This window comes from Paraburkholderia phytofirmans (assembly GCF_046028095.1).
Classification (GTDB): domain Bacteria; phylum Pseudomonadota; class Gammaproteobacteria; order Burkholderiales; family Burkholderiaceae; genus Paraburkholderia; species Paraburkholderia phytofirmans_A.
Genome location: NZ_JAQQDJ010000001.1, coordinates 858,715 through 916,385, shown reverse-complemented (window position 1 = coordinate 916,385; position 57,671 = coordinate 858,715). Strand labels below are relative to the sequence as shown.

Genomic DNA, 57,671 nt, shown 5'->3' with positions numbered 1-57,671 from the left:
GAGCAGGTCGCGGCCAAGGGCGTCACCGTGGTGGATGACGGCACGCTGCCGAATCGCCGCGGCTCGCTCAATATCGACGACGAAGGCAATCCGACCCAGTGCACCACGCTGATCGAAGACGGCATTCTGAAGGGCTACATCCAGGACACGCTGAACGCGCGTCTGATGAAGATGCCCGTCACGGGCAATGCGCGCCGTGAGTCGTACGCGGCGTTGCCGATGCCGCGCATGACCAACACGTACATGCTCAATGGCGACAAGGATCCGCAGGAAATCCTCGCTTCCGTGAAGAACGGTTTGTATGCGGTGAACTTCGGCGGCGGCCAGGTCGATATCACCAACGGCAAGTTCGTGTTCTCGGCCTCCGAGGCGTACATGATCGAAAACGGCAAGGTCACGTATCCGGTGAAGGGCGCGACGCTGATCGGCAGCGGCCCGGAATCGCTGAAATACGTGACCATGATCGGCAACGACATGAAGCTCGATTCGGGCGTCGGCGTGTGCGGCAAGGAAGGCCAGAGCGTGCCGGTGGGCGTCGGCCAACCTACGCTGCGCATTGAAAAGATGACGGTTGGCGGAACGGCCTGATTTCGCAATAAACGCATACTTCGTGCATACATTGCGCGAAGCATGCGGATTTTCCGCATTTTTACACCCCACAGCTTGCAAGCGCCGCCTGCCCGGGTTATAAAGTCACTCACCCTTTTTGACCTGCGACCTCATTCGTCATGTCCGCCAAGTTTTATTTTTACTTTTTTTGGCATCTCAGACCGCTGGCGGATCGAGAGGGGTGTTAGTGCACGCAGGACACCAAGAATTCCCGAAAAACCGCCAGCCAGTCTGGCGGTTTTTTTTCGCCTCATGCCTTTGAAACCTTACTTTTGATGATCGTCCGCTCTGGCATTGCTGCTTCATCGCAAACCTGATTGCCCGCGCGAACACGCTACGAACCGATTGGAGAACAACATGCCCCCGCACAACACCGACGATGTCCGCATCCGCGAATTGAAAGAACTCACGCCGCCGGCTCACCTGATCCGTGAATTCGCTTGCGACGAAACGGTGTCCGACGTGATCTACAACTCGCGCACCGCGATGCATCGCATTCTGCATGGCATGGAAGACCGGCTGATCGTGATCATCGGACCTTGCTCGATTCACGACACGAAGGCAGCGATGGAATACGCGGGGCGTCTGATCGAGCAGCGCAAGCGCTTCGCCGGCGAACTCGAAATCGTGATGCGTGTGTACTTCGAAAAGCCGCGCACTACCGTGGGCTGGAAGGGTCTCATCAACGACCCGCACATGGACAACAGCTTCAAGATCAACGACGGCCTGCGCACTGCGCGCGAACTGCTGTTGCGTATCAACGAACTCGGCCTGCCGGCCGGCACCGAATACCTCGACATGATCAGCCCGCAGTACATCGCCGATCTGATCTCGTGGGGCGCGATCGGCGCGCGCACCACCGAATCGCAAGTGCATCGCGAACTGGCTTCGGGCCTGTCGTGCCCGGTCGGCTTCAAGAACGGCACGGACGGCAACGTCAAGATCGCCGTCGACGCAATCAAGGCCGCTTCGCAGCCGCACCATTTCCTGTCGGTCACCAAGGGCGGCCACTCGGCGATTGTCTCGACCGCGGGCAATGAGGACTGCCACATCATCCTGCGCGGCGGCAAGACACCAAACTACGACGCGGACAGCGTCAATGCCGCGTGCGCGGACATCGGCAAGGCGGGTCTCGCCGCGCGTCTGATGATCGACGCGAGCCACGCGAACAGCTCGAAGAAGCACGAGAATCAGATTCCGGTGTGCGCGGATATCGGCCGCCAGATTGCTTCGGGCGACGAACGGATTGTCGGCGTGATGGTGGAATCGCATCTGGTGGCGGGCCGCCAGGATCTGCAGGAAGGCTGCGCGCTGACGTACGGCCAGAGCATCACCGACGCGTGCATCGGTTGGGATGAAAGCGTCGCCGTGCTAGAAGGTCTCGCCGACGCAGTCAAGCAACGCCGTGTGGCACGCGGTAGCGGCAACTAAAAAACCACGCTGATTGCAGTGGTGGTGCACGGGAAACCCGGCTCGATGGATGAGCCGGGTTTTTTGTTAGCCGAACGGACGAATGGTGCTCCTCTGATTGCCTCTGTACCGTAACAACTCATGGCCGGGTCGAATACGACTTGACCGAGGTGAATGTTGCGTATAATATTTTGTACATGAAAGGTGATTATGGAGCAGGAAAAAGAAATTCGCTGGCTAGGCTCCAGCTATCACGATTTACTCGCTTTTCCCGAAGAAATGCGCCGTCGAGCGGGGTTTGAACTCGGCAAGATTCAGGCAGGCCTCGACCCGGACGACTGGAAGCCGTTTGACTCGATCGGCCCTGGAACCCGCGAGATTCGCCTCAAGGAGGCAGACGGCATTTTTCGCGTCATGTACGTGACCAAGTTCGTAGAGGCGTTGTACGTGCTGCATTGCTTCCAGAAGAAAACGCAGAAGCTGGGTCCGCTTGACAGGAAGATTGCGGAAACGCGGTATCGCGCCATCGGGCTGCACCATCGGCCGCACCACCACTAACAATAGGAAAACTTAACAAATGACGACCGACACCAAAATTCGTCACGTAACCAGGCCGGGCGCCAATCTGTTCCTCGAACTCGGCTTTTCCGCCGAAGAGGCGAAACGCCTGCACGCCGCGTCGCAAAAGCAAATCAACGACACGCGGCTGCTCAAGGAGCAGCTCATGACGGAACTGTCCACGTGGATCGAGCAGCATCATCTGAAGCAGGCCGAGGCAGCCGAGATTCTGATGGTGTCGCGCCCGCGCGTGTCCGACGTGGTCAACAAGAAGACGACCAAGTTCACCATCGATACCTTGGTGGAAATGATGAGCCGGATCGGCAAGCCGGTCACGCTGGCAGTCGGCTAACGTACCGGGCTCGTCAATGGGCGTAACGCTGCATGCGTCATCACCCGGTCATACGCTTATTGCCACGGCAGGTCTTTAGCCAGCATTGCGCTCGTGTTGCCACAGCACGTCGGTGCCACCGTCCGCACGATTGAGCACGCGCGCGAGCACGAACAGCAGATCGGACAGCCGGTTCACATACTGGCGGGGCGCGGCGTTGATGGTCTCGTGCTCACCCAACGCAACAATCGCCCGTTCGGCACGGCGGCACACGGTGCGACACACATGCGCGAGCGAGGCCGCGCGCGAGCCACCGGGCAGAATGAACTCCTTCAGCGGCGGTAGAGCCGCGTTGTAGTCGGCAAGCCAGTCGTCGAGTTGAGCGAGTTGCCGGTCGGTAATCATCGTGTGGCCGGGAATGCATAGCTCGCCGCCAAGGTCGAACAGATCATGCTGGATCGCTACAAGCGCTACCCGCACCTTGTCCGGCAAAGTTTCACACAGCAGCACACCGAGGTTCGAGTTGAGTTCGTCCACGTCGCCGATCGCGGCTATGCGCGCACTGTCTTTGCGCACACGGCTACCGTCGCCGAGACCAGTAGTGCCGTCGTCGCCCGTGCGGGTGGCGATCTTGCTCAAGCGGTTGCCCATAGCGTCTCCCTTGTATTCAGTGACGATGCGCCGCGCCACCGCCCGGCATTGATCCGAAGCGGCTCATCAGGCACCGCGTTTATCCATATTGCGCGCATCGTGAAGTCGCAGCCATTATAGAAGCGCTGGCCGGCCGCAACGCCGGCCCACGGGCGATCGGCGTAAAATGAAACACATGCTGCAAACCAGCACCGCCCCAAATACCAGGAGACATGCGTGAACCATCCCGTGCCGCCGGCCCCGCTGCGCCGACCGTTTCCCGCCGAGTTGCTAAACGCGCTCAAAACCGCCTTCGCCGATCGCGTGTCCGTATCCGAAGCCGTGCGCACCCATCATGGCCGCGACGAATCGCCGTTCGACCCGCAACTGCCTGATGCCGTCGTGTTCGCGCGCACGACTGAAGACGTGCAAACCATCGTCAGACTGTGCGGCCAGTACAACGTGCCGATCATCCCTTACGGCAACGGGTCGTCGCTTGAAGGGCACCTGCTCGCCGTGCAAGGCGGCGTCTCGATCGACTTGTCGGCAATGAACCGGGTGTTGTCGATCAACGCCGAAGACCTGACGGTCACCGTCGAGCCCGGCATCTCACGCAAACAGTTGAACGAGGCATTGCGCGACACAGGTCTATTCTTCCCGATCGACCCGGGCGCGGACGCGAGCATCGGCGGCATGTCGGCCACGCGTGCCTCCGGCACCAACGCCGTGCGCTACGGCACGATGCGCGAGAACGTGCTCGGACTGACCGTGGTGCTGGCCGACGGCCGCGTGATCAAAACCGGTACGCGCGCTCGCAAATCGTCCGCGGGTTACGACCTCACGCGCATGTTCGTCGGCTCGGAAGGCACGCTCGGCGTGATCACGGAAATCACCGTGCGCCTTTATCCGCAACCCGAAGCGGTATCCGCCGCGGTGTGCGCGTTCCCGTCCATGGGCGCTGCGGTTCGCGCGGTGATTGAAACGATTCAGATGGGTGTGCCGATTGCGCGCGTCGAGTTCGTCGATTCGCTCGCCATCCGCTCGATCAATCGCCACTCGAATCTGACGCTGCGTGAAGCGCCCACGCTGTTCTTCGAATTCCACGGCACCGAGGCCGGCGTGAAGGAGCAGGCCGAACTGGTTCAGGAGATCGCCGCGCAGAATGCCGGCGAAGGCTTCGAATGGGCGACCCGTCCCGAGGATCGCAGCCGTCTGTGGAACGCGCGCCACAACGCCTATTTCGCCATGCTGCAACTGAAGCCCGGCTGCCGCGCGGTCACGACCGACGTCTGCGTGCCGATCTCGCGCCTCGCGGAATGCGTGGAGGAAACGGAACAGGATCTGAAAGCGTCGCCGCTGCCCTGCCCGATCGTCGGCCATGTGGGCGACGGCAACTTCCACGTCGCGATCCTGATCGATCCCAACAAGCCGGAAGAGCTCGTCGAAGCCGAACGTCTGAACCATCGCATCGTGCAACGCGCGCTGCGCATGGACGGCACCTGCACGGGCGAGCATGGCGTCGGCCTGCACAAGATGGGCTTCCTGCTCGAAGAGCACGGTGAAGTCGCGGTCGACACCATGCGCTCTATTAAACACGCACTCGATCCGCACAATCTGATGAACCCGGGCAAGATCTTCACCTGGGCAGCATGACGCGTATTCAGGCGCGGCAGCGCTAGAAAGCCAGCCGCGTTGGACTTGAAGGGCACGAGGAGACAAGTCACATGAACGCACCCGCTGAACTGACGGCCGAAGTACTCGCCCAGCGCCAGCGCGAAGTCGTGCAGGCGTTGATGGCCGTATTGCCGACCCATTGTTTGCTGTTTCGCGAAGAAGACACCGTCGCCTACGAATGCGACGGCCTCGCGGCCTACCGGCGTCTGCCGCTTGCGGTCGCGTTGCCGGAGACGGAATCGCAGGTGCAGCGTATCGTGCAGATCTGCCACCGCCTCGACGTGCCGATCGTGCCGCGCGGCGCGGGCACCGGTCTGTCCGGCGGCGCCATGCCGATTCGTCACGGCGTGGTGGTGTCGCTCGCGCGTTTTCGCAAGATCGTCGAAGTGGATTCATACGCGCGGACCGCCACCGTGCAACCAGGTGTGCGCAATCTGTCGATCTCTGAAGCCGCCGCACCTTACGGTTTGTATTACGCGCCGGACCCGTCGTCGCAGATCGCCTGCACGATCGGCGGCAATGTCTCGGAGAATTCCGGCGGCGTCCACTGCCTCAAATACGGTCTCACGGTGCATAACGTGTTGCGCGTGCGCGCCGTCACCATGGAAGGCGACATCGTGGAATTCGGCTCGCTCGCCCCCGACGCGCCCGGCCTCGATTTGCTGGCCGTGCTGATCGGCAGCGAAGGCATGTTCGCGATCGTCACCGAAGTCACCGTCAAGCTGATCCCGAAGCCGCAAACGGCGCAGGTCATCATGGCCAGTTTCGACGACGTCGTGAAAGGCGGCGACGCGGTCGCCGGCATCATTGCGGCGGGCATCATCCCGGCCGGTCTGGAGATGATGGACAAGCCGGCCACGCGCGCGGTCGAGGAATTCGTCCACGCGGGCTACGATCTCGACGCGGCGGCGATCCTGCTGTGCGAATCGGACGGCACGCCCGAAGAAGTCGCGGATGAAATCGTGCGCATGACCGCTGTACTTCGCGAACAGGGCGCCACCCGCATCCAGATTTCCCGCTCGGAGAGCGAACGGTTGCGCTTCTGGTCAGGACGTAAGAACGCTTTCCCGGCCGCCGGGCGCATTTCACCCGACTACTACTGCATGGACGGCACGGTGCCACGCCGCAGCATCGGACCGCTGCTGGCGCGCATCGAGGCGATGGAGAAGACCTACAACCTGCGCTGCATCAACGTCTTCCACGCGGGAGACGGCAACATGCATCCGCTGATCCTGTTCAACGGCAATGACCTGGACGAGTGGCACCGGGCCGAGGCGTTTGGTTCCGATATCCTCGAAACGTGTGTCGAACTGGGCGGCACGGTGACGGGCGAGCACGGCGTCGGCATCGAGAAGATCAATTCGATGTGCGTGCAGTTTTCGCCGGAAGAACGCGATACGTTCCACGCGGTCAAGCGAGCTTTCGACGCGCCCGGCCTGCTCAACCCCGACAAAGGCATCCCAACGCGAGCGCGTTGCGCCGAGTACGGCAAGATGCATGTGCGCGGCGGCTTGCTGCCGCATCCGGAACTGCCGCGGTTCTAACGCTGTACTGCTCCGCCCACGCATCGCGCATAGCCTGCGTGGGCGCCGTTTTTCCTGCTCTCACCCTGATTACCCGATGCGGGTCCGCTCCTGGTTGCCAGCCAGCCCCCGCCCGGTACAATCAAACGAAACACAACGAAGCAGGACACCATGGAAGAGGACGACATCGTCGCCGTGTGGTCGGAGCGTGTGCGTTCGGCCAGCGCCGAGGGGCGCGCGTTGCGCATCCGTGGCGGCGGCACCAAAGACTGGTACGGTCAGACGCTGGAAGGTGACATCCTCGACACGCGCTCTTATCGCGGCATCATTGCGTACGACCCGGCGGAACTCGTCATCACCGCGCGCGCGGGCACGCCCCTGCTGGAGATCGAGGCCGCGCTCGCTGACCATCATCAGATGCTCGCCTTCGAGCCGCCGCACTTCGGGCCGCAGGCTACCTTCGGCGGCTGCATCGCGGCGGGCATTGCCGGTCCGCGCCGCCCGTCGGCCGGCGCGGCGCGCGACTTCGTGCTGGGCGCCGTGATCATGAACGGCCAGGGCCAGAAGCTGCATTTCGGCGGCCAGGTGGTGAAGAACGTCGCCGGCTATGACGTCTCACGCCTGATGGCCGGCTCGCTCGGCACACTCGGACTGATCCTCGAACTGTCGATCAAGGTGCTGCCGCTGCCGCAGGCCGAAGCCACGCTCAAATTCGACATGAACGGCACCGACGCGGTCCGTAAGCTCAACGAATGGGGCGGCCGGCCGTTGCCGATTACCGCGAGTGCGTGGCGTCATGGCACGCTGGTCGTGCGCCTTGCCGGCGCCGAAGCCGCGGTCAAGTCGGCGAAGATGGCGCTCGGCGGCGAAGTGGTAGATGCGGTCGAGGCCGAACGCTTCTGGGCCGGCCTGCGCGAACAGACCGACTCGTTCTTCGCCGCCATTCCGCCGCGGGCCGCGCTGTGGCGCCTTGCGCTGCCTTCAATTACCGAGCCGTTGCAACTGCCCGGCGCGCAACTGATGGAATGGGGCGGCGGCCAGCGCTGGTGGATCACCGACACCGACGCGCAGACCGTGCGCATCAGTGCCAAGCAGGCCGGCGGCCACGCCACGATCTTCCGCACCGGCCACGGCTACGACCGCGGTGCCGGCGTGTTCACCCCGCTTCCCGCGCCGCTGATGAAAATCCATCGCGGCCTGAAAACCGCTTTCGACCCGGCCCGCATCTTCAATCGCGGCCGTCTCTACCCCGACTTCTGAGCGACGCGATGCAAACCAACCTCGCGGACTTCATTCGCAACACGCCCGATGGCGACGAAGCCGACGGCATCCTGCGCAATTGCGTGCATTGCGGATTCTGCACGGCCACCTGCCCGACCTATCAGATACTCGGCGACGAACTCGACGGCCCACGCGGACGGATCTATCTGATCAAGCAGATGGTCGAAGGCGCGCCGGTCACGCGCAGCACCCAGGTCCACCTCGACCGCTGCCTGACCTGCCGCAATTGCGAATCGACGTGCCCATCCGGCGTGCAATACGGCCGGCTGGTGGAAATCGGCCGCAAGCTCACCGAAGAGAAAGTCACACGTCCGCTCGGTCAACGGCTGATGCGCAGGATGCTCGCGAGCTTCGTGCCGAACAGCGCGCTGTTCACGCCGACCATGCGGATCGGCCAGCATTTTCGTCCGTTGCTGCCCAAGAAGTTGCGCGACAAAGTGCCCGCGCGGCAGCGTCCGCTCGAATGGCCGACGGCGAAACATCCGCGCAAGATGCTGATGCTCGCGGGTTGCGTGCAACCGTCGATGATGCCGAACGTGAACATCGCCACGGCGCGCGTATTCGACGCGCTCGGCGTGGAAACGCTGGTCGCGCCGGACGCCGGCTGCTGCGGCGCGATCCGTCTGCATCTGGGCTACAACGACGACGCGCTCGACGACCTGCGCGCCAACATCGACGCATGGTGGCCGTACATCGAACAAGGCGTGGAGGCGATCGTGATGAACGCGTCCGGCTGCGGCGCGACAGTCAAGGAATACGCGCACCTCTTGCGCCACGATCCGGCGTATGCGGAAAAGGCGCGCCGCGTGGTGGAATTGACGCGCGACGTCGCGGAGATCCTGCCGGAGTTCGAAGAAGCTTTGGTCTCGGTCACGCGCCGCCGCTCGGTTCACACGGTGGCGTTTCATCCGCCCTGCACGTTGCAGCATGGCCAGCAGATTCGCGGCAAGGTCGAGCATCTGCTGACCGCGCTGGGCGTCGAAGTGCGTCTGCCCGCCGACAGTCATCTGTGCTGCGGCTCGGCCGGCACCTACTCGCTGACGCAGCCCAAGCTCTCGTACGCGCTGCGCGATCAGAAGCTCGATCGGCTGCAGGCGCAGGAGCCGCAGGTGATCGTGTCGGCGAACGTCGGCTGCATTGCGCATCTGCAAAGCGGCACGTCGACCCCGGTCGCGCATTGGATCGAACTGGTCGAACACATGCTGTCCGTATAATCGGGTAATCGACTTTCGCTGGACTTCCGGTTCCGACATGCCCGATCTGATTCACAACCTCGAGGCGGTGCAGCAGCGCATCGCCATGGCCGCCCACGTGGCCGGACGCGATACGCGCTCGGTCCATCTGCTCGCGGTCTCCAAGACCTTCCCCGCCGAAGACGTGCGCGCCGCCTACGCCGCCGGCCAGCGCGCGTTCGGTGAAAACTATGTGCAGGAAGCGCTCACCAAGATCGAGGCGCTCGCCGATCTGCGCGCCACGCTCGAATGGCACTTCATCGGTCCGTTGCAATCGAACAAGACGCGGCCGGTCGCCGAGCAGTTCGACTGGGTGCACTCGGTCGACCGGTTGAAGATCGCGCAGCGGCTCTCGGAGCAGCGTCCCGACAATTTGCCGCCGCTCAATGTGTGCTTGCAAGTCAACATCAGCGGCGAGGCGTCGAAGAGCGGCGTGAGCATTCCCGAGGCGGTGGAAGTCGCGCAAGCGATCGCCGCGCTGCCGAAGCTGAATTTGCGCGGCCTGATGGCGATTCCCGAGCCGGCCGGCGGCATCGACGAACAACGCGTGCCGCACCGGCACTTGCGCGAGTTGTTCGAGCGTCTGTGCAACGACGGGCTCGAACTCGACACGCTGTCGATGGGCATGTCGAGCGATCTCGAGGCCGCCGTGCTGGAAGGCGCGACGATCGTGCGCGTGGGCACCGCGATTTTCGGCGCGCGAGATTACTCCAACTGATTTCAGCGGGCCTTTGCAAACTGCTCAGGCCCGCTCCCCATTCTTCACTGCACTCCCTTCGGAACATCATGAAAATTGCTTTTATCGGCGGTGGCAACATGGCCGCTGCGTTGATCGGCGGTCTCATCAAGCGTGGCGTCGCACCCGCTGACCTCTACGCAATCGATCCCAACGAAGACGCGCGCAAGCGCAATGAGCAGCAATTCGGCATCAAGACGGGCGCCGCCGCGGATGCCGCGCTCGCCGCCTACGACGCCGTCGTGCTGGCAGTGAAACCGCAGATCCTGAAGAGCGTCGCCGAGACGGTGGCGCCGCATCTGAATGCGTCGCAACTGGCCGTGAGTATCGTTGCCGGCATTCGCATGGGCGACATGTCGCGCTGGCTGAATGGTCACAACCGTATCGTGCGTGTCATGCCGAATACGCCGGCGCTGATCGGCATGGGCGTGACAGGACTGGTGGCGACCAGCAGCGTCGACGAAGCGGGCCGCGCGCTCGCGTCGAAAGTGCTGGGCGCGGTCGGCGAAACGGTCTGGTTCGACGACGAAGCGAAGATCGACGCCGTGACCGCGATCTCAGGAAGCGGGCCGGCCTACGTGTTCTATTTCATCGAAGCCTTACAGGAAGCCGCGCGCCAACTCGGCATGGATGAAGCGCAAGGCCGCGCATTGGCAGTGGCGACCTTCACCGGCGCGGCGCAACTGGCGGCCAATTCCGACGAACCGCCGAGCGTGTTGCGCGAACGTGTGACGTCCAAAGGCGGCACCACGGCGGCGGCTTTGGCATCGTTCGACGCGAGCGGCATCAAGGATGCGATCGTGCGTGGTGCGCTTGCCGCGGATGCCCGCGCGAAGGAAATGGGCGACGAGTTCGGCAAGCAGTGAGTGTGTTCGGCGGCGGCTCAAGAGAAACGCAAACCCGGCAACAACCCGCGCAGAAAAACTAAAACGAGCCCGCCGCGTAATGCACGGCGATGCCGACAAACAGCGCGCCGCCCAGCCAGTTGTTATGCCGGAACGCTGCGAAGCACGCCATCCGTTCGCGGTTGCGAATCAGCGTGTAGTGATAGATCGCGCAGCCCGCGGCCGCCGCCCATCCCAGCCAGTACAGCACGCCGAAGCCGAGCAGCACGCCGATACCGACGTAAATCCCCAACGTCGCCGCGTAGCAGAGCATGATCGCGGCCACGTCGAAGCGGCCGAATGTCAGCGCCGACGTGCGGATGCCGATCTTGATGTCGTCGTCACGATCGACCATCGCGTATTCGGTGTCGTACGCGACCGACCAGAACACATTGGCCATTAGCATCACCCACGCGAGCAGCGGCACGTGGCCCTGAATCGCGGCAAACGCCATCGGAATGCCGAAGCCGAACGCGATCCCCAAATACGCCTGCGGAATCGCAAAAAACCGCTTGGTGAACGGATACGAACCGGCGACGAAAAGCGCCGCCACGGACAGTTCCTTGGTCAGCGTATTCAGCGGCAGAATCAGCAGAAACGCCAGCAACGACAACGCAGCCGCCAGCGCCACCGCTTCCCACGCCTTGATCTTGCCCGACGTGATCGGACGATTCTCCGTGCGCTTCACATAGCGATCGAAGTCGCGATCCGCGTAGTCGTTGATCGCGCAACCCGCCGAGCGCATCAGCACCGTGCCCACCGAGAAAATCACCAGCAGCGGCCATGTCGGATGACCGTCGGAAGCGATCCACAGCGCGTTGAGCGTCGGCCACAGCAGCAGCAGGCTGCCGATCGGCTTGTCCATGCGCACGAGGCGCAGATACAGGGGAAGTCGGGCGAACATGGGCGGAGTCGGTGAAAGTGCGAAGACGGTGCGGCTATTTTACGGGATGCGGACGATGGGCCGCTTCCGGACTCGCCGGGCTGACAAAGCCCGCGCCGCAAAAACAAAGCCTCCCGTGCAGGGAGGCTTTGTTGGTGTCGCACTCAGCTTCAACTTCAACTTCAGCTTCAACGACAACTTCAACGCCAGCGCCGAAAGGAGGCGCCTTGCGCGCAGATACTCAAGCCAGCATCGAACGCAGCATCCACGCGGTCTTTTCGTGCGTTTGCATGCGTTGCGTCAGCAGGTCGGCGGTCGGCTCGTCGTTGGCGGCTTCCGTCGACGGGAAAATCGCGCGTGCGGTACGCACCACGGCTTCCTGACCTTCCACCAGCTGGCGGATCATTTCTTCCGCGGCCGGCACGCCGTCCGCTTCCGGAATCGACGACAGCTTCGCGAAATCCTTGTAGCTGCCCGGCGCATGCACGCCCAGCGCGCGAATGCGTTCAGCGATCGAATCGACCGCCAGCGCCAGCTCGTTGTATTGCGTTTCGAACATGAGGTGCAGCGTATTGAACATCGGACCCGTCACGTTCCAGTGGAAGTTGTGGGTCTTCAAATACAGCGTGTAGGTGTCGGCGAGCAGGCGCGACAGACCTTCTGCAATCTTCTTCCGATCCTTGTCGCTGATCCCGATATTGACGTGCTGCACGGCTGCTGCGGCTTCTTTTTTGGCCATGATGACTCCTTTAAAGAGTGATACGAACCGGTCGGCAAAGTGACGGTCTGCGGATAGCAAACTCGACAGCTCGAACGCTCGACAGTTTAGCCTGGAAAACTGCTGCGTTCGTATGACGCGTGGCCACTTGCCGCATCACGGCGGCGGCCTGAATCAGCCGCCGAGCGCGTGTTGCAGCGCCTGCGCGACGATCACCGCGACTCCGCTGGCGAAGATCGCAAAGCCCATCGCCCTGCGCGCCATCAATGCGTGCGCTTGCGCGTTGTTTGCTGACGCGCCGCCCAATGTGGCCATCATCATCTGCATCATGATCGTGCTCCTTCGGTTCGTATCGGTACTAGCGGGACGCAAATACGCCCCGCTCTACTGCATGACTTCAACTGCTCGACCGTCGTTGACTGTTGTTTATTGCTTGCTGCGTTCCGCGAGGTCGGCCATCGCGGCGATCACGCCTTCCGCGTATGCGGGATCGGCCCGACGGAAATGCTCGATCTGACGCGTAACGATTTCCTGCGGCACACCGTCGATATGGCGCGCGATGTTGCCGAACAGACGTTCGCGCTGAGCCGCATCGAAGAGCGCAAACAGCATGCCTGGCTGCGTGTAGTAGTCGTCGTCCAGGCGATGCTCGTAGCGATCCACCGCGCCCGCCGCGAGCGGCGGTTCAGACGCGTTGGCGTCCTGCACGAAGTCGCCGAAGCGGTTCGGCTCGTAATTCACATTGCCGCCGAGGTTGCCGTCCGTGCGCATCGCGCCGTCGCGATGGAACGAATGCGGGCTCGGCACGCGCGCTGCATTCACCGGAATCTGGTGGTGATTGATGCCGAGTCGGTAGCGCTGCGTGTCGCCGTACGAGAATAGACGCCCCTGCAACAGACGATCCGGCGAGAAGCCGATACCCGGCACCACGTTGGCGGGCGTGAACGCCGCCTGCTCCACGTCGGCAAAGTAGTTCTGCGCGTTGCGATTCAACTCGATCGTGCCGACGTCGATCAGCGGATAGTCCTTCTGCGACCACACTTTCGTGATGTCGAACGGATTGAAGCGATACGTGGCGGCCTCCGCTTCCGGCATCACCTGAATGGCGAAGCGCCACTTCGGGAAATTGCCTGCATCGATATTGCCGATCAGATCGCGCTGCGCGCTTTCGCGGTCTTGCGCAACGACCTGTGCCGCTTCGGCATCAGTGAAGTTCTCAATGCCTTGCATCGACTTGAAATGGAACTTCACCCAGAAACGCTCGTTGTTGGCGTTAATAAACGAATACGTGTGCGAACCGAAACCGTGCATCTGACGGTAATTTTGCGGAATGCCGCGGTCGCTCATCAGAATCGTCACCTGATGCAGCGATTCCGGATGACGCGACCAGAAATCCCACGCGGCGACATTGCTGCGCATGTTCGTGTACGGGTCGCGCTTTTGCGTGTGGATGAAGTCCGGAAACTTCAGCGGATCGCGGATAAAGAACACCGGCGTGTTGTTGCCGACCACGTCCCAGTTGCCTTCTTCCGTGTAGAACTTGATCGAGAAGCCACGCACGTCACGTTCGGCGTCGGCTGCGCCGCGCTCGCCGGCCACCGTCGAAAAGCGCATGAAGAGCGGCGTTTCCTTGCCGACTTGCGCGAACACCTTTGCCTTCGTGTAGCGCGAGATATCGTGCGTGACCTTCAACGTGCCGAACGCGCCCGAACCTTTGGCGTGAACACGGCGTTCCGGAATCACTTCACGATCGAAGTGAGCGAGTTTTTCGAGCAGCCAGACATCTTGCAGAACAACCGGACCGCGCGCGCCGGCGGTCATCGAATTCTGGTTATCGGCGACGGGTGCGCCGGCGGCACTGGTGAGCTTACGTTCGGACATGCGTGACTCCTGGTTGGCTTTTATCGAAACAGATTGTGGGGGAGCGGCGCGGCACACTGATGCCAGAGGCTCATGCGCTATGCGGACAACGCCCGATCGACCAGCAGGGACAACGCGATGGCGCGCGCGTCGAGCAACGACGCGATAAAACCGCGCGGCGTAACGGCCGCTTGAGCGACGCGGATGCGGACTTGTTGCGGCTTGGATTGCGTCATGATTTCCTCCAGGTCTCTGGGATCGGGCGATCCATGGAGGAAACTATAACAATACTATCGAAATACTGCTTTTGATTAATTTTATATATTCGATAGGATTTGCGGCTGTCAGCGCATTGGGGGGCGCCGGGCCGGTCGCTGGACGTGCGCAGCGGGCCGGCCTTCATGATGATGCGTCTGTCTAATTGACCGCGACGGGCAAATCGAGCTTTTTGACGCCTTCCAGATCGCAGGAACTGATGGCGTCGCAAATGGCCTCGATCGCGGGCATGCGCGTGAAGCTCTTGCGCCAGGCCAGCACGACGCGGCGATCCGGCACCGGTTCGTCGAAAGCGACGTAGCTCAGCAGCCCCGAATCGATGCCACCGGCGTGCGGCTTCACTTCATGCACCGACATGCGCGGCAGCACGGTAATGCCGACGCCGCTCGCCACCATGTGACGGATGGTTTCCAGCGACGACCCTTCAAAGGTCTTCTGAATGCCGTCCGCGTTTTGCGAAAAGCGCATCAGTTCCGGGCAGACGCCCAGCACGTGGTCGCGGAAGCAGTGACCGCTGCCGAGCAGCAGCATGGTTTCCTGCTTCAGATCGTCGGCGTCGATTTTCGGGCGGTTTTCCCAGGCGTGACCGGACGGCAAGGCGACCACGAAAGGCTCGTCGTACAGCGGGCGCAGCATCAGGCCGGTTTCCGGAAACGGCAGCGCCATGATGGCAACGTCGATTTCGCCTTGCTTGAGCAGTTCGATCAGCTTGAGCGTGTAATTTTCCTGCAGCATCAAGGGCATTTGCGGGACGCGCTTGATCATTTGCTTGACGAGCGTGGGCAGCAGGTACGGCCCGATCGTATAGATGACGCCAAGGCGCAGCGGCCCGACCAGCGGGTCTTTGCCCTGTTTGGCGATTTCCTTGATGGCGAGCGTCTGTTCGAGCACGCGTTGCGCTTGCGTGACGATCTGTTCACCGATTGGCGTGACACTGACTTCGCTGGTGCCGCGCTCGAAGATCTGGACGTTGAGTTCGTCTTCCAGTTTTTTGATCGCCACCGACAGCGTCGGCTGGCTGACGAAACACGCTTCGGCGGCCCGGCCGAAGTGCCGCTCGCGGGCGACCGCAACGATGTATTTCAATTCGGTGAGCGTCATTAGGGGACCAATCAGTGCGATGAGTTCGATAGGTTCTAGTTATACACCTATAGGGTCGGTTCGCCAACCATTTGGGTTTATTTGCGCGGGGCGCTGGGTTGGGGGTTGGGCTTGCTGGGTTGGGCTTGCTGGGTTGGCCTTTCCTTGATTTGCTTGTGGTCTATTAGCGTTGCCCCTGTGCGGGGCGGCACCTACTTTCTTTGCTTGCCGCAAAAGAAAGTAGGCGAAGAAAACGGCTTTACACCGCCAGCTCATAAGCGGCCCCCTCGGCTTGGAGGGGGCAGTGGCGCATCTGGAATCTGTGCCCTCGCGCATTCCGCGCTTGTGACAAGGCAGTCATACGTCCCGCCTCGCACTACGTGCTCACCGGAGCGGTCTGGCCGAAAACCGTGCCTTCGGTGGGCGCGGCGGGGGCTGTCGGCTTTGCCTCGGCGAAATGCCGGAAGAGGGCTGGGATCGCGGAACTGCGTCAGTACGTCGCCGCGTGGAGAGCGAGCGCAGGCGGACGTCCAGCCCACACCCACTGGTTGATGAACTACCGCCACGGCGCGCGCAGCGTCGCCGGAAGAATGACTGCCTTGTCACCGGGGCGGAATGTGCGGGAACACGGATTCCAGATGCACCACTACCGTGGCTGCGCGGGGGGCCCACTTATGAGCTGGCGGTGTGAAGCCGCTTTCTTTGCCTACTTTCTTTGCGGCAGGCAAAGAAAGTAGGTGCCGCCCCGCACAGGGGCGACGCCAATAGACCACAAGCAAATCAAGGAAAGGCCAACACTACAAAAAACCCAAAAAAGCCGTCAACCACCAGCAACAGCGCCCACACCGTCAGAAGGACAAGCCGGCACAACCACAGCCCCAGCTTTACCAGCAAAAGCCCCACCCTTCCCCTGCGAAGCAGCAATAGGAGCAGCAACAGGCCCAGCAACCGCCATAGCCTTCACAGCAGAAGCCACCTGCATAGAAATCCGCTGCAGCGCCCGCCGATGCCCCTCAACCAACGCATCATACCCACCACTAACCGGCTCACTCACCACACTCCGGCAAGTCATCACCGCCGTGCTGCGCACAGCCCGCACACTCCACACCGCGTCGATCAACGCATGCGAACCCGGCCATGATTCAAACCTCTGCACGTTCATACTGACCCGATACACCGGCGTCCCATCCGGATAAGCCGTCCCATACACATCGATCGTGTTGAGCTGCTGCGTCAGACTCGTCGACAAAGCCCGGCGAATCTCGTCGCCCGGCAGCGAGGCCCAGCGTTCTTCCTCGAGCACTTTGACCTGCGTCGGTCCCGTCTGCACCACCAGCTGATTCTTCGACACCTGCGGCGGCACGTCGATCGGCGCGACTTCGATCAGCCACGCCGGCGCGGCCGAGGTCCGGGCGCTGACCGGCGCGACGGATCCGGCAGCACTATCGGCACCCAGCGTATAAAACCGGCTCGAAGGCGACGAGCACGCCGCCAGCGCCGCGAGTCCGGCCAGGGCGCCGGCAACGACAGCGCCGCGCACGAACCCGCGCGGCGGGCGGGGAAGCCGGGCAAACATCATGGTTTATCTCCTGATTTACCGCGCAACAGCGATTCGGGATGGCGCTCCAGATAATCCGACAGCGCATTCAGCGACTGCAACGTGCGCGTCAATTCCTGCAACGCCTGATGAACATCCGACTGCAACGGCGAGTCCTGCTGCAACGTCGCCTCGGCCGAACCGAAGGTCTGCTTCGCCGCCGCGAGCGTGTCGCGAGCCTGCGGCACGACTTCCTTGTCGAGTCGCGTGAAGAGTTGGTCGGCGTTCTTCAGCGCGCTGTTCAGGTTGTTGCCGATCTGATCGAACGGCACCTTGTCGAGCTTCTTCGCAATGTCGGCGACCTGGAGCTGCAACTCGTCGAGCGTGTTCGGAATCGTCGGCAGTTCGAGCGGATCGCTCGCCACGTCGACGGTCGCCGGCGGCGCCTTCGGGAAGATATCCACGGCCACGTACAACTGGCTCGTAATCAGGTTGCCCGTGCGCAACTGGCCACGCAGACCGTGTTTGACGAGCTGCTGCAGCATGGTTTGACCCGCGAGGCTGCCCGGTGCCGGCGCGGTTTCGCGGAAGCGCTTGCCGAGGCGGTCGGGGTACAGGTTCATCGTCACCGGCATGGTGAAGCTGCGCGTCTTCGGATCGTAGTCGATACCGATATTGGTCACCTGACCCAGCACGATGCCGCGGAAATCGACCGGTGCGCCGATCGACAAACCACGCAGCGACTGGTTGAAGTTCATCACCACGCGCAACGGCACGCCGTCCGGTTCGCGCATCGCATCCGCTTCGTCCGAGCCGAGGCGGAACGTCATGTTGTTCGGCGCCTGCGCGCCCACGCCCTGACCCGGCGGCGACTGGAACGACAAACCGCCCACGATCACCGTGGCAAGCGACTGCGTGTTCAGCTTGAAGCCGCTGGAATCGAGCCGCAGATCGACGCCGCTCGCATGCCACCAGCGCGAATTGGTGCCGACGTACTGGTCGAACGGCGCGGATACGAAGACCTGCATGGTCACGCCGGTGCCGTCCTTGTCGAGCGAGAAACCGACCACCTGGCCGACCTGCACGCGCCGGTAAAAGATCGGCGAGCCGATGTCGATCGAGCCGAGCGAGTCGCCGTGCAGGACGAACTGGTGGCCCTTCTGGTCGCCGGTAATGGGCGGCGGCGTTTCGAGGCCGACGAAGTTCTTCTCGGTATCCGGCGAATGCCCGGCGTCCGCGCCAATATACGCGCCCGAGAGCAACGTGGTGAGACCCGACACGCCGCTCGCGCCGACGCGCGGCCGCACCACCCAGAAGCGCGAATCCTTGACCGCGAAGTCTTCGCCTTCCTTGGTCAATTGCACCTGCACCAGCACGTGGGACAGATCTTTCGACAGCGTGATGGTCTTCACCGAGCCGACGTCGACGTCCTTGTACTTCACCTTGGTCTTGCCGGGTTCGAGACCTTCGGCGCTCACAAAGCTGATCGTAATGGTCGGGCCTCTTGCGGTCACCGACTTGATCACGAGCGCGATGCCGATCAGTGCGGCGATCAGCGGAATCACCCAGACGAGCGAAGGCAGCCAGCGGCTGCGCGGCTCAATTTCAGGGTCCGGGAGTTGGGGCGGCAGCTTCGGTCCGTTCGAATCGTTGCGCGGCGCATCGGAGGCGGGCGTCGGTTCTTGCGGGCTAGTCATGTTTGAGATCCTGAGGTTTTTGGGTACTGCCTTCCACGCGCCCTTCTACGCTGTCCCAGATGAGCCGTGGATCGAATTGCATGGAAGCCATCATGGTCAGAATCACCACCGAGCCGAAGGCGATCGCGCCGGGGCCGGCCGTAATGACTGCAAGTGATTTGAAGCGCACCAGCGCGACGGTCAGCGTGACGACGAACACGTCGAGCATCGACCAGCGGCCGATCCGTTCGACCATCCGGTAAAGCGTGGTGCGCTGCTCGGGCCGCCAGCGCGAGCGACGCTGCGCCGTGACGGTCAGCAGCGCGAGCACGCTCAGCTTGAGCATCGGCACCATGATGCTGGCGATGAACACGATCACCGCCAGCGGCCAGTCGCCCGAGGTCCAGAAATAGACGACGCCGCTCATGATGGTGTCGTCTTCGGAACCGAGCAGCGACGAGGTGTGCATCACCGGCAGCAGATTCGCGGGAATATACAGGAGTGCCGCGGCGATCAGCAGCGCCCAGGTGCGCATCAGGCTGTCGGGGTTGCGCGAGTGCAGGCGCGAGCCGCAGCGTGAGCAGTGCTGCGACGTGACGGAGCGGATGCGCGGTTCGACGCGTCCGCATGCGTGGCAACTCACCAGCCCGGCGCGTCTTGCGGTGACGTATTTCATGGCGTGCTCATCCTCGACGTGGCGTCGGCGGCACCGGCGGCACGGCCGGCGGCAACGCGGACGGCGCGGTGTGTACGTCGGGCGCCGCCGCGGTCCGCACTTCGGCCGGCGCGGGCGGACCAGCGACCGAACTGACGGCGGCCGCCGCGCTATCTGCGGAGGTGCGCGGCAGCGGACGCTGATCGCGCGCGCCGAGTTCGTCGGCGAGGTCCCACAGAATGCGCGGATCGAACGTGACCACCACCGCGAACATCAGCGTGAGCACGCCGAACGCGAACAGCGCCGCTTCGGGAATCACGCGCGCGAGGCTCACCATCTTCACGATCGTGATCAGCACGCCGAGCATGAACACTTCGATCATGCCCCACGGGCGCACGAACTGAATGGCGCGCAGCACCTGATTGAAGGCGGGCGGCACATAACCCGCGCGCAGCGGGATCAGCACATAGAGCAGCGCGACGAGTTCAGTGAGCGGAAACAGAATGGTCGAGCAGAACACCATGACCGCGACGATCTGCATCTCCTCGCCCCACAGCGCGACGAGCGCGCCGAACAGCGTGGTCTGCGAGGTGATGCCGTTGGTTTCGAGTTCGACGATCGGGAAGCCCTGCGCGATCAGGAAGGTGATCAGCGCGCCCAGCGTCATCGCGCTGATGGCGTCGAGCTTGCGCGACACGCCGCGATAGAGCGTCGCTCCGCAGCGCGAACAGCGCGCGACCGTGCGCCCGACAAGCGGCGGCTTGCGGAACAGCGTATCGCATTCATGGCACGCGATCAGATTGTCATGGTCCATAAGGGCAAAGGGCCGACGGTGTGAGAGGAAGCGTGCAATGCCCGTTCTACGGCAGGTCTGATAAAAAGTGGAGCAATAGTACCAAAAGGCGTCCGGCCGTCGCACACACCGTTGCACGGCTTGCGGACCGCGGCCGGAATGGCCTTCGGCGGACGGTTGATCCTACATGCAATTGGTACAACTCTGACAGCCTCCGTCCCCAATTGTTCAATGCGGATACCTTGTACGCTGGAGCGGCCGGTCCGCGTCCTGCCCGTGGGCTGCAGCCAGTTTTTTCCGATTGGGGTAGCATGGCCGCCTTGGCGTGTGCCGCAGCGGGCATGGTCCCGTATTACGCGTCGATGCCATCTGCATCGAACGCTGGAATAGCCGTGCGGGCTGCGCCGTTAACCTCACTTAGCTTGCGACAACCTGTCATGGCACTCAATCCTTCATTCGGCAGCCGGGAGTCGTACACGCGGACTGCCATCGCCCTGCATTGGCTAATCGCGCTGCTGATCGTGTGCGGCTTCGCGCTCGGCTGGGTGATGACCGATATTCCCGGCTTCACGCCCACCAAGCTGAAGTACTTCTCGTGGCACAAATGGATCGGCGTGACGGTGTTCGCGCTCGCCGTCCTGCGCATTCTGTGGCGCGCCACGCATGCGGCCCCCGTGATGCCGCGCCGCATGCCGGTCTGGCAGCGCGGCGCCGCGCATCTCGTGCACCTGCTGCTATACGTGCTGATGATCGCGATTCCCGCCTCGGGCTATCTGTACAGCTCGGCGGCCAACATCCCGGTGGTGTACCTCGGGCTGATTCCGTTGCCGCGCCTGATCGCGCCAGACCCGCATCTCAAGGAACTGCTGAAGAACGTGCATATCACGCTGAATTACACCTTGCTCGTGCTGGTCGCGTTGCACGTCGCGGCCGCGCTCAAGCATCAATGGCTGGACCGCGACGGCCTGCTCTCGCGCATGCTCCCTTTCCTCAAATAAGGACAACCATGAAGGTCTCGTTTTATCGCTACATGCTCGCCGCCTTCGCCGCGGCCTCGCTGACGGTGGCCGGCAGCGCGCTCGCGCAAGTCGACGTCGCGAAGAGTTCGGTGACGGCCACCTCGAAGCAGATGAACGTGCCGGTGGAAGGCAAGTTCGGTAAATTCACCGCGCAGCTCAAGTTCGATCCGGCAAAACCGGCCGAGGGCACCGCGCAGCTCAGCATCGACGTGGCCAGCTACGATCTCGGCGACGAAAGCTACAACGACCAGGTGCGCGGCAAGGACTGGTTCGACGCCAAGACGTATCCCACTGCCACCTTCGTTTCGAGCGCGATTGCGCCGGCCGGCGGCAACCAGTTCAAGGTCACCGGCAAGCTGACCATCAAGGGCAAATCGCAGACGGTCGTGGTGCCGGTCACGGTGTCGCAGCAAGGCGCCGTGCAAACCTTCGACGGTTCACTGCCGATCAAGCGCTCGCAATTCGACATCGGCACGGGCGAATGGAAGGACACCTCGGTGGTCGCCGACGAGGTCGTCATCAAGTTTCATATCGTTGCAGCACATAAGTGACGTAAGTGACGTTGGCCGCGCCGTTCGGGCGCGGCAGCTTTCTTCAAGAACCTAGGAGCGTGAATTGAAAACATCCATGTTGATCGCCGTCGGCGCGCTGGCTTCTTCTTTTTCGTTAGGCGCGTTCGCGGCCGCCGATACCTATCAGCTCGACCCGACCCACACGTATCCGAGCTTCGAGGCGGATCACTTCGGCGGCATGTCGGTGTGGCGCGGCAAATTCACCAAGAGCTCCGGCACGGTCACGCTCGACCGCGCGGCGAAAACCGGCACGGTCGACGTGACGGTCGACCCCGCATCGATCGATACGGGCAACGGCAAGCTCGACGAGCATCTGAAGTCGAACGAGTTCTTCGACGTCGCCAAGTATCCGTCGGCGACCTACAAGGGCACCGATATCAAGTTCGACGGCGACAAGCCGGTTGAAGTGGTCGGCAGCCTGACGATGCACGGCGTCACCAAGCCGCTGAATCTGAAGATCGAGTCGTTCAAGTGCATGCAGCATCCGGTGCTCAAGCGCGAAGTGTGCGGCGTGGAAGCGAGCGCGCATTTCAGCCGCGCCGATTACGGCATGGATTTCGGCTCCAAGTACGGCTTCAGCATGGATACCAAGCTGCATATTCAATCCGAAGGCATCAAGCAATAAGCGATTTAATGAGGCTCTGATTCAAAGCGTTGAGTCGCAGCGCGCATTGCGCCGCAACAAAAAAACCGCTTCGTTCGCTTTTGCGACGAGGCGGTTTTTTATTGCCCATTTGAAGCGCTGGAAGCCTTATGCAGCGGCAACGCGCAATTTCGCACTCGCGCCGTATTAATTTTTCGGGTACATAGAGCGCAGGCACCGTATTGGTTGTGCGCGCATCCAGTCGGGCGTGTCAGGCGTAATGCCAACATGAATAATATTTCGCGCGACCTGGAGATCTGCATGAACGCAACGACAGCAGCAAGCCTGGCGGGGAGCCGGCAGAATTCGTGGCGCGCGGTGATCGCGGCCTCGATCGGCAACGCGCTGGAATGGTTCGATCTGGTGGTATACGGTTTTTTCGCGGTGATCATCGCGAAGCTGTTTTTCCCGGCCGGTAACGACACGGTCTCACTGCTCCTCACGCTCGGCACGTTCGGCGTGTCGTTCTTCATGCGCCCGCTCGGCGCGATCGTGATCGGCGCCTACGCCGACCGCGCCGGCCGCAAGGCGGCGCTCACGCTATCGATCCTGCTGATGATGGCCGGCACGTTGATCATCGCCATCCTGCCGACTTATCAAAGCATCGGCCTCGCGGCGCCGGTGATTCTCGTGCTGGCGCGTCTGATGCAAGGTTTCTCGGCCGGCGGCGAGTTCGGCAGCGCCACCGCGTTCCTCGCGGAACACGTGCCGGGGCGGCGCGGCTTTTTCGCAAGCTGGCAGGTGGCAAGCCAAGGGCTCACCACCCTGCTTGCCGCTGGTTTTGGCGTGTTGCTCACCGGCAAGCTCTCGCCGGAACAAATGGGTTCCTGGGGTTGGCGCGTGCCGTTCTTCTTTGGTTTGCTGATCGGGCCGGTCGCGTGGTACATCCGCACGAAGCTCGACGAAACGCCCGAGTTTCTCGCGGCCGAAACCACCGAAACGCCGCTGCGCGACACCTTTACCAGCCAGAAATTGCGCCTGCTGATCGCCATCGGCGTGGTCGTGCTCGGCACGGTGTCGACATATCTGGTGCTGTTCATGCCGACGTTCGGCGTGAAGCAGTTGGGACTGGCGCCCTCGGTCGCGTTTTCGGCGATCGCGTTGACCGGCCTGATCCAGATGGTGTTCTCGCCGCTGATCGGCCATCTGTCGGACCGGCATGGGCGCACCACGATCATGCTGACCTCGGCGCTGCTGCTGCTCGTCCTCATCTATCCGGCTTTCGTGTATCTGGTCGCGCATCCGACCTTCGGCACCTTGATCGCCATGCAGATCGTGTTCGGCTTTCTGATGACGGGGTATTTCGCGGCGCTGCCGGGTTTGCTTTCGGAGATGTTCCCGGTGCAAACGCGCACGACCGGCATGTCGCTGGCCTATAACATCGCCGTGACGATCTTCGGCGGCTTCGGGCCGTTCATCATCGCGTGGTTGATCAGCGCGACGGGCTCGAAGGCCGCGCCGAGTTATTACCTGATTTTCGCCGCGATCGTGAGCCTCGTCGCGCTGATGGCGGCGCGTCGCAAGCTCGGCTTTCGTTAAAGCGGGCGCTGCGTCGTCCCGCTGCGGTATAGGGCGGCGGTAAACGCAAAAGGCCGGTTCGTGAGAACCGGCCTTTTGCATTGCGAGGTCTGACGCTACAACAGAATCAGACTTGCGCACCCGCGTTCGGATCGTCCGCGTCGCTGCGTTCCTTCTTATCCTTGATCAGATCTTCGCGCTTCACGCCGAACCACATGGCGAGCGCCGCGGCGACGAACACCGACGAGTAGATACCGAACAGAATACCGACCGTCAGCGCCAAGGCGAAATAGTGCAGCGTCGGGCCGCCGAACAGGAACATCGACAGCACCATCATCTGCGTACAGCCGTGGGTGATGATGGTTCGCGACATGGTGCTGGTGATCGCGTGGTTGATCACCTCGATCACGGTCAGCTTGCGCTCGCGGCGGAAGGTCTCACGAATCCGGTCGAAGATAACCACCGACTCGTTCACCGAGTAGCCGAGCACCGCGAGCACCGCGGCCAGCACCGACAACGAGAACTCCCACTGGAAGAACGCGAAGAAGCCGAGAATGATGATCACGTCGTGCAAGTTCGCGATCACGCCGGCCACCGCGTACTTCCATTCGAAGCGGAACGACAGGTAGATCACGATGCCGACCACCACACAGGCGAGCGCGAGCAGGCCGTCGGTGGCGAGCTCCTTGCCGACCTGCGGGCCGACGAACTCGACGCGTTGCAGCTGCACCTGCGGCGTCTCGGCCTTCAGCGCGGTCATCACCTGATCGCTCTGTTGCGCGGACGTATAGCCCTGCTTGAGCGGCAGACGGATCAGCACGTCGCGCGAGGTGCCGAAGTTCTGCACCTGTGCGTCGGCGTAACCGAGCTTGCCCAGCGTAGCGCGCACCGGTTCGAGCGGCGCGGCGCCCGGATACTGCACTTCGACGACCGTACCGCCGGTGAACTCCACCGACAGATGCAGCCCACGATGCAGCAGGAAAAACACAGCAGCAAGGAACGTCAGCAGCGAGATCGCGTTGAAAATCAACGCACGCTGCATGAACGGAATGTCTTTGCGGAAACGGAAAAATTCCATGGTCTTGTTCTCCGGGACTCAGCGGGATGAACCCGGTTTCTGCGGCGTGTTCGACGTAGCGGACGAATCCGGCGCATTGCGGCGACGCACGGTCGGCTTGCCGGCGCGTGCCTGCGCGACCGCAGCTCTCGCTTTCGACGGCTTGGCGGCGACCGCGGCGACGGCTTGCGCCGTGTCGGTCGCGGCATCTTCGCTACCGAGGTAAGCGGCCGAGCCTGCTGGCGCCGTATCCGGACGCCACACCTGGCCGATGGCCAGCGACTTCAGCTTCTTCTTGCCGCCGTACCAGAGGTTGACGATACCGCGCGAGAAGAACACGGCCGAGAACATCGACGTCAGAATGCCGATACAGTGCACGATCGCAAAACCGCGCACCGGGCCGGAGCCGAACGCGAGCAGCGCGATACCGGCAATCAGCGTGGTGACGTTCGAGTCGAGAATCGTCGCCCAGGCGTGCGCGTAGCCGTTCTGGATGGCCAGTTGCGGCGGCGCTCCGTTGCGCAGTTCTTCACGCACGCGTTCGTTGATCAGCACGTTGGCGTCGATCGCCATACCGAGCGCGAGCGCGATAGCGGCGATACCCGGCAGGGTCAGCGTGGCTTGCAGCATGGACAGCACGGCGATCAGCAGCAGCAGGTTGACCGACAGGCCGATCATCGAGATCACGCCGAACAGCATGTAGTACGCGATCATGAAGACGGCGATCGCCGCGAAGCCCCACACCACCGAGTGGAAGCCCTTCTTGATGTTGTCCGCGCCGAGGCTCGGGCCGATGGTGCGTTCTTCGATGATGTCCATCGGCGCGGCCAGCGAACCGGCGCGCAGCAGCAGCGCGAGGTCGGCGGCGCCTTGCGGCGTGGCCTGGCCGGTGATCTGGAAGCGGTCGCCCAGTTCCGACTGGATGGTTGCCACCGTCAGCACTTCGCCCTTGCCTTTTTCGAACAGCACCATGGCCATCGGCTTGCCGATGTTGTCGCGCGAGATGCTGGCCACCGCGCGGCCGCCGGCCGAATCCAGACGGATGTTGACGGAAGGACGTTGATGTTCGTCGAAGCCCGCCGACGCGTCGATAATCCGGTCGCCCGTGAAGATGATCTGCTTGCGCAGCAGCACCGGCGTCTGGTTGCCTTGCGTGAACAGTTCGTCGCCCGGCGGCACCGGGTCGGACGGATTCGGATGCGTGTTGACCGGATCGGCGAGGCGCGCTTCGAGAGTTGCCGTGCGGCCGATGATGTCCTTCGCCTTCGCCGTGTCCTGCACGCCCGGCAGTTCGACCACGATGCGGTCGGCGCCTTGCTGCTGGATCACCGGCTCGGCCACGCCGAGTTCGTTCACGCGGTTATGCAGCGTGGTGATGTTCTGCTTGAGCGCGGCGTCCTGCACGGCTTTCTGGACCGCCGGCGTGAACGTGCCGACCAGTTGCACGCCACCGTCCGGGCCGGCTTGCGAGGCCCACTGGAGTTCGGCGATGCTGCGGCTCAATTGCTTCGACGCGTTGTCCGCCGTGGCCTGGTCGGCGAAATTGATCACCACCGACTGGTTCACGCGGTTCACGCCGCCGTCGCGGATGTTCTTGTCACGCAGCAGCGTGCGCGCGTCCGAGGCGTCCGAATCGAGCTTCTTGTTCAGCGCGCCGGCCATGTCGACCTGCAGCAGGAAGTGGACGCCACCGCGCAGATCGAGACCGAGGTACATCGGCAGCGCGTGCAAGGCGGTCAGCCAGCGCGGCGACGCGCTCTGCAGATTCAGCGCGACGATGTACTGCGGGTCGGTCGGGTCGCTGTTCAGCGACTTCTGCAGCAGGTCCTTCACGCGCAACTGCGTGTCGGTGTCCGGCAGACGCACGCGGATGTTCGCGTTGGTCGCCGAGTTGTCGAACGTGACGTCGTCCGGCTTGATCTGATTCGCGGCGAGCGCGGCTTCGACAGCCGACAGCGTGGTCGAGTCGAGCTTGACCGTTGCCTTGCCGCTCGACACCTGCACCGCCGGCGCTTCGCCGAACAGGTTGGGCAGCGTGTACACGAGGCCGATGACCAGAGCCACCAGCATCACGGCATATTTCCAGAGGGGGTAACGATTCATGAGTGGTCCAACGGGAAGGTTGGCTTGGAAGCGATGCGTCCGGCGATGAGCGCGGGCGATTCAGCGCGGTTCCGCGAGAATCGCCGGCGAGGCCGCGCCGGACGCGAGAGAGCAGGCCTTACAGCGACTTGATCGTGCCCTTCGGGAGAATCGTCGTGACCGACGCTTTTTGCACGGTGATTTCCGTGCCTTCCGAGATTTCGACGCCGACGTAAGCTTCGCCCACCTTGGTCACCTTGCCGACGATGCCGCCATTCGTCACCACTTCATCGCCCTTGGCCATCGCGGCGAGCATGTTGCGATGTTCCTTCTGGCGCTTCATTTGCGGGCGAATCATGATGAAGTACAGCACGCCGAACATCAGGATCAGCGGCAGGAAACTCATCAGGTTCGATTCAATGCCACCTGTTGCTGTGCCTTGGGCGAAGGCATTGGAAATGAACGACACGTTGGTCTCTCCGTTATAAGTCAAAACGATCAAAAAAATCAGCCGGTTATTCTACCACCGGCCCGAAGTGCGTCGGCGCGGCGAATCGGCTTTGCGATCAACCGTTTAAAGCCTGCTCTGCCGTCTTTACTGCCGTCCGCGAAAGACGATTGTAAGGTTTTCCTCGCGAGGCGGACGGATTCTTCGGCTGAATCCGTTGTGCGGCGCCGTTACGGCGCCTCGGCGGTGCCGCGCGCGCGGTTCTCGTGAAAGCGTTTGCTGAAGGCCTCGAACATTTTCGCGTCGATCGCGTCGCGGATTTCCTGCATCAGTTCGAGGTAGTAGTGCAGGTTGTGGATCGTGTTCAACTGCGCACCGAGGATTTCCCCTACTCGATGCAGATGATGCAGATAGCCGCGAGTGAAATTTCGGCAGGTGTAGCAGCCGCATTGCTCGTCGAGCGGGCGCAGCGAATTCTTGTGCGCGGCGTTGCGGATCTTGACGTCGCCGAAACGCGTGAAGAGCCAGCCGTTGCGCGCATTGCGGGTCGGCATCACGCAATCGAACATGTCGACGCCGGCCGCCACGCCCGCCACCAGATCTTCCGGCGTGCCCACGCCCATCAGGTAGTGCGGCTTGTTGGCCGGCAGTTTCGGGCCGATGTGGTTCAGCACCCGCATCATGTCTTCCTTCGGCTCGCCGACCGACAGACCGCCGATCGCCAGACCGTGGAAGTCCTTCTCGACGAGGCCCGCCAGCGACTCCTCGCGCAAGTCCTCGAACATGCCGCCCTGCACGATGCCGAACAGCGCGTTCGGATTGCCAAGGCGCCTGAATTCGTCGATCGAGCGCTGCGCCCAGCGCATCGACATGCGCATCGAATCGGCCGCTTCCTTGTGCGAGGTCGGCACGTTGTTGGTCGCGTACGGCGTGCATTCGTCGAACTGCATGACGATGTCCGAGTTCAGCACTTTCTGGATCTGCATCGACACTTCGGGCGACAGGAACAGCTTGTCGCCGTTGATCGGCGACGCGAACGTGACGCCGTCTTCCGTGATCTTGCGCAAATCGCCGAGCGAGAACACCTGGAAGCCGCCGGAGTCGGTGAGAATCGGCTTTTTCCAGCCCATGAAGCCGTGCAGGCCGCCGTGCGCCTCGATGGTTTCCAGACCCGGGCGCAGCCACAGGTGGAAAGTGTTGCCGAGGATGATCTGCGCGTGCATTTCTCCCAACTCGCGTGGCTGCACGGCCTTCACGGTGCCGTAGGTGCCGACGGGCATGAAGATCGGCGTTTCCACCACGCCGTGATTCAGCGTGACGCGGCCGCGGCGGGCCAGGCCGTCGACGCCGAGCAGTTCGAAATTGAGGCCGTTGTCAGGGCGAACGTGATCGCCGAGGTAAGCACCGTGGTCGGCGCGCGGGCTAACGGATTGACCGTCGGTCATGAAAAAACTCCTGTGCTACCGGAAAACAGTCCGGCGCGAATGTTGAGCGCCGCCGGAAGGGTTCGCGGCGGCCTGGGGAACTACATAAACTTTCTGGCGGACCTCGGTCAGCCGTCGCGCCGCGTGAGCAGCATCGCATCGCCGTAGCTAAAGAAGCGGTAACGCTGTTCAATTGCGTGGCGGTACGTCTCGCGAATCGTCTCGACGCCCGCGAACGCCGACACCAGCATCAGCAGCGTGGACTTCGGCAAGTGGAAATTGGTGACCAGCCGGTCCACCACGCGGAATTTATAGCCCGGCGTGATGAAGATATCGGTTTCCGTGCTGGCGGCGGCCAACGGGCGCCCTGCAGCTTCGGCGTCGCGCGCGGCCGCTTCGAGCGCGCGCATCGAGGTCGTGCCCACCGCGATCACGCGGTTGCCGCGCGCGCGCGTCGCCGCGATCTTGTCGGCGAGCGATTGCGGCAGGTGATACCACTCGCTATGCATCTTGTGTTCGGCGAGATTTTCGACCCGCACCGGCTGGAACGTGCCCGCGCCGACGTGGAGCGTCAGCGTTGCTCGTTGCACGCCTTTTTCGTCGAGACGGGCCAGCAGCGCGTCGTCGAAATGCAGGCCGGCCGTGGGTGCGGCGACCGCGCCCGGATTCTGCGCGAACACCGTCTGATAGCGGGTTTCATCCGTCGAATCCGGATCGTGCTCGATGTACGGCGGCAGCGGCAGACGGCCGAACTGCTCAATCAGCGTCAGGCAGTCGTCGGGGAAATGCAACGTGTAGAACGGCTCGACACGCTCGCCGACCGTGACGTCGAAGGCATCCGCCAGCCGGATCGTGGTGCCCGGCTGCGGGCTCTTGCTCGCGCGGATCTGTGCGAGCGCCGTGCGCTCGCCGGTGAGGCGCTCTACCAGCACTTCGATCTTGCCGCCACTGGCCTTCTGGCCGAGGAAGCGAGCCTTCAGGACTTTGGTATCGTTGAAGACCAGCAGGTCGCCGGGCGCGATGCATTCGGGCAACTCGGCAAAGCGGCGGTCGATCAGGCGCGCGGGGCCGGTAGCGTCGGCCGGGTGATCCACCTCGAGCAGGCGGCTGGCACTGCGCTCGGGCAGCGCGACTTGCGCGATCAGTTCGGGAGGCAGATCGAAATCGAAATCGGAAAGCGTCAACATGCGAACGACTGGAAGCGAAATGAAACTGAATTGAGCCGAAGCCGGAGCCGGGCGGCTATGATTGCGGGACGCCAGAGCGGCCCGCGAGCCCGCGCGCTGTATGGCGCCGAACCCTTTGACAGCCGATATTGTACTTGCGAAGCAGCCCATGCCTTTGTCCGACCGCCGATTGCCCTCCGTTACCGATGAAGTGAGCGCCGAACCCGGGCGCCGCGTCTCGCGCGGCAAGGCGGCGGCGGAGGTGAGCGACGCGGGTTTGGGCGTGGGCGCGGACGTTGCGTTGAGCGCTGGAAAAACCGCGCGACGAGACAGCGAATCTGATGGCAAGCCTGTCGACGAAGTGAGCGGCAAATCCGCTGACCCATATGGCGGCGAGTCCGCCGAAAGCCTCGCTGACACATCCGGCGGTGGGCGCGTCGATGATCTTGCGGATCGATCTGGTGACACGCATGCCGTCAAGCCTGACGACATATTCGGCGACAGACCCGCCGGCAAGCCCGGACCCAAGGTTGCCGCAAAATCCGCAGCCAAATCCGGCGCGAAATCCGCCGCCAAACCCGCGGAGAAAACCGCCGACAAGCTCGCCAAACTCGGCCTGACCCGCGACATCGACCTCGTGCTGCATCTGCCCATGCGCTACGAGGACGAAACCTCGCTGACGCCGATCGGGCATCTGCTGCCGGGCGGCATTTCACAAACCGAAGGCGTGGTGTTCGACAACGAGATCGCCTATCGTCCGCGCCGTCAGTTGCTGGTGAAACTGCGCGACGACGCCGGCGACGAACTCGTGCTGCGCTTTCTGAATTTCTACGGCTCGCAGGTCAAGCAGATGGCGATCGGTGCGCGGTTGCGGGTGCGCGGCGACGTGCGCGGCGGTTTCTTCGGCATGGAGATGGTGCATCCGGCCGTGCGCGTGGTCGACGAAGACACGCCGCTGCCGCAGGCGCTCACGCCCGTGTATCCGAGCACCGCGGGCGTGACGCAGGCGTATTTGCGCAAATCGATCGACAACGCGCTCTCTCGCACGTCGCTGCCGGAGTTGCTGCCCGCGGCGGTCGCGCGGACGTTCATGGAACCGCTCGGCGTGCCGTCGCTGATGGACGCCGTACGCACGCTGCATCATCCGGACGTGCAGTCGGACGAGACCGCGTTGATCGACGGCACACATCCGGCCTGGGTACGTATCAAGTTCGAGGAACTGCTCGCGCAGCAGATGTCGCTCAAGCGCGCGCACGACGAACGCCGCACGCGCGCGGCGCCCGCCATGCCGCGTCGCAAGCTGGGCGACGAAGCCGCGCTGGTGGCGCGCCTGCTGAAGGCGCTGCCGTTTTCGCTGACGGCGGCGCAGGAGCGCGTCGGCGGCGAGATCGCGCTCGATCTGACCCAGCCTCATCCGATGCAGCGGCTTTTGCAGGGCGACGTCGGCAGCGGCAAGACGATCGTCGCCGCGCTGGCTGCGGCGCAGGCAATCGACGCCGGCTACCAGGCCGCGCTCATGGCGCCGACCGAAATCCTCGCCGAGCAGCACGCGCGCAAATTGCGCGGTTGGCTGGAGCCGCTTGGCGTGAGCGTCGCGTGGCTGGCCGGCAGTCTGAAGACCAAAGAAAAGCGCGCCGCGATCGAAGCCGCGGCGCTCGGCACGGCGCAACTCGTAATCGGCACGCACGCGATCATCCAGGACGCGGTCGAGTTCGCGCGCCTCGGGCTCGTGATCGTCGATGAACAGCACCGTTTCGGCGTGGCGCAACGGCTCGCACTGCGCGCCAAGGCGCAGAACGCCGCCGATGGCGCGCGCGACTTCCAGCCGCATCAATTGATGATGTCGGCGACGCCGATTCCGCGCACGCTCGCGATGACGTATTACGCCGACCTCGACGTCTCGACCATCGACGAATTGCCGCCTGGACGCACGCCGATTCTCACCAAGCTCGTATCCGACGCGCGGCGCGAAGAGGTGATCGGACGCGTGCGCGAGGCCGCGTTGACGGGGCGCCAGGTGTACTGGGTGTGTCCGTTGATCGAGGAAAGCGAGACCTTGCAGCTGCAGACCGCGGTCGAGACGTATGAGACGCTGGTGGCCGCGTTGCCCGAGTTGAACGTCGGTCTCGTGCATGGGCGTTTGGCGCCAGCTGAAAAGGCCGCCGTGATGGATGCGTTTACTCGCAACGAGGTGCAGTTGCTGGTGGCGACGACGGTGATCGAAGTGGGCGTCGATGTGCCGAATGCGTCGTTGATGGTGATCGAGCATGCGGAGCGGTTTGGGCTGGCGCAGTTGCATCAGTTGCGGGGTCGGGTGGGGCGTGGGAGTGCGGCTTCGGTTTGCGTGCTGCTCTATACCGGGCCTTTGTCGATGACTGCGCGGGCGCGGCTTCAGACGATGCGGGAGACGACCGATGGGTTTGAGATCGCCAGGCGGGATCTCGAGATTCGTGGGCCGGGGGAATTTTTGGGGGCGCGGCAATCGGGGGCGGCGATGTTGAGGTTTGCCGATCTCCAGAATGATCAGTGGTTGATTGAGCCTGCGCGGGAGGCTGCGGCGGTTTTGCTTGAGGAGCATCCGGAGGTTGTGTTGCAGCATCTGGCGCGCTGGCTTGGCGCGCGGGAGCAGTATTTGAAGGCTTGAAGGTGGGGGGTTGCCTGCGGGGCGCTTTGGTGAGGTTTTTGTTCTGTTGGCCTTTCCTTGATTTGCTTGTGGTCTATTGGCGTTGCCCCTGTGCGGGGCGGCACCTACTTTCTTTGCCTGCCGCAAAGAAAGTAGGCAAAGAAAGCGGCTTCACACCGCCAGCTCATAAGCGGGGCCCCCGCGCAGCCACGGTAGTGGTGCATCTGGAATCCGTGTTCCCGCACATTCCGCCCCCGTGACAAGGCAGTCATTCTTCCGGCGGCGCTGCGCGCGCCGTGGCGGTAGTTCATCAACCAGTGGGTGCGGGCGGCGTCCCCCTGCGCTCGCTCTCCACGCGGCGGCGTACGGACGCAGTTCCGCGATCCCAGCCCTCTTCCGGCGTTTCGCCGAGGCAAAGCCGACGGCCCCCGCCGCGCTCACCGAAGGCACGGTTTTCGGGCAGACCGCTCCGGCGAGCACGTGTGCGAGGCGGGACGTATGACTGCCTTGTCACAAGCGCGGAATGCGCGAGGGCACAGATTCCAGATGTGCCACTACCCCCTCCGAGCCGGGGGACCCGCTTGAAAGCTGGCGGTGTAAAGCCGCTTTCTTTGCCTACTTTCTTTGCGGCAGGCAAAGAAAGTAGGTGCCGCCCCGCACAGGGGCGACGCTAATAGACCACAAGCAAATCAAGGAAAGGCCAACCCGACAAACCCAAACCCAAACCCCAAAAAAACCGCGCAATAGCACAACACCCCGACCGCGTACAATACGCCCTTACCCATCCGCCTTCCGGCAACCTCAATGTCCTTCGATTTCTTCCTCCCTTGCCCGCGCGGCCTCGAAGCCTCGCTTGCGGCTGAACTCGCCGAAATCGCCGCCAGCCACCTGAACGGCGCGCCGTTCACAGCCGGCGCACAAGTGCCAGGCGGCGTGCATTTCCGCGGAGGCTGGGCCGCCGGCATGGCCGCCAACCTGTATTCGCGCCTCGCGAGCCGCGTGCTGCTGAAAATCGCGCATCGCCCGTATCGCAGCGAGCAGGACATCTACGCACTCGCAGTCGAACAACGTTGGGAACAATGGTTCTCGGCGAATGAGACGCTGCGCGTCGACGTCACGGCGATCAAGTCGCCGCTGCGCAGCCTGGAATTCACGACGCTGCGCGTCAAGGACGCCATCTGCGATCGTCTGCGCGAAGTCAGCGGCGCGCGTCCGAACATCGACACGGCCACGCCCGACGTGCGCGTCTTCGCCTTTCTCACCGCCACCGACTGCACGCTGTATCTCGACACCTCGGGCGATCCGCTCTTCAAGCGCGGCTGGCGCCTCGACAAGGGCGCGGCGCCGCTGCGCGAGAATCTGGCCGCGGGCATTCTGCGTCTGACCGGCTGGACCGCCGGCATGCCCCTGTACGACCCGATGTGCGGCAGCGGCACCTTCCTCGCGGAAGCCGCGCAGGTAGCGCTGAACATCGCGCCGGGCGCGGAACGCCGCTTCGGCTTCGAAAGGCTCAAGCAATACGAAGCCAAAACCTGGCAAACGCTCAAGGCCGCCGCGCTCGACGCGAAGCACGCCGCGCGTAGTTCGCGCGCCGATCTGCAAATCTTCGGCAGCGATATTTCCGGCGACATGCTCGACAAGGCGCGCGCCAACTTCCAACGCGCGGGCTTGCCGTCTATCCCGCTTAAACAGGTCGACGCGCGCGGCATGACGCCGCCGACATCCGCGCCGGGCATCCTCGTCGCCAACCCGCCATATGGCGAACGGATCGAAGTGCGCGGGCGCAATGCTCGCGGCGAGCTTCGCGAAGGCCGCGGTAATCGCGACAGCCGCGACAACCGCGAAGACGAGGGTTTCCGCCGCGTCCAGGAAGAAGCGCCCGACAGCGAATTTTTCCAGTCGCTCGGCGATGCGCTCAAGCAGCGTTTCACCGGCTGGCACGCGTTCATCCTGACATCGGATCGCAAGCTGCCGGGCCAGTTGCGCCTGCGTGAATCGACCAAGACGCCGCTCTTCAACGGCGCGCTCGAATGCCGTCTGTTCCGTTTCGATCTGATCGCGGGCAGCGTGCGGCAGCGGCCGCAGAACGATACGCCGGCAGCCTGAGCGCACTGCTTGCCGCGCTGCTGCAAGGAAATGAAAACCGCGGACCGGCTCCGCGGTTTTTTTTCGCCTGTGGCCTGCGGGCCGTCTTTTCTACCACCACTGCTTTCATCGCTCCTGCCGCCTCCTACTGACACCACGCTGTCAGTAGCACCCCCGCACACTCCTTCTCACGCCATCCGGCGCTCTGCACGGCTTACCGCCATCCACAGGAGAGTGACATGTCCGCATCATCCAAAGTTGTTGCATGGTTCGAAATTCCGTCCGTCGATTTCGATCGCGCCGTCCGCTTCTATGAAGCGGCGCTCGACGTCAAACTGAATGTCCAGGAAATTGGCGGCCAGCCGATCGCCGTGTTCGGCTACGAGGAACCGGCGACCGGCGGCGCGATCGTCCACAGCCCGTCGATGACGCCCACCGGCGACGGCGTGCTCGTCTATCTGAACGCGAAGCCGACCGTCGACGCCGTCCTCGCGCGCGTCGAGCAAGCCGGCGGCAAGACCGACGGCCCGGTGATCAAACTGCCGCAGGACATCGGCTATATCGCGTTCTTCACCGACACGGAAGGCAACCGCCTCGGCCTGCATTCGCAGACCAACGGCTAAACGCAACGCAACACCACGTTCGTGCGCGGCGGCCGGTGAAAGCCCGCGGGCGAACGCCGACCGGAGCGCGGCATGCGGCGCTATCATCGCGGAACTGTCCCCGTCCTCTTCTACAAGACGCCCACGATGACGCGCCGCGCCGACCGCCTGTTCCAGATCGCCGAACTGCTGCGCGGACGGCGCCTGACCACCGCGCAACAACTCGCCGACTGGCTGCATATCTCGTTGCGCACCGTGTATCGCGACGTGCGCGATCTGCAACTGTCAGGGGTGCCGATCGAAGGCGAAGCCGGCATCGGCTACCGGCTGAGCCGCACAGCGAGTTTGCCGCCGCTCACCTTCACCGCCGATGAGCTGGCCGCGCTCGCCGCGGGCGCGCGCATGCTCGAATCGTGGGGCGGCGCCGGCTTTGCGGGCGGCGCGCGCGGCGCGCTCGCCAAGATCGCCTCGGCCATGCCAGCCGACAAGCGCGCGGCATTGGAAAGGCTCGCCGTCTTCGCGCCGTCGTTTCACATCAAAGGGGATTTTTCCGCGCAACTGGACGCGCTGCATCGCGCGATCGACACGCGGCACGTGGTGAGCTTTGCATACGTCGATGTGAACGGCGCGGCGACCGCGCGCCGTGTCTGGCCGCTCGCCCTCGCTTATTGGGGCGCGCGCTGGACGCTTGGAGCGTGGTGTGAATTGCGCGGCGATTTCCGCAATTTCGGGCTGGAGAAGATTCAGAATCTTCAGGTGCTCGAACAATATCCGGATCAGGAAGGCAGGCGGCTTGCGGACCTGTTGCGGCATGTGAATGCGAAGCCGCGGTAGGACCGTTCTACAGAACCGGCGGACGCAAAAGCACCTTTGAGCGCGAGCATTCCAGCAGACAAGCCAGCGGTTCGCGGCCGCTTGCAAGGCGGGCCGCGAACTTCGAGCACGCGGTTATTCCACCGCCTTCACCATATCTTCGATCACCTTCTTCGCGTCGCCGAACACCATCATCGTCTTGTCCATGTAGAACAGGTCGTTGTCGAGACCGGCGTAGCCTGCGGCCATCGAGCGCTTGTTCACGATGACCGTGCGCGCCTTATAAGCCTCGATGATCGGCATGCCCGCAATCGGCGACTTCGGATCGGTCTTCGCCGCCGGATTCACCACGTCATTCGCACCGAGCACCAGCACCACGTCGACCTGACCGAACTCGCCGTTGATATCGTCCATTTCGTAGACCATGTCGTAAGGCACTTCGGCTTCGGCGAGCAGCACGTTCATGTGGCCCGGCATGCGGCCGGCCACCGGGTGAATCGCGTACTTCACCTCGATGCCCTTCTCGACCAGCTTGTCGGTCAACTCCTTCAACGCATGCTGCGCACGCGCGACGGCGAGACCATAACCCGGCACGATCACCACGGTCTCAGCATTGCCGAGCATGAACGACGCATCGTCGGCCGAACCGGATTTCACCGGACGCTGCTCCGCCGACCCACCCGCCGCAGCCGCACCCGGCTCATTGCCAAAGCCGCCGAGAATCACGTTGAAGAACGAACGGTTCATCGCGCGACACATGATGTACGACAGAATCGCACCGGACGAACCGACCAGCGAGCCCGCGATGATCAGCATCGGATTGTTCAGCGAGAAGCCGATGCCCGCCGCCGCCCAGCCCGAATACGAGTTCAGCATCGACACCACCACCGGCATGTCCGCGCCGCCGATCGGAATGATGATCAGCACGCCGAGCACGAACGCGATCAGCGTCATGATGATGAACGGCAGCCACGATTGCGTGAGGAAAAAGATCACGCCAAAGCCGAGCATCGCGAGCGCGAGCAGCAGGTTGATCAGATGCTGGCCCGCATACACGACCGGCGCGCCCTGAAACAGCCGGAACTTGTACTTGCCAGACAGTTTGCCGAACGCGATCACCGAACCGGAGAACGTGATCGCGCCGACGAACGTGCCGATGAACAGTTCCACGCGATTGCCGTACGGCAGGAAGCCCGGCGCGGTGTTCTCCGGATCGACGAGACCGAACGCAGCCGGCTCCGACACCACCGCATACGCAATACACACAGCGGCAAGACCGATCAGCGAGTGCATGGCCGCGACCAGTTCCGGCATCTTGGTCATCTCGACGCGCGCGGCGACGAACGCGCCGACCGCGCCGCCGACCACCAGCGCGACCAGCAGCAGACCCAGCCCCAACCCGAGATTCGAACCGAGCCCGTTAGCCTGCTTGACGATCAGCGCGATGGTCGTGAGGATCGCGATCGCCATGCCGACCATGCCGAAGGTATTGCCGATGCGCGCCGTCTTCGGATTCGACAGCCCTTTAAGCGCCTGGATGAAGCAGACCGACGCGACCAGATAAAGCAGCGTGACGACGTTCAGACTCATTACGCGTTCTCCTTGGCCGTCTTGTCTGCGATGAGTTTCTTCGGCTCTTTCTTGCGGAACATCTCCAGCATTCGTCGCGTGACGAGAAAGCCGCCGAACACGTTCACTGCCGCGAGCGCGACCGCGAGCGTGCCGAAGAACTTGCCGGGCGTGCCCAAAGTGAGACCCGCGGCGAGCATTGCGCCGACGATCACAATCGCCGAAATCGCATTGGTCACGGCCATCAGCGGCGTGTGCAGCGCGGGCGTGACGTTCCAGACCACGTGGTAACCGACGTAAATCGCCAGCACGAAGATAATTAGGTTGATGACGGTGTGGTTGATGACTTCCATGTCCGCACTCTCCTCTTAGGCCTTGCGCGTGACTTCGCCGTCACGGGCCAGCAGCGTGGCCGCGACGATATCGTCCGCGAGATCGATGTTCAGGGCGCCTTCCTTGTTGATGATCAGCTTGAGGAAGTCGAGCAGGTTGCGTGCGTAGAGCGAGGATGCGTCGGCGGGCACCATCGAGGCCAGATTCGTATAGCCGACGATCGTCACGCCATGCTTGATGACGACCTTGTCCGTTTCGGTGAGCGGACAGTTTCCGCCACGCTGGCCTTCGTACTCGGCGCCGCGGCCCGCGGCGAGGTCGACCAGCACGGAGCCGGGTTTCATCGCCTGCACGGTGTCGACCGAGATCAGTGTCGGTGCGGCGCGGCCTGGAATCAGTGCGGTGGAAATCACCACATCGGCCTGTTTGGCGCGTTCGTGGACCAGCGCCGATTGGCGCGTGAGCCAGGAAGGCGGCATCGGCCGGGCATAGCCGCCGACGCCTTGCGCGGCTTCGCGCTCTTCATCGGTTTCGTAGGGCACGTCGAGAAACTTGGCGCCGAGCGATTCGATCTGCTCTTTTACGGCGGGCCGCACATCTGAGGCTTCGATCACCGCGCCCAGGCGCTTGGCGGTCGCGATCGCCTGCAAACCGGCCACACCTGCGCCGAGGATCAGCACGCGCGCGGCTTTCACAGTACCGGCAGCCGTCATCAGCATCGGCATGAAGCGCGGATAGAGCGTGGCGGCCAACAGAACCGCCTTGTAACCCGCGATATTCGCCTGCGAGCTCAACACATCGAGGCTCTGCGCGCGCGTGGTTCTCGGCGCCGCTTCCAAAGCGAACGCGGTGACCCCTGCGGCGGCCAGCTTTGATGAGTTTTCGGTATTAAACGGATCGAGCATGCCGACCAGTACAGCGCCGCGCTTGAGCAACGGCAGCTCGGCATCGGTCGGCGACTGGACCTTCAGGACGAGATCGGCGCCGAATGCGGTCGCCGCGTCGACGATCTCCGCGCCGGCGGCCGCAAAGGCATCGTCTGGAAAGCTGGCGCCGGTGCCGGCGCCGCTCTGGATCGTGACCCGGTGGCCCTGGGTCACGTACTTCTTGACCGTTTCGGGCGTCGCGGCGACGCGGGTTTCGTGCGCGCGCGTCTCGGCTGGCACTCCGATGTGCATCTTGTTCCTCCTCGACTTCCTGTTTTACGACAGATCGGCCGACGAGGCACGCCGGCTTGCAGGTGCAACGGCTAACGCGTCACTTTAACCGAAATATGGGGGTGCGCAGAAATCGGGGACAATTGGCCGCACTGGCGTGCGCGACGCGGCGCAGCGCAATGCTGTGCTCGATGCAATTGCACGCTATCCGGACACGCTGAAGCACCGGGGGTGCCCGGCGGGCGGGGTCGACCTGGCCACGCGCCGCCCGCTTCCCGGCAGGCGAGGCCCATAACCGGTAAAATGCGCACCCATGAAACCGGAAACCTGGCTGCCGCACGTCACGGTCGCGGCCATCGTCGAGCGCGACGAGCGCTTTCTCGTGGTCGAGGAACATACCGCCGACGGTCTGCGCCTGAACCAGCCCGCTGGCCATCTGGAGGCGGGCGAAACGCTGGTAGAAGCGGTGATCCGCGAAACGCTCGAGGAAACCGCCCATCCATTCGCGCCCGAGGCGCTGGTGGGCATGTACATGACCCATTTCGAGCGGCCCGGCAGTGAGGGCGTCACCTACCTGCGCTTCACCTATTGCGGCGCGGGCGGCGAAGCCGATCCGCAGCGGGCCCTCGACCCGGACATTGTCCGCACCTTGTGGATGAGCGCCGACGAATTGCGCGCCTGTCCCGAACGGCACCGCACGCCGCTCGTCATGCAATGTCTCGACGACTACCTCGCGGGCCGGCGTTTCCCGCTCGACTTCGTGCACACGCATTCGGTCGGGCCAAAAAGATAGCCGCAACGCGCGGCCAACCCACGATCCATGAAGTCAAGCAGCACCCAGTGAGCATCTTATGAGCAAGCAGAAAGTCGTAGTAGGCATGTCGGGCGGCGTCGATTCGTCTGTTACCGCATGGCTGCTGAAGGAACAGGGCTACGACGTGGTCGGCCTGTTCATGAAAAACTGGGAAGACGACGACGACAGCGAATACTGCTCGACGCGGCAAGACTGGATCGACGTGGTCTCGGTGGCGGATCTGATCGGCATCGACGTTGAAGCGGTCAACTTCGCCTCCGAATACAAGGACCGCGTGTTCGCCGAATTCCTGCGCGAATACTCGGCCGGCCGCACGCCGAATCCGGACGTGCTGTGCAATGCCGAAATCAAGTTCAAGGCGTTCCTCGACCACGCCATGTCGCTCGGCGCGGAAACCATCGCGACCGGCCACTATGCGCGTGTGCGCGAGCACAACGGCCGCTTCGAACTGCTGAAGGCATTCGACCATACGAAAGACCAGTCGTACTTTCTGCATCGGTTGAATCAGGCGCAATTGTCGAAGACGCTGTTTCCGCTCGGCGAGATTCCGAAAACCAAAGTACGCGAAATCGCCGAACAGATCGCGTTGCCCAACGCGAAGAAGAAAGACTCGACCGGCATCTGCTTTATCGGCGAACGGCCGTTCCGCGATTTCCTGAACCGCTATCTGCCGACCAAGCCCGGCCCGATGAAAACCACCGACGGCAAAGTGGTCGGCGAACACATCGGCCTCGCGTTCTACACGTTCGGCCAGCGCAAGGGCATTGGCCTCGGCGGTAGCAAGGACGGCAGCGGCGAGCCGTGGTTCGTCGCTGGCAAGGACATTCCGTCGAACACGCTGTATGTCGCCCAAGGCCACGATCATTCCTGGCTGCTCAGCCATACGTTGTCCGCCGGCAATACAAGCTGGGTGGCGGGCGAGCCGCCGGCGGACGGCTTCGCGTGCGGCGCGAAGACCCGTTACCGGCAAGCAGACGCGCCGTGCACGTTTAGCAACGCGGGCAGCGGCGAAGGCCTCTTCGAACTGAATTTCGACGCGGCGCAATGGGCTGTCACACCGGGGCAATCTGCGGTGCTCTACGATGGCGACGTGTGCCTCGGCGGCGGCATCATCGAACATGCGGTCACCGGACAGCCGGTCGCGCGCGAGCCGCAAAAAGCGGCGCTGCTGAACGCCCGTTGAGCCACGCGTCTGATCGTGCGGCAACATGACCTGGCGCCGCACACGCATTACTTTCACGTTTCGACTTGCGCGGCGCGTGGCATCCACGCGCTCGCTCTTAAGCCGCAGCTAGCTTCACCCTAACAAGCAGTCGTTCGTTTTCCTTCGCGGCGGATTCCGTCTGTGCCGGCAGCGCTGGCGATCCCGTCGTGACGAACCTCACTGCACTGGAGTCCCCATGTTTTCTCGACGTTATCTGGCCATGTGGTGCGCAGCCGCGCTGTTCGCCGTCTGCGCGGCGTTGGCCGACGCGCACCACATCTCATGGTTCTGGATCATCGTGCCGCTCGCGCTGGTCGCGCTCGGCCTGTTCGACCTGACGCAGCAGCGCCACGCGATCCTGCGCAACTATCCGCTGTGGGGCCACTTCCGTTTCCTGTTCGAATTCATTCGCCCGGAAATCCGCCAGTATTTTGTCGAAGGCGACACGGACGAAAAACCGTTCTCGCGCGCCCAGCGCAGCATCGTCTATCAGCGCGCGAAGAACGATGTCGACAGCCGTCCGTACGGCACCGAACTCGACGTCAAAGCCATCGCGCACGAATGGATCAGCCACTCGCTCGCGCCGACCACGCTCGAGAATCACGACTTCCGCATCGTCGTCGGACCGGATCGCGCGCAGCCTTATTCCATGTCGATCTTCAACGTCTCGGCGATGAGCTTTGGTTCGCTGTCAGCGAACGCGATCATGGCGCTGAACCTCGGCGCGAAGAAAGGCAACTTCGCGCACGACACCGGCGAAGGCTCGATGTCGAAGTATCACCGTGAACACGGCGGCGACATCATCTGGGAAATCGCTTCGGGTTACTTCGGCTGCCGCAACGACGACGGCACTTTCAGCGCGGAGAAGTTCGCGAAGCAGGCCGCCGAGCCGCAAGTGAAGATGATCGAAGTAAAGCTCTCGCAAGGCGCGAAGCCAGGTCACGGCGGCGTGCTGCCGGCCGCGAAGATCACACCGGAAATCGCGGAGACGCGCGGCGTGCCGATGGGCCGCGACTGCATCTCGCCGGCCACGCACTCCGAGTTCTCCACGCCGCGCGGCCTGCTCGAATTTGTCGACCGTCTACGCACGCTGTCGGGTGGCAAGCCGACGGGCTTCAAGCTGTGCATCGGGCATCCGTGGGAATTCTTCGGCATTGCGAAGGCGATGCTGGAGACCGGCATCCTGCCGGACTTCATCGTCGTGGATGGCGCGGAAGGCGGCACGGGCGCGGCGCCGCTCGAATTCACCGATCACGTCGGCGTGCCGTTGCAGGAAGGCTTGCTGCTGGTGCACAACACGCTGGTCGGCATCGGCCTGCGGCAACGCATCCGCATCGGCGCGAGCGGCAAGATGATCACCGCGTTCGACATCACCAAGACGCTCGCGATCGGCGCCGATTGGGTCAACGCGGCGCGCGGTTTCATGTTCGCGGTGGTTATAGCCCCCATACTCGACCAACTATTTATCGGACCGCGCACGCGCATCGTTGCATGCTAGCGCCAAAGACGCCCTAGCTACGGCGTCTATCTCAAGTGCTTCCGTTTCTCTTGACCTTCGCTTCGCCCCGACCTATCTTGTTGTTTACCCCCAACTGTTATACCAGTGAAGGCCCTGATTATCGTGCCGGCTTGACCAGCAGAAAGAGGCTGAGCCCTTGCATTGAGACGCCGTCCGGTAAATCCAACTGAGTGGGTTATGCAACGTACCGCCTGACGTTCACGCTCGGTACTTCATCCAAATTCTCAGTGCGGTCCACTGGGAAGCGTCCTAAACAAGCGCATAGGCCACATACGATATATAGGATTACTACGCATAAGGACTCGATATCATGCAAACCGTGCACTCGATAATCGACCTTCCGATTCGCGAAGGGCCGATTGGTAGCAGCATTCCAATACTTGTGTTAATGGACGGCGAAATTAGCCAGCTGGGTCTCATGTGGGCGCGGCATCTGATGCTTCAGGAGCATTACAGTCCCAGCAGCTTAGAAAAGCGGATGAGTGCGATAGGCCGATTTTACGACTTCTACGTCATCGAGAAGCATGCCGCCCCCGTTGCCACAGACGCGCTTCATATCCTGCTGCAGCAATTCTTCGAAGCGAGGCGATTCGGGTCTGCGACTATGGGATGGGAAACAGTGCGGCCACAGACCGCGGTTGCGGATGTACGGGCAGTAACCGAATTTACGGAATGGGCCGCGAAGAATTTCGGCACTGCGCGCGTAAATCCAACGGAGCGTACGCTGGTTTCGAGTTTGAATCTCTCGGACCAAAAAAGGTACCGTATAAAACAAGATGGCAAGCGAAACTGGGACCAGTTGTACCACCTTTCCCCCTCGACTGAAGAGGGAAAGGGCGTCGTCAACGTGCCCGAATTTAACCCCAAAAGTGAACGACGGGTAGACACCGTCTCGAAGAAATACTTTCCGCCTACACGCGTGGCGCCATTCATAAAAGCATCTCCGATACGCGACGCTTTGTATTTTCTATTGATATTTTTTGGGAGCTTGCGAGCGTCTGAGCCGCTTCACATTTTTGCAGGAGACGTTTCCATCTTACCCGATGGAACGGCGCGCGTAGTTTTGGGCCATCCGGAGCTCGGCCCGTATAGATGGTTCGATAGCTCGGGAAAGGAACGAGCAGGGAAACGAGTGACATTTTTGCGCGAACGATATCAACTTGGCCCCCGTCATTTCCTCGGCACTAAACATCCGCAGCACGCTGGATGGAAAGGTATGCGATTTGACGCGAACGCGTACGAATCAGAAGTTTATTGGCTCAGGCCGGACGCAGGCAGACTCTTCGCAAAGCTGCACAGTGAATACATGAAGAGTATCAGGCTTCGTGTTACCGATAACCACCCGTACTATTTTGTGAACACCGACCCGGGGCCTGATTTCGGCAATCCGGTCACCCTGTCAAACATGACGAAGGCGTTCGAACGAGCCGCCCAGCGAGTAGGATTGTCCGCATCGGAGCCCGGGGTCAATCCACACGGAGGCCGGCACTTCTATGGTTTCTACAACGCGAATATCCTTCGAACCTCGATGGAAATTTTGCAAATGCTCATGCATCACACGAGCATCCTTTCAACGAAGGTCTATTACAACCTAACCCCCGAAGTGGCACGCATCGAACTCGCGAAGGCGCATGCCAAGATGGAAGCGGAAATACCAGAGATGTTGAGAATGGACCAGCTGTTCCTTGAGCAGAGCCGAACATGACCTGTCAACAATTCAAGACCCCCTCGGGACGGCTGGTCACCTTTAATCGAAGCGCGGATGACGCGGCTTTTCCCACAAACGTCTCGCTAAAAGAGATGCGGGAGATTATTGCGGAATACGAGGAAAAGCGCATTGCTGAGTATTGGGAGGATACCCTGTTGGCCTCCTCCAAACAGGGCCGCTGGATTCGCGCGTTCGATTCACACGGAGCGCTCCTTGACTACTTCCAGGTCTCCGCTCTAAGGCGAATTTCTGGGACAAATGCACGTGGACGTGCGTTATGGACACACGTGCGTTCTCTCTCGCTCTCTGAGCAACGTGCGATTGTCAACGCAGCAAGACCGAAATCCCGTGTCCAGGTAACGAAAATCATTCGTCCTTTTCGAGAGATTCTCGCCCCGGATTTTCACGCGATGTTGAAAGAATCCGGCAGCGCCAAGGCTCTCGTTCAGAACTTGACCACGGCCCTTCGTACGGGGGGCTGCGCATTGCGACATCCTTTCCGCTACTTCGAACTGCTCGCTCTGATGTGGTCCAAAGGTCGGCTCCTTTTTCCCGCCGGAGTGCATAAGTGGAATACCACAACAAAGTATCTTACATTATTGAACGCTCGATATGGCGGTAGCCGCAGCCTCCTGATTCAGTCAGTTGCACGCAAGCCTAAGAAACAAGGAGACCAAGCGTTCAGGAGTGTTTGCAGCGCTTTGGCTTCATCAGATGTAGCCGAAGCGACTGACCTGTCCCCCGAGTTGATGGCTGCGTTCGAGGACGTGTTTGTTGCGATGGTCGAGGCACAGTATCCTCAAACCGTAGATGAGTATAAGTGGATGGTCAATCGCGGCCGTGTGCGAACCGGTATGCTTTGGCTTCGACAGTTCTACAATCGACACAACCCCGACAACGCAATCTTGCTCGCTCGGCCGCCCCGGAAGCGCCCCCATGAGCGCGAGCTCCGACTAAAAGGAGACTTCCGTTGGCTGACTGAGCAGCGCCCCGAATTGGTCGAATGGCAGCGGGCCTTGCACGCATATATTGCATCGACCAGCACACTGCGCATTCACGGACCTGTCGACAAGTTAAACCAGTTTGGCGACTTTCTTTGTATGCTTAACGAGCCACCTCTAGCACCGTGGAACGTGGCGCGGGCGACTCATATTACGGACCCCACACTAACGAACAAAGATACTTTTTTTGATTACTTGTCCAAGAGATATCCTGAAAGCGACCCCAAAACAAAGAACGGAATCGTCGCAAAACTTCGAGTATTCTTTGACTGGGTTAAGGACCGACTGCTCGAATCTGCGCACCCTGAAGCAGCGGCGTTTGCGAATCCCATTTTTTCGAAAGACAATTTCGGTAGGAGAGTTCGTGGCGGCGTAACAAATCGTCCAAGAATGGAAAACTACATCATCAACGAGATGAAGGAGATTCTGACGAGCGACGACTTTGCGTTTCCAAAGTTGCTGCAAGGAGCCAACACAGACGTATTTGACAACACGCTCGGCAAGAAAGCCAAGGTGTGGGACCCAACCTTGACTGTCTGCATGTACACACTGCTCGACACTGTCTTGCGTAGCCACCAAGCTCGATGGCTGGACTCCGGAGAACTGGACGAGAGAATTTACGATGAGTCATCGGGCAAGTTGAAGCCTAACCGGACGAAGCATGCTGTCAGAGGCCGGCTTGAAGGTGCGCTTCGCTTGCAACACGACTCGCTCCGAAGCAACTCGTGGCTCACGCTTTGGGTCAATACCAACAAAACGGCCGAATATGACAGTGCTGAGATTGGATACCCGGTCCCCTTCATGTCTGAGACGCTGAAGGGATTACTACTCATGCAGCGGGATTGGCAGAGGAGATACCTGCCGCAGCTCGAAACTCCAGTGCCTTATGCCGACTACCAAAGAGACACAACGGAACGGCCGCGGGTTGCAGCAAAATTGCCCACGATAGCGCCGTTATTTCGCGACGCAATGGGTCCAAGCCTGATAAAGCCGATAGCCTATGCAAAGCTGAAGAAGTTCTACACAAAGCTGCTCATGGAGGCACAGGACCGCATCGAAAAAAAGTACGGGCGAAAGGTTCAACTCGTGCGTACGGTTAACGGCAAAGTGAAATGGGAAGTGGACCTCCACACGCTTCGTGTAAGCGGAATCACAGCTCTCATCGAGGCTGGCGTTCCGCTGGAAGTCGTCTCGCAATTTGTGGCGGGTCACAGAACACTGGTAATGACCCTGCACTATCTCAAATTCTCTCCAGCGAAGTTACGCGCGTACCTCGAAAAAGCGCATGAGAAGCTTCGGGATGACTCGGACTTCACCGGCTCGCCCGAATTCGAGGAAAACATGGACGCCTTCGCACCGTTCATGCTCAGCCAGGCCGGTTCGGGTGTCGGGCCGGCCTTCGCCGCTCTCAAGCAAAAGAACGGTTTACTGACAATCAACACAGAAGGCATCTGCCCTGGAACATCCTGCGACACCGGCGGACCGCTTATAGGGAAAGGGTGTAACGCGCATGCACCCGTGCCAGGAGGCCAACGTTGCGGCCTGTGCCGTTATTGGCTTACAGGGCCCGCGCATTTGCTCGGCCAGGTCGCGGCTGTTAACAATCTTGCGTACGCCATCCGCAAAAAGGGACAGGAGATTGCTGAGCTGAACGAGCAACGTCTCGATGCGGAAGACCAAGGAAACCAGCGCAAGGCACGCGAGCTCGTAGACAAGGTTGAGCTTCTCGGACGGGAGCTCACGATTGATATCAACGAATGGGTCGCGCGTTATCGGTACGCAGAGAAGTCGATAACGCTCATGGATGATTATCTGGCCGCAAAGGCGAAAGTCCAGGCGAAGGGCCAGAAATTACCTGTTCCTTTGCTTACGGCTGCGGCGCCGAGCCAGCTCAAAATTACGTTGGAGTCGGCACACGAGTTCGCGCTACTCGACCAAATCACACAGATGAGCGATTTCGTCACCGGCTTCCGTAATCGGGAGGCGGAGCTTGAGAAGAGTAGTATCTTATCAAGCATGATGGTTGCGAACGGGATTCGGCCGTTCCTTCTCGAGCTCAAGCCTGAGCATGCACACGCTGCCGGCAACCTCCTATCCTCCATGCTCCTGCACCAGGTCCGGGGACAGGAGCTCGATGAGGTCCTTGATGGACACAAACCGTTAAGTGACTATCCGGCACTCGCGCGAGCTTTCGAGTTGCTTGAAAGTCAGGTGGTTGCGGGAACGAAAGTCCAGAACATTGAACAATCTCGCCTGGAAAAGCTCTTAAACAGCTTTCAGCCTCATGGACAGCCCGATTTCGACGAAGAAGAGACGTTTTCATGAATCGAGAAACCAGCGTCGATGCCCTCTACGAGACGCTTTGCCAGCAGACAACGAACCCTCGCCAGCGGGCTTCGCTGAAGAGAATCAAACAAGCCTGTGACTACCTGGAGCAGAATGGGTTGAAAATCTCGCCCACAACGATTGAGAGATATTGCATCGACCACCAGTGGGAAGGCCCCAAGGCGCAATCAATCAGGAATTCGCGGGATGTATTGAATAAGTATGTGCAGTTGCGGCAGGCCGGGCAGCAGGTATTTGCTCCCAACCCTCGGCACGACTACAAGCCTGCCATACAGGATGAGACGTTGAGGGCGTATGTTGCACTCCTTCAGCAAGAGCGTGACCAGGCTATTGCGGCGCGCAATCGCATTGAAGCTGCTCTTCGAACGATACCGGGCGTTCCAATCGACGACTTCATAAGAACAGGCATCGTGACAACGGCAACGGCGAAACCTTCTTCGGGCCATAGAACCACACCGTGGACTAGCACCGACCTTAAGTCAGCCTTGTTAGTTCTGCTCGACGAGGCTCATCTGGTCAAATGTGGACTCCAACTCTATAAGGACCGCGTTCGCGCTATCGGCACAAAGATGGTTCTCCTGGAAAAGCCACAGGTAACCGCCATACGGGCGGTCATTGAAGAGGCCGCGGAGAAAGTCACCGAGTCCTGATGGCAAGCCGGAGATTGGAAACACCGTCGGATAGGCTCTGTAATCGTCGAGGTGTCGCATGCCAAGTGGCAAACAGTTATCTGACAGCAACTTCTCCGCGTATGGACGTTGGATGACCGGAAAAACGGACGGTGATTTCCGACAGATGGTCAGTCGAGGCGTCCTATCGAGGACGGAGATTGCTCGAGAGTGCGGTTTCTCCAAGTCGGCCTTGGACCAGAATCCCCGAATCAAGGTTGCGCTGAGCAAGCTCGAGGATGGTCTTCGCGAGCGCGGAGTGCTTCCGCCTGTCGCCGAACCTACTCCAGAAACAGACGGTCTTCCGATGCGGCAACGAAGTCGCCACATGTCTTCTGGCGAATCCGAGCACGTTCGCAACCTCGAACAGGAAAACGCAAGCCTGCGCGCTGCTTACGACGAGCTCAAACGCCGCCTCTCGAAGTATGAGGTGCTGCATGAGGCGCTGGTTCTCACCGGTCGGGTGCCTCGGTGAATGACACTCGCCTGCTGCGTGTTTCCTCCATCCGTAGCGCCAATCCGGTCGGGATAGGTGGATGCATTTTCTATGGCGCCGCGATTGATGATGGCGGGAGTGTGCTGAACGCCGGCGAACACTACGTCGTCGTCGCTTCCGCCCGCAGGCTCGGCGCGACGTCCGTTCAGGTCGGCCAATGGTGGCGGGTACACGGCGTCGCGCGGCCGAATTCGCGGACTGTCAATGGTTATAGAATTGTCGAACAGCAGGTCGAGGCCGAGGACCTCGAACTGGTTCTGCCGTCAGGCGAGCATCTGATTACGCTCCTTGCAGAAAGCGACGGATTCGAAGGTGTCGGCGTGGTCAAGGCGCGTCGGCTGTGGGAAGCCTTCGGCGAGCGTCTCTACGACATTCTGGACCAGGGCGACATTTCGACGCTCAAGACGAAGGTTTCAGAAGAGACCGCGCAGACCCTGGTAGCCGGCTGGCGTCTTTATGGCGATGCTCGCACATTGCACTGGCTACACCGTCACAGCTTCGATGTCGCTTTGGGAAGGAAGCTGATTGCTTTTTTCGGTGGAGGCGCACCTCGGGCTATCGAGGAAGACCCCTATCGCCTTCTCAGTTTTTGCGCGAACTGGAGCACCACGGACAGATTGGCGCGCGAGCACTTCGGCGTGGCGGCGGACGACCCAAGACGCCTTCAGGGAGCGATTGAAGAAGCATTGTATCGGCTGTTCGGCGATGGCCATACCGCAGCCACCAGACAGATGGTTATGTCCCGACTGGCATCCATTCTCGGCGAAGGCCCGAACGAACTGCCCTGGCGGCCACTGGCAGCGTCAGCACTTGACGCCGGATTGCAAAGTAGCAGTTACATTGTAAGTGAGGACAATCTCATTCACCCGCTCGGCGCATACATTATGGAGACATCGGTGGCCGCGGCGTTTGCGAGCCGATTACTTCAGGACGAGCTCGATGGGTTACGCCTTCTTGACGTGCCTCATGTCGAATCTATTGTTGCGGCCTACGAGGACGCGGAGCAACTGACCCTGAACGCTGAGCAGCGAGCAGCGATTCATGCCGCCGCAGCCGGTCGACTCGCCACTATCACCGGCGGCGCCGGTGTTGGCAAAACGACAGTTCTCAAGGCGCTCTATCGGATATATGACGAGGCCGGATTGTTGATAGTCCAGTCTGCGCTCGCCGGTCTTGCGGCAAAGCGTATGCAGGACGCCACTGGCAGGCCCGCTCGAACACTAGCCCGACTGCTTCGTAATACAGTGCCAGCGGACTTTGAAGACCCTTGCGTCGTGGTCATCGATGAAGCAAGCATGGTCGACATCATTACGATGTATCGGCTCTGCTCCCTGCTTCCGCCGCACGCTCGTCTCGTGCTGGTCGGCGACCCCCTTCAGTTGATGCCGGTCGGCCCGGGACTTGTATTGCACGCACTGGCGAACCACCCGCGTGTTCCGTCTGTTCGCCTTAAAGTAGCAAAGCGCTTCGGAGGCGAGATTGCGCAGGCCGCCGACGCCATCCGGGACGGAAACTGGCCTACCACGACTGCCGACGAATCCGCGCCAGTCGTATTCCTACGCCGCAGTTCGCGGCTCGCCGACGATAATAGTCAACAACCATCCTACCCAATCGCGGAGACTGTCCTACGGCTGTACCGGGAATCTCCCGAATCCACGCAGATTCTCTCCCCACGAAAAGGCGGCATCGACGGCGTCAAGGCGCTCAACGCGCTTTGCCAGCAAACGCTAGCGGCCGACGCGGAGAAGCTAACGATGTGGAGTGCGGAGTTCAGCACGCGCTTTGATACGGGTTTTCGCCTTGGCGACCCTGTTGTTTGCACTCGCAACATCTGGAGTGCGGGGCTGCAGAACGGTTCGCTTGGCTGGCTGGCCGAGATTGAGAAAGAGCCCCGCGCTATTTTTGATGACAAAGGGAACATTGTCGGCCACGCCATTGCGTGGATTGCATGGGACGACGGCGAACGACGGCCGGTTTTCGAGTCGCTGCTTGACGACCTTGAACTCGCGTACGCCCTTACTGTCCACAAAGCACAGGGTTCACAGTGGCCGCGCGTCATCGTCGCTGTGACGGGGCATCGACTTCTTGACCGAACGCTAATCTACACGGCGATTACACGCGCGCAGCGTCAGGTCATTCTGGTAGGGGATGAAGATGCGGCGCGCCGCGCCGTTCGGGCCGTCCCACGTGCAAATCTGCGGAACACAGCCCTTGCCTCATCGTTGGCGCGCCTTCTCGACACATAGACCGCGCTGCTGAACAAAACCGGCATAGCGACAGTTCGCGCCCCTTGCTGCCAAGCCTCTTAGTCCTTTCCCTGCCGAGACAGAAGTTCCAAGACTTCGCGCATGTCAGGCTTAAAATATTGCCAGCCGCCTCGTAGCGCGGACACCCGATGCGGCATGAGGATTCCAATCGGCTGCACGTGGCCTTGCACGGTTCGCGCGAGTTCCGCCAACGGCGGATAGCTCTTTGAGTCACTCGAGGAGCGTGCTCCCTTCTTCTGGTTCTTCATCGCAGTACCTCATTTGGTTCGAAGTTCGTGCTGGAGGCAAGCCAGCGGCATTCGGCCGAGGCTAGCCACCGCCGAGCTAGGCGGCAATGGTGTGGGACCATAAAGCTCGACGCAGCTGACGATGATAGGAGCATGCGCCCTAGCGAGAGCCGTCGCTTCTGTCGAGTTGGTCCGGGAATGGGACATGCCTCCCACGAAAAGACTATACGCCGGAACGCCGAAGTGCAATGTCCCTTCCGTGCACCAGGAGCCTTCGCACTTTGCCACTCGGTGACCAGCGAACCGAACCGTCCTTCAGCCGAACCCAACGCAACAGGCAACTGACCTCATTCGCGTTCTAGACGGGCGGCCTGCCAAACATGGGTGAGCGGGTCGTCAAAGTCATGTTGTGCTTCGAGCCCGGCGCCACCGCAACGCAAACAGGCACCAACACGACCTAGCAGGTCCCGGCGACAGATTCAACTGCGGGTTTGCTAAGCGCACACGATTGCCATCGACGAAGTGTAAATACCAACGATGCGGTTATTCAACGGTTCTAGCAGGCCAAACGCGAGCCGCCAGCTTTCCAGAGCTTGGGAACATTGAGTTTAATGAAGGCGACGCGCAGTGGTCCAAGAAGGTTGCGTCTGCGGTCCGCACTATCGCTTTAGTATCCTCGCAGCGGGCACGGCCTAGTGGTAGCTGGTGAGAAGCCGCGTAGCCCGCTCCCGTCCGGTCGGCAATGGCTCACTCCCCATTTCGCCGGTGCCTGAGGGATACTTCGCTTATATCTGCAACAGTCGAAGCTTGGACAGTTCGTCTAATACAACTTGTGAGACTGGCAGGTCGTCCCTTCGTCGCCCGCGTAACCAGCTGCGGAGTTGCGCCGACGTCAGGTCGGAGCCTTGGATTTGGCCGCTCAACGCCTGCGCAGATATTCGCGATAAACCCAACTCGATAAGTGAGATGATAGTTTTCGTGCACGCGCCTAACTCCAACGATAGAGCGACCGGATAGATGCGCTCGGCTACATCATGGAGCCCTGCATTGTTCAGCGCCGCAACGAAGCAGTCGCAATACGCACGCGTCATCTGAACGTACTTGAACCGCAAGGTGGTCTCAAGTAGCGTAAAAATCTTGCGAACCGCCGAGTTCGAGTTCGGTGTCTGCGCAGCCCCTTTTTTGGACGGCTTGGGGGGCTTGAACCGAAGTTCGTTCTCGACCATGTTTGCGATAGTCGCCCCCTTCATCCACGCGATTGCCTGGTAATTAAGGTAGCGTGCCCACTTCTCGTTCGGCTGCCCGCTTAAATGCTCCTCAATGACGATGAACATGTTTTCGTACCGGTGATAGCTGTCCGGGAGCATCGGATGGACCGGAAAGTAGTCCTTCCACGCTCCCAACCTGACCACACTATCGAGAAACTTGTACATTGCTTCCAAACGCCAAGGTGATATCAACCAATTGCGCTCAAGTACCGATGTCGGGACATCCAGTTGCTCGAGTGCGTCCTGCAGGTGCTTTTCGAGGTTAGCAACCGCCGACTCCTCGATAGAACCAGCACAGCGTTGAACGGTCTCGCGATATGTGCCCTTTCGCACTCGATTCAACAGGAGTCCAGCGGCCGCCTCGACGTCCCGGTGGCTTTCGCTTCGCTTTCCGATGTTCCCGCGACTCTGTATGTACTGTTCAAGCTGGCCGCGCTCGGAGCCAAGGAAGCTACTGAGCGCCGGCTGGACCTTGACTTGCGGCGGAGTGTCGAGGAGCTTCGCCGGCCAATTGTCGTAATCAATGAGAAACACATTGCCGGCAACGTCGTGCTTCAGGCGTCCAGCCCGGCCTACAAAATTCCAAACATCATCGTCTTCGAGCTGGCCCGCTTTGCCTCTACGTACCTTGTCGATGAAGACGTTCCGCGCGGGAAGATTGACCCCTTGGAACAACGTGGTCGTACACGCCAGGTACGAGAGGCTTCCGTTGCGAAAGGCGCTTTCCAGTGCCTGCCGGAGCAGAGTTGGCATCGAACCATAATGAAAACCGACTCCGCGCAGCACACAGTAGGCCAATGAATAGTCTTTGTGAACATCCTGGCGAATAAAGCGAGAAAGCTCCTCGAGCTCGGGTAGGGTCCGCTCCGGAAGATTTATCGCAATCTGCAAAGAGATATTTTCCGCTTCGGCAGGCCCTGCGGCATAGATGAGTGAACCACCCGCGGTGCCTAATTCCGTGCACACGGACGCTAATAGCATGCGACGGTCACCGAAGCCATACTCGCGATGCAAGCGACCAATAGGGCGTCGTTGTCCCCGGTCCAGGATTTCGAGCATCAAATCACTTGCAGTGTCGGTACTCGGCTTAACGACAATCTTCGTAGACACGACTGGCGAATCATGAGTCAGATGCGTCGCCACGTCGTTGCGCCCGACTGCCGCTGCGAGGTTGTCGACGCTGCTTGCCATTGGTGCGATGAAATATTGAACGCACTGAAAATTCGCTTTGTTAATTCGCTCCAGACAGTCCTGCAGAATCATTCCGCGCGAGCCGTCACCCATTTGTTGAGCCTCGTCAACAACGACAAAATCGAAGGAAGCGTTCGGAACTTCGTCCAGATAGGCCAGCAAACGCTCCTGCGTAACAATGAAAACCTGGCGGGGCCGTTGTTCGACGTCTTCGACGGGTACGCTTGTAATTCTTAAGGTTTCGTCGCTCTGACCCAGCGACTCGGAAAGCTTCTCCTGCACCTCGGCCATTAAGGCCCGAGTAGGAACGATGTACGCGACTTGAACCGCGGGCGTCTGCTGTATTTTCTGCACAACAAAGGCCCGAACAACGAAAGACTTCCCCGCAGATGTTGGAGCGCAAATCGCTGTTGAGCGCCCCTTTACAAGGTCGCTCCAAATGTCGAACTGAAAGTCAGTCAGCGGCAGCCGGCCGCTTGGAAGAGCGACCGTATTTTGGTAACGTCTAGCAAAGTCGCGAACCTGGATAATGGTTGGCAGACTTTGCTCTTTAAAGTTATGGAGGTCGTGAACAAAGGAAGAAGCGGGAAAGTTGCCAAGCTCCGACAAGATATGCCCGCAAGCGGCAACGAGGCCGGGCTCCTTATTCGACGCGACCCCGTAGAGAGCAATCGCCTGGGCAAAGTGGTGGCTCCGCTCGTCATCTGCCAGCGCAAGACAGCTTGCCGACTCAACGAGTCTCGTGAGACGAAGCAACTCGTCCTCGGTCTCGTCAACCTCCAGCTGCAAATCTTTATTTTCAGTTAAAGCGGCGATGCCGTGCGCACAGAGCCACGAGTAGTCTTTCTGAAACGAAGGGTTTGCCTGAATACGTTTTGCAAGCCGCGCAGCAAAGTTAGCCATTGCTCAACGCCCTCTCAAATTCTCGGCGAAAGTCCGAAACACTCGGGAGGCCAAAAACGAACGTGACTATGTTTTCCTGTGGAAGCGTACGAGCTGCATATGCTCCGGTCACCGTCCTGTGCCGCGCATCGCATCTGTCAAGGAATTTTGCCCGAACTTCCTCACCCGCGCCGGCACCTTTCACCTTCGAGAATGCTGGCTCATTATAAGCAAGCATGGAAGCATGCCGGTCAAGACGTTTCGCGGTTTTCGCCCCGGAGTATGGGTCAAGGAAGTCCGCCAACGCCTCTTGCGCGCTGTCGTCCAAATGGTCGAAATTTCCGAAGTCCAAGGCCAGTTTGAGCTCTAGGCTACGTTGCTTACCCTGACGAAAATCGCTAATCGACTTGGCGGCGTCTGTCGCGGCGGAACCAATGGTCTTGTGAACCTTCGACTCCAAGTAAAAGACTTCCAATGAGTCAATGTCGGTCCGATAGCGCACATGCACTCCGTCGGCGCCGAAAACAGGCATGTCGCTGTTTGTCTTTGTATGCATTTTTGCGATGGCCATCGGAGCGCGAAGAAAGTGCTCGGTAAATAGATATGCCAACATCTCGCCGGCTTCGCCGGACCGGGCCGGGCACTTCTCACGATACTGCTGGAACGCCTCGCGCGCTTCGCGTCTTAGCGCGCTGATTGCCGAAGTCATGTCCAATGGATTGCTTTGATGCCTGCTGAGTTCTTTCAAAATGCGCTTGCGCGGCAGGCAGTATCCGATAATCTTGTTGGCCAGATGTGCGGAAAATTCAGCGAGCATGGGCTCGTCTTCCCGCATCGCGAGAAAAAACTGTCTAAACGGGACGCCCTCAGCGACTCCTTCGGGTTGCTCAGTTAAATAAACCGAAACCCCAGCCGTTGTACCAAGAAGACTTTCAAGTGCAGCTTGCAAATTGTTCGACACCGTTTGCCTTTTCTTTTTGACCCCGCGCCTATGCCAACGTCTCCCACTCGCCCGTTTTGAAGTTCGTTGTTGCGGCTCTCTCAGTGCCGGTTATCCTACAACAGTTTTTCGTTCACACCCCGCCCTAACGGCGACCCGGTACGGAGATTTACCAATCTCCAATGAACAAGGTCGTCGACAGTGCTACGAAGAGCGACAGCGTGGTCCGAATCAGGGAACAGAAACTGATGGTCCTAGTCCCCTCCGCTGTTGCTTCGGCGCATACAAGTCAATTGCCCCATCACCCCATTGTCAAAGAGAACAAACGAGACCGGGCGTCTTCCATTATCGACTTTGAAACTGTTTCAGTCAGCGATGCATTTCCTCAACAGCACTCGAATTGATTTCCTCAAGCCCTCGCTGTTGAGGCGTCATCGAGCGACGAAACCATCTCAAAAATCCGCCGGCAGACTCCCGGTATCCGGCATTGCGTCGAGCCCGAGGAGCACGCGAATGAGCGACAGCCGCGGCGTGTCTGCAGAAAGCAAATGACGCAGGTGTTCGTTTAACTCCCTCCGGTGCTCGGATTGAAGCCGCAATCGGTTTGTGAAGAGCGCGACTGCGAACTCTGCAGCGGCTTCGCCTTGCCGTCTATCGTGCTGCGTGAAGATGCTCTTCAGCAAATCCAGCATGAATCTACTCGCATTGTGTTCCATGGAGTAGTCTAGTTCACCAAGCCGCGCGCATCTCAGCAAAGCGGCCTGAATCACCCCGTCGTTGTAGCGGGTGAAGTTTTCCGGGTCAAGAATGACCTGCTGGAACGCGTCGGTAGACAGTCGGAGCATATCCTGCGTGAACTTGTACTCGCGGGCAAACTGGAGTATCGCTCCCGTCATCGCGATGACGCCCGAGGTTGTCTCCGCAGTTTCGGTGTCGTAGCTGAAATTCCAAAATGCGAAGTCCTTTCGCAGCCTCATCGGTTCTGTCAGGTCTGGATTCAATCCAACCAATGTTTGAGAGTTGACGCCTTCCGCACTTCCACCAAGCTCATTGAGGCGCACCTCGTAACCACTTCCAAATGCGCTAAGAGCGTTCTGTAGCGAGGCAACTTCTTCGGCAAATGAGTCACGCAGGCCTGCCCCGACAGCAATCTGCGCGAAGCGACGAACCTCAATATTCGCTTCGGTGGCGGAGTACTTCAAGTTGTGCGACAAGCCACTTATCTGATTCGCTGTTTCGGCAATCTGAGCCCCAATCAAGTAGGTACGAGCTCCTTCGTGGATATCTCGCAAGTCGCGACTAACTGACAACAAACGCGTGCCCCGACCCACGACGGCCGCCACAATAAGAAGAGCTGCGTCCTTTTCGATGTCGCCAGCGCGTCGTTCTATTTCAATCTCATTGATTACCAAGACTGCGTTGCTCCGCACCATGATTCCGGTAAGGTGCCGCGCACACTCCCGCGCCAACGTTCCAGACGCCTCATCATTTTGATGAATGATTGCGTGCACAGACGCAGGCGTCCTCTGCCGAAGAATGCGATACAGCCAAACGTCAAAGCCAGCCGTTTCAGAAAGCTGTCGGCCATTCAGATATATGGGACGCACTTTGCCGTTGCCATCCCCGCGCCCAAGGATACTCAGGGCGCCCGTTGCCACAAACTTACAGCAGAAGTCTTCTGCA

General features: G+C 61.1%; 47 protein-coding genes and 1 pseudogene (2 of these 48 only partly in view). 26 read left to right on the top strand and 22 right to left on the bottom strand.

Features of this window, described 5'->3' with window-relative positions; genetic code table 11:
• From tldD to PQR54_RS04155, 4 genes are all read left to right on the top strand, one after another.
• Positions 1–588 carry the final stretch of a metalloprotease TldD gene (gene tldD, locus PQR54_RS04170; protein WP_106284500.1) on the top strand. 879 nt of this gene lie to the left of the window's left edge, so 588 of the gene's 1,467 nt are visible here — the last part of the coding sequence; its start codon lies beyond the left edge, outside the window; the stop codon is at positions 586–588.
• A 378-nt stretch (positions 589–966) separates the two neighbouring features.
• Entirely contained in the window at positions 967–2,040 is a 1,074-nt protein-coding gene (gene aroG, locus PQR54_RS04165) for a 3-deoxy-7-phosphoheptulonate synthase AroG (RefSeq protein WP_012431785.1), read from the top strand.
• A gap of 189 nt (positions 2,041–2,229) precedes the next feature.
• Complete coding sequence (locus PQR54_RS04160) at positions 2,230–2,577, top strand: type II toxin-antitoxin system RelE/ParE family toxin (protein WP_408244185.1); 348 nt, start codon at positions 2,230–2,232, stop codon at positions 2,575–2,577.
• Between the two features lie 19 nt (positions 2,578–2,596).
• Positions 2,597–2,929: a helix-turn-helix domain-containing protein gene (locus PQR54_RS04155; RefSeq protein ID WP_012431783.1), complete on the top strand. Its 333-nt coding sequence runs from the start codon at positions 2,597–2,599 to the stop codon at positions 2,927–2,929.
• A 75-nt stretch (positions 2,930–3,004) separates the two neighbouring features.
• Here the strand turns inward: PQR54_RS04155 and PQR54_RS04150 are convergent, their stop codons facing one another.
• Positions 3,005–3,559: a cob(I)yrinic acid a,c-diamide adenosyltransferase gene (locus PQR54_RS04150; protein ID WP_012431782.1), complete on the bottom strand. Its 555-nt coding sequence runs from the start codon at positions 3,557–3,559 to the stop codon at positions 3,005–3,007.
• Between the two features lie 216 nt (positions 3,560–3,775).
• On the opposite strand from PQR54_RS04150, the gene PQR54_RS04145 reads away from it, so the two are divergent.
• The 6 genes from PQR54_RS04145 to proC all read left to right on the top strand — a co-directional run bounded on the left by PQR54_RS04145 (position 3,776) and on the right by proC (position 10,850).
• Entirely contained in the window at positions 3,776–5,191 is a 1,416-nt protein-coding gene (locus tag PQR54_RS04145) for an FAD-linked oxidase C-terminal domain-containing protein (protein ID WP_408244184.1), read from the top strand.
• A gap of 71 nt (positions 5,192–5,262) precedes the next feature.
• Positions 5,263–6,756, top strand: coding sequence for an FAD-linked oxidase C-terminal domain-containing protein (locus PQR54_RS04140; protein WP_408244183.1), 1,494 nt, complete (start codon positions 5,263–5,265; stop codon positions 6,754–6,756).
• Positions 6,757–6,906: 150 nt separating this feature from the next.
• Positions 6,907–7,995, top strand: coding sequence for a glycolate oxidase subunit GlcE (glcE, locus tag PQR54_RS04135; RefSeq protein ID WP_408244182.1), 1,089 nt, complete (start codon positions 6,907–6,909; stop codon positions 7,993–7,995).
• A gap of 8 nt (positions 7,996–8,003) precedes the next feature.
• Positions 8,004–9,230 carry a glycolate oxidase subunit GlcF gene (glcF, locus tag PQR54_RS04130; protein ID WP_408244181.1) on the top strand — a complete coding sequence of 409 codons (1,227 nt, stop codon included), beginning with the start codon at positions 8,004–8,006 and terminating at the stop codon, positions 9,228–9,230.
• Between the two features lie 37 nt (positions 9,231–9,267).
• Complete coding sequence (locus PQR54_RS04125; RefSeq protein WP_012431777.1) at positions 9,268–9,966, top strand: YggS family pyridoxal phosphate-dependent enzyme; 699 nt, start codon at positions 9,268–9,270, stop codon at positions 9,964–9,966.
• A 68-nt stretch (positions 9,967–10,034) separates the two neighbouring features.
• Positions 10,035–10,850, top strand: coding sequence for a pyrroline-5-carboxylate reductase (proC, locus tag PQR54_RS04120; protein ID WP_408244180.1), 816 nt, complete (start codon positions 10,035–10,037; stop codon positions 10,848–10,850).
• Between the two features lie 58 nt (positions 10,851–10,908).
• Here the strand turns inward: proC and ubiA are convergent, their stop codons facing one another.
• The 10 genes from ubiA to PQR54_RS04070 form a co-directional block, all read right to left on the bottom strand.
• On the bottom strand, positions 10,909–11,772 hold the full coding sequence (gene ubiA / locus PQR54_RS04115; protein ID WP_408244179.1) for a 4-hydroxybenzoate octaprenyltransferase: 864 nt from the start codon (positions 11,770–11,772) through the stop codon (positions 10,909–10,911).
• A gap of 220 nt (positions 11,773–11,992) precedes the next feature.
• Positions 11,993–12,490: a Dps family protein gene (locus tag PQR54_RS04110; RefSeq protein WP_132376013.1), complete on the bottom strand. Its 498-nt coding sequence runs from the start codon at positions 12,488–12,490 to the stop codon at positions 11,993–11,995.
• A 153-nt stretch (positions 12,491–12,643) separates the two neighbouring features.
• Positions 12,644–12,799: a hypothetical protein gene (locus PQR54_RS04105; protein ID WP_408244178.1), complete on the bottom strand. Its 156-nt coding sequence runs from the start codon at positions 12,797–12,799 to the stop codon at positions 12,644–12,646.
• A gap of 96 nt (positions 12,800–12,895) precedes the next feature.
• Positions 12,896–14,350: a catalase gene (locus PQR54_RS04100; protein WP_408244177.1), complete on the bottom strand. Its 1,455-nt coding sequence runs from the start codon at positions 14,348–14,350 to the stop codon at positions 12,896–12,898.
• A 77-nt stretch (positions 14,351–14,427) separates the two neighbouring features.
• Positions 14,428–14,565: a hypothetical protein gene (locus PQR54_RS04095; RefSeq protein ID WP_408244176.1), complete on the bottom strand. Its 138-nt coding sequence runs from the start codon at positions 14,563–14,565 to the stop codon at positions 14,428–14,430.
• A 181-nt stretch (positions 14,566–14,746) separates the two neighbouring features.
• On the bottom strand, positions 14,747–15,706 hold the full coding sequence (locus tag PQR54_RS04090) for a LysR substrate-binding domain-containing protein (RefSeq protein WP_408244175.1): 960 nt from the start codon (positions 15,704–15,706) through the stop codon (positions 14,747–14,749).
• A gap of 799 nt (positions 15,707–16,505) precedes the next feature.
• On the bottom strand, positions 16,506–17,264 hold the full coding sequence (locus PQR54_RS04085) for a PqiC family protein (RefSeq protein ID WP_408244174.1): 759 nt from the start codon (positions 17,262–17,264) through the stop codon (positions 16,506–16,508).
• The gene (locus PQR54_RS04080; RefSeq protein ID WP_408244173.1) at positions 17,261–18,919 is read right to left on the bottom strand and encodes a PqiB family protein; all 1,659 of its coding nucleotides are present in this window, start codon (positions 18,917–18,919) and stop codon (positions 17,261–17,263) included. Before PQR54_RS04080 ends, PQR54_RS04085 begins: the two co-directional genes overlap by 4 nt.
• Complete coding sequence (locus PQR54_RS04075) at positions 18,912–19,574, bottom strand: paraquat-inducible protein A (protein WP_408244172.1); 663 nt, start codon at positions 19,572–19,574, stop codon at positions 18,912–18,914. The genes PQR54_RS04080 and PQR54_RS04075 overlap by 8 nt, the downstream gene beginning before the upstream one ends.
• Before the next feature lie 7 nt (positions 19,575–19,581).
• The gene (locus PQR54_RS04070; RefSeq protein ID WP_408244171.1) at positions 19,582–20,367 is read right to left on the bottom strand and encodes a paraquat-inducible protein A; all 786 of its coding nucleotides are present in this window, start codon (positions 20,365–20,367) and stop codon (positions 19,582–19,584) included.
• A gap of 416 nt (positions 20,368–20,783) precedes the next feature.
• Between PQR54_RS04070 and PQR54_RS04065 the strand changes: the two genes are divergently transcribed.
• The 4 genes from PQR54_RS04065 to PQR54_RS04050 all read left to right on the top strand — a co-directional run bounded on the left by PQR54_RS04065 (position 20,784) and on the right by PQR54_RS04050 (position 24,119).
• Positions 20,784–21,344 (top strand): cytochrome b, encoded by a 561-nt coding sequence (locus PQR54_RS04065; RefSeq protein ID WP_408216949.1) that lies wholly within the window; start codon positions 20,784–20,786, stop codon positions 21,342–21,344.
• An 8-nt stretch (positions 21,345–21,352) separates the two neighbouring features.
• Positions 21,353–21,916 (top strand): YceI family protein, encoded by a 564-nt coding sequence (locus PQR54_RS04060; RefSeq protein ID WP_012431765.1) that lies wholly within the window; start codon positions 21,353–21,355, stop codon positions 21,914–21,916.
• A 76-nt stretch (positions 21,917–21,992) separates the two neighbouring features.
• Entirely contained in the window at positions 21,993–22,562 is a 570-nt protein-coding gene (locus tag PQR54_RS04055) for a YceI family protein (RefSeq protein WP_408244252.1), read from the top strand.
• Positions 22,563–22,841: 279 nt separating this feature from the next.
• Positions 22,842–24,119 carry an MFS transporter gene (locus tag PQR54_RS04050; protein WP_408244170.1) on the top strand — a complete coding sequence of 426 codons (1,278 nt, stop codon included), beginning with the start codon at positions 22,842–22,844 and terminating at the stop codon, positions 24,117–24,119.
• A 106-nt stretch (positions 24,120–24,225) separates the two neighbouring features.
• Here PQR54_RS04050 and secF read toward each other — a convergent pair whose 3' ends face one another.
• The 5 genes from secF to queA all read right to left on the bottom strand — a co-directional run bounded on the left by secF (position 24,226) and on the right by queA (position 30,296).
• Positions 24,226–25,176 carry a protein translocase subunit SecF gene (secF, locus tag PQR54_RS04045; protein WP_408244169.1) on the bottom strand — a complete coding sequence of 317 codons (951 nt, stop codon included), beginning with the start codon at positions 25,174–25,176 and terminating at the stop codon, positions 24,226–24,228.
• A gap of 18 nt (positions 25,177–25,194) precedes the next feature.
• On the bottom strand, positions 25,195–27,258 hold the full coding sequence (gene secD / locus PQR54_RS04040) for a protein translocase subunit SecD (protein ID WP_408244168.1): 2,064 nt from the start codon (positions 27,256–27,258) through the stop codon (positions 25,195–25,197).
• 118 nt (positions 27,259–27,376) lie between these two features.
• On the bottom strand, positions 27,377–27,706 hold the full coding sequence (yajC, locus tag PQR54_RS04035; RefSeq protein WP_007179286.1) for a preprotein translocase subunit YajC: 330 nt from the start codon (positions 27,704–27,706) through the stop codon (positions 27,377–27,379).
• A gap of 209 nt (positions 27,707–27,915) precedes the next feature.
• Positions 27,916–29,130 carry a tRNA guanosine(34) transglycosylase Tgt gene (gene tgt, locus PQR54_RS04030; protein ID WP_408244167.1) on the bottom strand — a complete coding sequence of 405 codons (1,215 nt, stop codon included), beginning with the start codon at positions 29,128–29,130 and terminating at the stop codon, positions 27,916–27,918.
• Positions 29,131–29,237: 107 nt separating this feature from the next.
• Complete coding sequence (gene queA / locus PQR54_RS04025) at positions 29,238–30,296, bottom strand: tRNA preQ1(34) S-adenosylmethionine ribosyltransferase-isomerase QueA (RefSeq protein WP_408244166.1); 1,059 nt, start codon at positions 30,294–30,296, stop codon at positions 29,238–29,240.
• A 148-nt stretch (positions 30,297–30,444) separates the two neighbouring features.
• Between queA and recG the strand changes: the two genes are divergently transcribed.
• The 4 genes from recG to PQR54_RS04005 all read left to right on the top strand — a co-directional run bounded on the left by recG (position 30,445) and on the right by PQR54_RS04005 (position 36,419).
• Positions 30,445–32,919, top strand: coding sequence for an ATP-dependent DNA helicase RecG (gene recG, locus PQR54_RS04020; RefSeq protein WP_408244165.1), 2,475 nt, complete (start codon positions 30,445–30,447; stop codon positions 32,917–32,919).
• Between the two features lie 783 nt (positions 32,920–33,702).
• On the top strand, positions 33,703–35,004 hold the full coding sequence (locus tag PQR54_RS04015; RefSeq protein WP_408244164.1) for a THUMP domain-containing class I SAM-dependent RNA methyltransferase: 1,302 nt from the start codon (positions 33,703–33,705) through the stop codon (positions 35,002–35,004).
• Positions 35,005–35,222: 218 nt separating this feature from the next.
• Positions 35,223–35,606, top strand: a complete 384-nt coding sequence (locus PQR54_RS04010) for a VOC family protein (RefSeq protein ID WP_408244163.1) — start codon at positions 35,223–35,225, stop codon at positions 35,604–35,606.
• Positions 35,607–35,678: 72 nt separating this feature from the next.
• A complete protein-coding gene (locus PQR54_RS04005) occupies positions 35,679–36,419 on the top strand; it encodes a helix-turn-helix transcriptional regulator (protein ID WP_408244162.1) in 741 nt (246 codons plus the stop codon).
• Between the two features lie 114 nt (positions 36,420–36,533).
• Here PQR54_RS04005 and PQR54_RS04000 read toward each other — a convergent pair whose 3' ends face one another.
• The 3 genes from PQR54_RS04000 to PQR54_RS03990 are packed head-to-tail and all read right to left on the bottom strand — an operon-like array spanning position 36,534 to position 39,478.
• Positions 36,534–37,988, bottom strand: a complete 1,455-nt coding sequence (locus PQR54_RS04000; protein WP_408244161.1) for an NAD(P)(+) transhydrogenase (Re/Si-specific) subunit beta — start codon at positions 37,986–37,988, stop codon at positions 36,534–36,536.
• Positions 37,988–38,320, bottom strand: coding sequence for an NAD(P) transhydrogenase subunit alpha part 2 (locus tag PQR54_RS03995; protein ID WP_074763055.1), 333 nt, complete (start codon positions 38,318–38,320; stop codon positions 37,988–37,990). The genes PQR54_RS04000 and PQR54_RS03995 overlap by 1 nt, the downstream gene beginning before the upstream one ends.
• 15 nt (positions 38,321–38,335) lie before the next feature.
• Positions 38,336–39,478, bottom strand: coding sequence for a Re/Si-specific NAD(P)(+) transhydrogenase subunit alpha (locus PQR54_RS03990; protein WP_408244160.1), 1,143 nt, complete (start codon positions 39,476–39,478; stop codon positions 38,336–38,338).
• Positions 39,479–39,770: 292 nt separating this feature from the next.
• Here PQR54_RS03990 and PQR54_RS03985 point away from each other — a divergent pair, with 292 nt between their 5' ends.
• From PQR54_RS03985 to PQR54_RS03950, 8 genes and pseudogenes are all read left to right on the top strand, one after another.
• Entirely contained in the window at positions 39,771–40,250 is a 480-nt protein-coding gene (locus PQR54_RS03985) for an NUDIX hydrolase (RefSeq protein ID WP_408244159.1), read from the top strand.
• A 58-nt stretch (positions 40,251–40,308) separates the two neighbouring features.
• Positions 40,309–41,454 carry a tRNA 2-thiouridine(34) synthase MnmA gene (gene mnmA, locus PQR54_RS03980; RefSeq protein WP_408244158.1) on the top strand — a complete coding sequence of 382 codons (1,146 nt, stop codon included), beginning with the start codon at positions 40,309–40,311 and terminating at the stop codon, positions 41,452–41,454.
• A gap of 217 nt (positions 41,455–41,671) precedes the next feature.
• Positions 41,672–42,910: pseudogene (locus PQR54_RS03975) on the top strand (FMN-binding glutamate synthase family protein); the annotation flags it as partial.
• 394 nt (positions 42,911–43,304) lie between these two features.
• Positions 43,305–44,699 carry a hypothetical protein gene (locus PQR54_RS03970; protein WP_408244157.1) on the top strand — a complete coding sequence of 465 codons (1,395 nt, stop codon included), beginning with the start codon at positions 43,305–43,307 and terminating at the stop codon, positions 44,697–44,699.
• The gene (locus PQR54_RS03965; protein WP_408244156.1) at positions 44,696–48,028 is read left to right on the top strand and encodes a VPA1269 family protein; all 3,333 of its coding nucleotides are present in this window, start codon (positions 44,696–44,698) and stop codon (positions 48,026–48,028) included. The genes PQR54_RS03970 and PQR54_RS03965 overlap by 4 nt, the downstream gene beginning before the upstream one ends.
• Positions 48,025–48,699 (top strand): hypothetical protein, encoded by a 675-nt coding sequence (locus PQR54_RS03960; protein WP_408244155.1) that lies wholly within the window; start codon positions 48,025–48,027, stop codon positions 48,697–48,699. The genes PQR54_RS03965 and PQR54_RS03960 overlap by 4 nt, the downstream gene beginning before the upstream one ends.
• A 58-nt stretch (positions 48,700–48,757) precedes the next feature.
• Positions 48,758–49,192 (top strand): VPA1267 family protein, encoded by a 435-nt coding sequence (locus PQR54_RS03955; RefSeq protein WP_408244154.1) that lies wholly within the window; start codon positions 48,758–48,760, stop codon positions 49,190–49,192.
• Entirely contained in the window at positions 49,189–51,459 is a 2,271-nt protein-coding gene (locus tag PQR54_RS03950) for an ATP-dependent DNA helicase (protein ID WP_408244153.1), read from the top strand. Before PQR54_RS03955 ends, PQR54_RS03950 begins: the two co-directional genes overlap by 4 nt.
• A 1,033-nt stretch (positions 51,460–52,492) precedes the next feature.
• On the opposite strand, the gene PQR54_RS03945 is transcribed toward PQR54_RS03950, so the two are convergent.
• The 3 genes from PQR54_RS03945 to PQR54_RS03935 form a co-directional block, all read right to left on the bottom strand.
• Positions 52,493–55,069, bottom strand: coding sequence for a DEAD/DEAH box helicase (locus PQR54_RS03945; RefSeq protein WP_408244152.1), 2,577 nt, complete (start codon positions 55,067–55,069; stop codon positions 52,493–52,495).
• Positions 55,062–56,009 (bottom strand): HamA C-terminal domain-containing protein, encoded by a 948-nt coding sequence (locus PQR54_RS03940; protein ID WP_408244151.1) that lies wholly within the window; start codon positions 56,007–56,009, stop codon positions 55,062–55,064. Before PQR54_RS03940 ends, PQR54_RS03945 begins: the two co-directional genes overlap by 8 nt.
• A 431-nt stretch (positions 56,010–56,440) precedes the next feature.
• A protein-coding gene (locus PQR54_RS03935) for a hypothetical protein (protein WP_408244150.1) crosses the window boundary here: on the bottom strand, positions 56,441–57,671 show its 3' portion. Its footprint extends 1,001 nt past the window's final position; the window shows 1,231 of its 2,232 coding nt (coding positions 1,002–2,232); the start codon falls outside the window, past its right edge — the gene reads right to left on this strand; its stop codon occupies positions 56,441–56,443.

Coding starts and splice junctions, on each gene's coding strand:
- aroG (WP_012431785.1), top strand. CDS start 967: ATGCCCCCGCACAACACCGACGATGTCCGCATCCGCGAATTGAAAGAA.
- PQR54_RS04160 (WP_408244185.1), top strand. CDS start 2,230: ATGGAGCAGGAAAAAGAAATTCGCTGGCTAGGCTCCAGCTATCACGAT.
- PQR54_RS04155 (WP_012431783.1), top strand. CDS start 2,597: ATGACGACCGACACCAAAATTCGTCACGTAACCAGGCCGGGCGCCAAT.
- PQR54_RS04150 (WP_012431782.1), bottom strand. CDS start 3,559: ATGGGCAACCGCTTGAGCAAGATCGCCACCCGCACGGGCGACGACGGC.
- PQR54_RS04140 (WP_408244183.1), top strand. CDS start 5,263: ATGAACGCACCCGCTGAACTGACGGCCGAAGTACTCGCCCAGCGCCAG.
- glcE (WP_408244182.1), top strand. CDS start 6,907: ATGGAAGAGGACGACATCGTCGCCGTGTGGTCGGAGCGTGTGCGTTCG.
- glcF (WP_408244181.1), top strand. CDS start 8,004: ATGCAAACCAACCTCGCGGACTTCATTCGCAACACGCCCGATGGCGAC.
- PQR54_RS04125 (WP_012431777.1), top strand. CDS start 9,268: ATGCCCGATCTGATTCACAACCTCGAGGCGGTGCAGCAGCGCATCGCC.
- proC (WP_408244180.1), top strand. CDS start 10,035: ATGAAAATTGCTTTTATCGGCGGTGGCAACATGGCCGCTGCGTTGATC.
- ubiA (WP_408244179.1), bottom strand. CDS start 11,772: ATGTTCGCCCGACTTCCCCTGTATCTGCGCCTCGTGCGCATGGACAAG.
- PQR54_RS04110 (WP_132376013.1), bottom strand. CDS start 12,490: ATGGCCAAAAAAGAAGCCGCAGCAGCCGTGCAGCACGTCAATATCGGG.
- PQR54_RS04105 (WP_408244178.1), bottom strand. CDS start 12,799: ATGATGCAGATGATGATGGCCACATTGGGCGGCGCGTCAGCAAACAAC.
- PQR54_RS04100 (WP_408244177.1), bottom strand. CDS start 14,350: ATGTCCGAACGTAAGCTCACCAGTGCCGCCGGCGCACCCGTCGCCGAT.
- PQR54_RS04095 (WP_408244176.1), bottom strand. CDS start 14,565: ATGACGCAATCCAAGCCGCAACAAGTCCGCATCCGCGTCGCTCAAGCG.
- PQR54_RS04090 (WP_408244175.1), bottom strand. CDS start 15,706: ATGACGCTCACCGAATTGAAATACATCGTTGCGGTCGCCCGCGAGCGG.
- PQR54_RS04085 (WP_408244174.1), bottom strand. CDS start 17,264: ATGATGTTTGCCCGGCTTCCCCGCCCGCCGCGCGGGTTCGTGCGCGGC.
- PQR54_RS04080 (WP_408244173.1), bottom strand. CDS start 18,919: ATGACTAGCCCGCAAGAACCGACGCCCGCCTCCGATGCGCCGCGCAAC.
- PQR54_RS04075 (WP_408244172.1), bottom strand. CDS start 19,574: ATGAAATACGTCACCGCAAGACGCGCCGGGCTGGTGAGTTGCCACGCA.
- PQR54_RS04070 (WP_408244171.1), bottom strand. CDS start 20,367: ATGGACCATGACAATCTGATCGCGTGCCATGAATGCGATACGCTGTTC.
- PQR54_RS04065 (WP_408216949.1), top strand. CDS start 20,784: ATGGCACTCAATCCTTCATTCGGCAGCCGGGAGTCGTACACGCGGACT.
- PQR54_RS04060 (WP_012431765.1), top strand. CDS start 21,353: ATGAAGGTCTCGTTTTATCGCTACATGCTCGCCGCCTTCGCCGCGGCC.
- PQR54_RS04055 (WP_408244252.1), top strand. CDS start 21,993: ATGTTGATCGCCGTCGGCGCGCTGGCTTCTTCTTTTTCGTTAGGCGCG.
- PQR54_RS04050 (WP_408244170.1), top strand. CDS start 22,842: ATGAACGCAACGACAGCAGCAAGCCTGGCGGGGAGCCGGCAGAATTCG.
- secF (WP_408244169.1), bottom strand. CDS start 25,176: ATGGAATTTTTCCGTTTCCGCAAAGACATTCCGTTCATGCAGCGTGCG.
- secD (WP_408244168.1), bottom strand. CDS start 27,258: ATGAATCGTTACCCCCTCTGGAAATATGCCGTGATGCTGGTGGCTCTG.
- tgt (WP_408244167.1), bottom strand. CDS start 29,130: ATGACCGACGGTCAATCCGTTAGCCCGCGCGCCGACCACGGTGCTTAC.
- queA (WP_408244166.1), bottom strand. CDS start 30,296: ATGTTGACGCTTTCCGATTTCGATTTCGATCTGCCTCCCGAACTGATC.
- recG (WP_408244165.1), top strand. CDS start 30,445: ATGCCTTTGTCCGACCGCCGATTGCCCTCCGTTACCGATGAAGTGAGC.
- PQR54_RS04015 (WP_408244164.1), top strand. CDS start 33,703: ATGTCCTTCGATTTCTTCCTCCCTTGCCCGCGCGGCCTCGAAGCCTCG.
- PQR54_RS04010 (WP_408244163.1), top strand. CDS start 35,223: ATGTCCGCATCATCCAAAGTTGTTGCATGGTTCGAAATTCCGTCCGTC.
- PQR54_RS04005 (WP_408244162.1), top strand. CDS start 35,679: ATGCGGCGCTATCATCGCGGAACTGTCCCCGTCCTCTTCTACAAGACG.
- PQR54_RS04000 (WP_408244161.1), bottom strand. CDS start 37,988: ATGAGTCTGAACGTCGTCACGCTGCTTTATCTGGTCGCGTCGGTCTGC.
- PQR54_RS03995 (WP_074763055.1), bottom strand. CDS start 38,320: ATGGAAGTCATCAACCACACCGTCATCAACCTAATTATCTTCGTGCTG.
- PQR54_RS03990 (WP_408244160.1), bottom strand. CDS start 39,478: ATGCACATCGGAGTGCCAGCCGAGACGCGCGCGCACGAAACCCGCGTC.
- PQR54_RS03985 (WP_408244159.1), top strand. CDS start 39,771: ATGAAACCGGAAACCTGGCTGCCGCACGTCACGGTCGCGGCCATCGTC.
- mnmA (WP_408244158.1), top strand. CDS start 40,309: ATGAGCAAGCAGAAAGTCGTAGTAGGCATGTCGGGCGGCGTCGATTCG.
- PQR54_RS03970 (WP_408244157.1), top strand. CDS start 43,305: ATGCAAACCGTGCACTCGATAATCGACCTTCCGATTCGCGAAGGGCCG.
- PQR54_RS03965 (WP_408244156.1), top strand. CDS start 44,696: ATGACCTGTCAACAATTCAAGACCCCCTCGGGACGGCTGGTCACCTTT.
- PQR54_RS03960 (WP_408244155.1), top strand. CDS start 48,025: ATGAATCGAGAAACCAGCGTCGATGCCCTCTACGAGACGCTTTGCCAG.
- PQR54_RS03955 (WP_408244154.1), top strand. CDS start 48,758: ATGCCAAGTGGCAAACAGTTATCTGACAGCAACTTCTCCGCGTATGGA.
- PQR54_RS03945 (WP_408244152.1), bottom strand. CDS start 55,069: ATGGCTAACTTTGCTGCGCGGCTTGCAAAACGTATTCAGGCAAACCCT.